37 protein-coding genes, 1 tRNA gene and 2 pseudogenes are annotated in these 45,972 nt (G+C 56.5%); 20 read left to right on the forward strand and 20 right to left on the reverse strand.

The window, feature by feature from the left end:
* Positions 1-853: 853 nt before the first annotated feature.
* Together LBR61_02255 and LBR61_02260 are read right to left on the reverse strand one after the other, a co-directional pair.
* Positions 854-1,270 (reverse strand): annotated as a pseudogene (locus tag LBR61_02255) (flagellin).
* 470 nt (positions 1,271-1,740) lie between these two features.
* Positions 1,741-2,067, reverse strand: a pseudogene (locus LBR61_02260) (methylated-DNA--[protein]-cysteine S-methyltransferase).
* A gap of 418 nt (positions 2,068-2,485) precedes the next feature.
* Between LBR61_02260 and LBR61_02265 the strand changes: the two are divergent.
* The 3 genes from LBR61_02265 to LBR61_02275 all read left to right on the forward strand — a co-directional run bounded on the left by LBR61_02265 (position 2,486) and on the right by LBR61_02275 (position 5,821).
* Complete coding sequence (locus LBR61_02265) at positions 2,486-3,025, forward strand: C-GCAxxG-C-C family protein (protein MDR1730897.1); 540 nt, start codon at positions 2,486-2,488, stop codon at positions 3,023-3,025.
* A 79-nt stretch (positions 3,026-3,104) separates the two neighbouring features.
* Complete coding sequence (locus LBR61_02270) at positions 3,105-4,796, forward strand: FAD-dependent oxidoreductase (protein ID MDR1730898.1); 1,692 nt, start codon at positions 3,105-3,107, stop codon at positions 4,794-4,796.
* Between the two features lie 59 nt (positions 4,797-4,855).
* Positions 4,856-5,821: a threonine/serine dehydratase gene (locus tag LBR61_02275; GenBank protein ID MDR1730899.1), complete on the forward strand. Its 966-nt coding sequence runs from the start codon at positions 4,856-4,858 to the stop codon at positions 5,819-5,821.
* Between the two features lie 60 nt (positions 5,822-5,881).
* Here LBR61_02275 and LBR61_02280 read toward each other — a convergent pair whose 3' ends face one another.
* On the reverse strand, positions 5,882-8,518 hold the full coding sequence (locus LBR61_02280; protein ID MDR1730900.1) for a hypothetical protein: 2,637 nt from the start codon (positions 8,516-8,518) through the stop codon (positions 5,882-5,884).
* Between the two features lie 178 nt (positions 8,519-8,696).
* On the opposite strand from LBR61_02280, the gene LBR61_02285 reads away from it, so the two are divergent.
* The 3 genes from LBR61_02285 (at position 8,697) to LBR61_02295 (ending at position 11,241) form a co-directional block, all read left to right on the forward strand.
* On the forward strand, positions 8,697-10,718 hold the full coding sequence (locus tag LBR61_02285; protein MDR1730901.1) for a DUF2207 domain-containing protein: 2,022 nt from the start codon (positions 8,697-8,699) through the stop codon (positions 10,716-10,718).
* Positions 10,715-11,068: a thioredoxin family protein gene (locus LBR61_02290; GenBank protein MDR1730902.1), complete on the forward strand. Its 354-nt coding sequence runs from the start codon at positions 10,715-10,717 to the stop codon at positions 11,066-11,068. The genes LBR61_02285 and LBR61_02290 overlap by 4 nt, the downstream gene beginning before the upstream one ends.
* A gap of 97 nt (positions 11,069-11,165) precedes the next feature.
* Positions 11,166-11,241 (forward strand) — tRNA-Asn (locus tag LBR61_02295).
* A 17-nt stretch (positions 11,242-11,258) separates the two neighbouring features.
* Here the strand turns inward: LBR61_02295 and LBR61_02300 are convergent.
* From LBR61_02300 to LBR61_02335, 8 genes are all read right to left on the reverse strand, one after another.
* Complete coding sequence (locus LBR61_02300; protein MDR1730903.1) at positions 11,259-11,444, reverse strand: type II toxin-antitoxin system PemK/MazF family toxin; 186 nt, start codon at positions 11,442-11,444, stop codon at positions 11,259-11,261.
* Positions 11,445-11,693, reverse strand: a complete 249-nt coding sequence (locus tag LBR61_02305) for an AbrB/MazE/SpoVT family DNA-binding domain-containing protein (protein MDR1730904.1) — start codon at positions 11,691-11,693, stop codon at positions 11,445-11,447.
* Between the two features lie 92 nt (positions 11,694-11,785).
* Positions 11,786-13,015 (reverse strand): PLP-dependent transferase, encoded by a 1,230-nt coding sequence (locus LBR61_02310; GenBank protein MDR1730905.1) that lies wholly within the window; start codon positions 13,013-13,015, stop codon positions 11,786-11,788.
* A 195-nt stretch (positions 13,016-13,210) separates the two neighbouring features.
* Positions 13,211-13,639, reverse strand: coding sequence for a M67 family metallopeptidase (locus LBR61_02315; protein MDR1730906.1), 429 nt, complete (start codon positions 13,637-13,639; stop codon positions 13,211-13,213).
* Complete coding sequence (locus LBR61_02320) at positions 13,636-14,445, reverse strand: HesA/MoeB/ThiF family protein (protein MDR1730907.1); 810 nt, start codon at positions 14,443-14,445, stop codon at positions 13,636-13,638. Before LBR61_02320 ends, LBR61_02315 begins: the two co-directional genes overlap by 4 nt.
* The gene (gene thiS, locus LBR61_02325) at positions 14,445-14,651 is read right to left on the reverse strand and encodes a sulfur carrier protein ThiS (GenBank protein ID MDR1730908.1); all 207 of its coding nucleotides are present in this window, start codon (positions 14,649-14,651) and stop codon (positions 14,445-14,447) included. Before thiS ends, LBR61_02320 begins: the two co-directional genes overlap by 1 nt.
* Before the next feature lie 27 nt (positions 14,652-14,678).
* On the reverse strand, positions 14,679-14,918 hold the full coding sequence (locus LBR61_02330; GenBank protein MDR1730909.1) for a sulfurtransferase TusA family protein: 240 nt from the start codon (positions 14,916-14,918) through the stop codon (positions 14,679-14,681).
* Positions 14,911-15,774 carry a 4Fe-4S binding protein gene (locus tag LBR61_02335; protein MDR1730910.1) on the reverse strand — a complete coding sequence of 288 codons (864 nt, stop codon included), beginning with the start codon at positions 15,772-15,774 and terminating at the stop codon, positions 14,911-14,913. Before LBR61_02335 ends, LBR61_02330 begins: the two co-directional genes overlap by 8 nt.
* A gap of 384 nt (positions 15,775-16,158) precedes the next feature.
* Between LBR61_02335 and LBR61_02340 the strand changes: the two genes are divergently transcribed.
* The 8 genes from LBR61_02340 (at position 16,159) to LBR61_02375 (ending at position 24,185) form a co-directional block, all read left to right on the forward strand.
* Positions 16,159-17,151, forward strand: a complete 993-nt coding sequence (locus LBR61_02340) for a TRAP transporter substrate-binding protein (GenBank protein ID MDR1730911.1) — start codon at positions 16,159-16,161, stop codon at positions 17,149-17,151.
* A gap of 75 nt (positions 17,152-17,226) precedes the next feature.
* Positions 17,227-17,703 (forward strand): TRAP transporter small permease, encoded by a 477-nt coding sequence (locus LBR61_02345; protein MDR1730912.1) that lies wholly within the window; start codon positions 17,227-17,229, stop codon positions 17,701-17,703.
* Entirely contained in the window at positions 17,700-18,986 is a 1,287-nt protein-coding gene (locus LBR61_02350; GenBank protein ID MDR1730913.1) for a TRAP transporter large permease, read from the forward strand. The genes LBR61_02345 and LBR61_02350 overlap by 4 nt, the downstream gene beginning before the upstream one ends.
* A 209-nt stretch (positions 18,987-19,195) precedes the next feature.
* Positions 19,196-20,212, forward strand: coding sequence for a Zn-dependent oxidoreductase (locus tag LBR61_02355; GenBank protein ID MDR1730914.1), 1,017 nt, complete (start codon positions 19,196-19,198; stop codon positions 20,210-20,212).
* 31 nt (positions 20,213-20,243) lie between these two features.
* Entirely contained in the window at positions 20,244-21,227 is a 984-nt protein-coding gene (locus LBR61_02360) for a TRAP transporter substrate-binding protein (GenBank protein MDR1730915.1), read from the forward strand.
* A 164-nt stretch (positions 21,228-21,391) separates the two neighbouring features.
* The gene (locus tag LBR61_02365; GenBank protein ID MDR1730916.1) at positions 21,392-22,498 is read left to right on the forward strand and encodes a mannonate dehydratase; all 1,107 of its coding nucleotides are present in this window, start codon (positions 21,392-21,394) and stop codon (positions 22,496-22,498) included.
* Between the two features lie 226 nt (positions 22,499-22,724).
* Entirely contained in the window at positions 22,725-23,318 is a 594-nt protein-coding gene (locus LBR61_02370; GenBank protein ID MDR1730917.1) for a nitroreductase family protein, read from the forward strand.
* Positions 23,319-23,336: 18 nt separating this feature from the next.
* The gene (locus tag LBR61_02375) at positions 23,337-24,185 is read left to right on the forward strand and encodes a hypothetical protein (protein MDR1730918.1); all 849 of its coding nucleotides are present in this window, start codon (positions 23,337-23,339) and stop codon (positions 24,183-24,185) included.
* A gap of 111 nt (positions 24,186-24,296) precedes the next feature.
* On the opposite strand, the gene LBR61_02380 is transcribed toward LBR61_02375, so the two are convergent.
* The 4 genes from LBR61_02380 to LBR61_02395 all read right to left on the reverse strand — a co-directional run bounded on the left by LBR61_02380 (position 24,297) and on the right by LBR61_02395 (position 29,291).
* Positions 24,297-25,607: a sodium:proton antiporter gene (locus tag LBR61_02380; protein ID MDR1730919.1), complete on the reverse strand. Its 1,311-nt coding sequence runs from the start codon at positions 25,605-25,607 to the stop codon at positions 24,297-24,299.
* A 496-nt stretch (positions 25,608-26,103) separates the two neighbouring features.
* Positions 26,104-27,054: an MBL fold metallo-hydrolase gene (locus LBR61_02385; protein ID MDR1730920.1), complete on the reverse strand. Its 951-nt coding sequence runs from the start codon at positions 27,052-27,054 to the stop codon at positions 26,104-26,106.
* 5 nt (positions 27,055-27,059) lie between these two features.
* On the reverse strand, positions 27,060-28,397 hold the full coding sequence (gene rlmD / locus LBR61_02390) for a 23S rRNA (uracil(1939)-C(5))-methyltransferase RlmD (GenBank protein MDR1730921.1): 1,338 nt from the start codon (positions 28,395-28,397) through the stop codon (positions 27,060-27,062).
* Positions 28,398-28,436: 39 nt separating this feature from the next.
* On the reverse strand, positions 28,437-29,291 hold the full coding sequence (locus LBR61_02395) for a Cof-type HAD-IIB family hydrolase (protein ID MDR1730922.1): 855 nt from the start codon (positions 29,289-29,291) through the stop codon (positions 28,437-28,439).
* A 126-nt stretch (positions 29,292-29,417) separates the two neighbouring features.
* On the opposite strand from LBR61_02395, the gene LBR61_02400 reads away from it, so the two are divergent.
* On the forward strand, positions 29,418-29,930 hold the full coding sequence (locus tag LBR61_02400) for a GNAT family N-acetyltransferase (protein MDR1730923.1): 513 nt from the start codon (positions 29,418-29,420) through the stop codon (positions 29,928-29,930).
* 18 nt (positions 29,931-29,948) lie between these two features.
* On the opposite strand, the gene LBR61_02405 is transcribed toward LBR61_02400, so the two are convergent.
* The 5 genes from LBR61_02405 to LBR61_02425 form a co-directional block, all read right to left on the reverse strand.
* Positions 29,949-32,060, reverse strand: coding sequence for a hypothetical protein (locus tag LBR61_02405; protein MDR1730924.1), 2,112 nt, complete (start codon positions 32,058-32,060; stop codon positions 29,949-29,951).
* 20 nt (positions 32,061-32,080) lie between these two features.
* Positions 32,081-33,328 (reverse strand): dicarboxylate/amino acid:cation symporter, encoded by a 1,248-nt coding sequence (locus LBR61_02410; protein MDR1730925.1) that lies wholly within the window; start codon positions 33,326-33,328, stop codon positions 32,081-32,083.
* A 47-nt stretch (positions 33,329-33,375) separates the two neighbouring features.
* Positions 33,376-34,233, reverse strand: a complete 858-nt coding sequence (locus tag LBR61_02415) for an MBL fold metallo-hydrolase (protein MDR1730926.1) — start codon at positions 34,231-34,233, stop codon at positions 33,376-33,378.
* A 178-nt stretch (positions 34,234-34,411) separates the two neighbouring features.
* Positions 34,412-34,600 (reverse strand): hypothetical protein, encoded by a 189-nt coding sequence (locus LBR61_02420; GenBank protein MDR1730927.1) that lies wholly within the window; start codon positions 34,598-34,600, stop codon positions 34,412-34,414.
* Positions 34,587-35,078, reverse strand: coding sequence for a type II toxin-antitoxin system VapC family toxin (locus tag LBR61_02425; protein ID MDR1730928.1), 492 nt, complete (start codon positions 35,076-35,078; stop codon positions 34,587-34,589). The genes LBR61_02420 and LBR61_02425 overlap by 14 nt, the downstream gene beginning before the upstream one ends.
* Positions 35,079-35,286: 208 nt before the next feature.
* Here LBR61_02425 and LBR61_02430 point away from each other — a divergent pair, with 208 nt between their 5' ends.
* The 5 genes from LBR61_02430 (at position 35,287) to LBR61_02450 (ending at position 45,822) form a co-directional block, all read left to right on the forward strand.
* Positions 35,287-36,675, forward strand: a complete 1,389-nt coding sequence (locus LBR61_02430; protein MDR1730929.1) for a VWA domain-containing protein — start codon at positions 35,287-35,289, stop codon at positions 36,673-36,675.
* A complete protein-coding gene (locus LBR61_02435) occupies positions 36,668-38,560 on the forward strand; it encodes a HAMP domain-containing histidine kinase (protein ID MDR1730930.1) in 1,893 nt (630 codons plus the stop codon). The genes LBR61_02430 and LBR61_02435 overlap by 8 nt, the downstream gene beginning before the upstream one ends.
* Complete coding sequence (locus LBR61_02440) at positions 38,527-39,285, forward strand: response regulator transcription factor (protein ID MDR1730931.1); 759 nt, start codon at positions 38,527-38,529, stop codon at positions 39,283-39,285. The genes LBR61_02435 and LBR61_02440 overlap by 34 nt, the downstream gene beginning before the upstream one ends.
* Before the next feature lie 47 nt (positions 39,286-39,332).
* Positions 39,333-40,541 (forward strand): cystathionine gamma-synthase family protein, encoded by a 1,209-nt coding sequence (locus LBR61_02445; GenBank protein ID MDR1730932.1) that lies wholly within the window; start codon positions 39,333-39,335, stop codon positions 40,539-40,541.
* Positions 40,542-40,641: 100 nt separating this feature from the next.
* Positions 40,642-45,822, forward strand: coding sequence for a response regulator (locus tag LBR61_02450; GenBank protein ID MDR1730933.1), 5,181 nt, complete (start codon positions 40,642-40,644; stop codon positions 45,820-45,822).
* Positions 45,823-45,972: the final 150 nt, after the last annotated feature.

Below are 45,972 nucleotides of genomic sequence, written 5' to 3' on the forward strand. Positions count from 1 at the left end.
CGCCTGTGAAATCGCTGGCGTAGGTGATGGAAACTTTGCTGTTGGTGATGTCGCCGGTGTCTTTGTCGATGCTGTAGACGATGTAGTCCACCGTCTTGCCCGCCACGGCGTCCGACACGTTGAAATTCTGGGCTGTACCCAACGCGCCGGCAGCACTGCTCGCCTTGATCTGAACCTGAGCCGTTCCGTTCGCAGCCGCTCCCGTGACGTTGAAAGCAATCTTGGATCCTACTTTTGCGGCTGTTTCAGCAACGGCCGTCAGCGTAAGACCCGTCAGCTCCGAATCAAGGCTTTTGAGATCCTCAGCGGCGGTAAGATTGCTGTAAATTTTCTCGACGGTCCGACTGGAGCCGTCCACACCGACGATATTGGCAGTAACCTTATACGCCGCGCCTGTAGTGGTACCGTCTCCGGCCAGAACTTCCACCAGAACAGACGCTCCGCCCAGCGTCGAGCTTGTCGTGGAACCGCCCAAAGCATTAAGAACAGGAACTACGGTCGTGGCAGCAGCAGTTGTTGCAGCACCTGCTCCGCCGGCGGCAGCGCTGGTGACGTCATAGTTGACAGTAGTTCCCGGAGTTGTCCCTGCGGTCAGGTTCGCTCCGACGACGCTCGTCACAAGATTGCCGTTAGCGTCGCTGGCGGCAGCGGCCAGCGTGAACGTCTGTGTCTCTTCGTGCTTGATCTTGAAAATATCGGTCTTCTGGACCTCGCCTGAGCCGCTCTTGGCCGTGACCGTGATCTTGTAGTTGCCCTCCGCCGCGGACTTCTGGCCGAACTGGTCCACCGTCCGCAGACCGCCGTTGATGAGGGCCTTTGTGGATGAATCTCCCGCGGACCACAGAACCGCCGCGGAGCCGTCCAGCAGTTTTTTCTTGTTGAACTGCGTGGTGTTGCCGATTCGGGTGACTTCCTCACGGAGCTGGTCGATTTCAAGCTGGATGTACGCCCGATCCTGCTGGGTCAGCGTGTCGTTGGCGGCCTGAACCGAAAGCTCGCGCATACGCTGGAGGATGCTGTGGGTTTCGCTGAGAGCGCCCTCCGCCGTCTGAATCATGGAAATGCCGTCCTGAGAGTTGGAGACTGCGCGGTCCAAACCACGAATCTGGGCCCGCATTTTTTCGGAAATCGCAAGGCCAGCCGCGTCGTCCGCAGCCGAGTTGATCCGAAGACCCGTTGAAAGTTTTTGAATTGACTTCTGAAGAGCGCTGTTGGTCGCGCTCAGCGCATTGTAGGACTGAAGAGCAGGAATATTGTGATTGACAACCATAGCCATTATGAGTTACCTCCCTGAGTTGGGACACCGGTATCCATACCGTTTCCCCTTTTTACGTTCCGTAAATATCCCTATTTACAGGAACCGATCCTTATAAAACAATATAGCCGCTGTTTTCACACAATCTTAAAAATCGCTTCCACTCACAAACAAATTTCCAAAACACTTTTTTTATTTCCTGACCATTACCATCTCCCTGTTTGCCCATTTTTCGACGTAACACAATATGGTTGAGTTACATCGATTTTCGAAAAAACGCGCCCTTTCGGACACACACATACACCTTGCCGTGATTCTACAAATAACTAGTATTTCATGTATATATTTTTAGCACGAGATTCTTTGTCTGTCAATTTAAAAAAATTGATACAATGCAAAAAAATGTAAAGCAAAAAGTGAAGCATCATATAAAAACGCGATATGAGAGGGACGGCAGACCGCACACAAAACCGGTTTCGTTTTCGTCAGGCGCGCTTTTTTTCCAGGTCCAGCAGATAGCGTTTGAGGGGAAGTCCTCCTCCGTAGCCGGTCAGGCTGCCATCCCAACCGACCACCCGATGACAGGGAACGACGATTGCGACGGGGTTGTTGTGATTGGCCATGCCCACCGCGCGGCAGGCCTTCGGTTTTCCGATCTGAGCGGCAATCTCCCCGTAACTGCGGGTCTCACCGGCGGGGATGGTTTGCAGAGCCTTCCACACGGAGACCTGAAAATCCGTACCCTGCAACATCAGGGGCAGGTCAAATTTCACGCGTTTGCCCTCAAGATACTCCCTGATCTGCTCCGCCGCTTTTTTGATCAGCGGGGTTTCCTGAACCCTGAAACCCTTCGAGGCTTCCTTACGTTTCTCATGACAAAAAAACACCTGAGCGATGGCGTTATTCTCCTCTGCAATTCCCACCATTCCCACAACGGGATAATCATAAAAAAATACGCTTTTCATGACAGCCTCCCCCGTTCAGCTTTATACCAATTTGAAAATAAATTATTTTCTGCATTGTAACAGTTTTTTAAGATACCGGCAGCGACCGGCTCAGGATTTGCGCATTTGCGAAAAACAGGGCCGATCAGACCGTCGTATAATGAAAGAATGAAAAAATGAAGGTCGGGCGATTTGTCCAAAAGATTTGTCGCCCGTGAAAAGCCAGGGCGGACGGAGGGGTTCCGAGCGGCTGGCGCGATTGAATAATCTTCGGGGAGGAATGAACATGGCAGAAAACATGACAGGCATGACGGGATTGAACGAAACGCAACTGAAGGCTCTGATCGAAAAAGCGACGGGACTGGCTTACCGATACGAGCAGACTCACGGCGGATGCGCCCAGGTCGTGCTGGCGGCCATCAGGGAAACTCTGGGAAAAATCGGAGACGACGTGTTTCAGGCCGCAACGGGACTGGCGGGAGGCGCAGGACGCACCGGCCACGCCTGCGGGGCGCTCACGGGAGGCATCATGGCCCTCTCCTGCTTCTGGGGCAGGCCCTGGGATGATTTTGCGGACCCCGGAAAGCGACGAACGCGATGCCTGGAGATGAGCAAACGGCTCGTCGAAAAATTTCAGGGCCAGTACGACTCGGCGGACTGCCACGGCATCCATCGAAAAATTCTGGGACGCGCCTACAATTTGAGCGACCCCCAGGAATTTGAGCAGTTCGTGAAGGCCGGAGGGCACGACGACAAATGCCCGTCGGTCTGCGCCAACTCCGTTCGCTGGCTCATCGAAATTCTGGCCTCGGAAGGTCTGATTTAAGAAGACATAATAAATATGAAAAGATCGGATCTGTAAGGTCTGATCTGAAAGGTCTAATTCTGAAAGGAAGAGAAATTTAATGAAAGTTGTCATCGTCGGAGGGGTCGCCTGCGGAGCCAAAACCGCCGCCCGACTTTCCCGAATTTGTCCGAAAGCGGAAATCACCCTGCTGGAGCGGGGAAATGACCTCAGCTATTCCAACTGCGGATTCCCGTTCTATCTCGGCGGAGAGATCAAAAATCGGGATAAACTGACTCACATGGGATTCGGGCCGGAACGGGACGCGTTTTACTTCGAAAATTACGCCTTTACGAAGGCTCTGACGGGTCACGAGGTCACGTCGATCGACAGAGCCAAAAAGGAGGTGACGGCCAAAGTCGCCGGGACAGATGCCCTTCGGGTTTTTCCCTACGACAAACTGGTTCTCGCCACGGGAGCCTCCCCCATCCGTCCCGCCGTCCCCGGGCTGGAGCTGAAAAACGTTTTTAACCTCTGGACGCTTCGGGATACCATAGCCATTTACGAGGCGCTGAGTTCCGGAAACCCTCGAAAGGCCGTCGTCGTCGGCGCCGGACTTGTGGGAATGGAGACGGCGGAAGCCCTGACCCATCGAGGAATCCAGGTTTCCCTGATCGACGCCCTCCCCCGCCCGCTGTTCGCCGTCGCGGGAGAAGAATTTGGAGCGATGCTGTCAGCTCATCTGCAAAAGAAGGGCATCGTCTTTTACGGCGGGGAGTCCCTCAAATCTCTCGAAGGCGACGAGGTCGTCCGCAGGGTGACCACCGACCGTCGGGAAATCGAAGCGGATCTGGTCGTGCTCTCCATTGGGGTTCGTCCCAACCTGGAGCTGGCCCGAAACGCCGGACTCGCCCTGGGCGCGAAGGCGATTCGGGTCGACGAATTTCAGCGGACCTCGGACCCGGACATCTACGCGGGCGGGGACTGTGTGGAGAGCCTGAACATCCTGACGGGCAAACCCGTCTGGCAGCCGATGGGCTCTGCGGCCAACCGGCAGGGGCGCGTCATCGCGGATCATATCGCCGGACTGAAGTCCTCTTTTGGAGGGGTGGAAGGCACGGCCATCGCCCGGGTGTTCGACTGGAGCATCGGCAAAACCGGACTGACCGCCGAGGCGGCCCGGGAAGCGGGATTCTCCCCGGTCGAAATTCTGACGTCCAACCCCGATCTGCCCGGCTTCATGCCCGAAAACTCGATGCTCTTCCTTCGCCTGGTGGCGGACGCCGCCACCCGACGCGTCCTTGGAGCCCAAATCGCTGGCCCCGGCCGGGCCGACAAGCGTCTGGACGTGATCGCCACGGCCCTCAAGGGGCAACTGACCGTAGACGACCTCGCCGACACGGATCTGGCCTACGCCCCGCCTTTTTCATCGGCTCTGGACCCCGTCACTCACGCCGCCAACGCCCTGCGCAACAAAATGGACGGCCTGATGAAAAGCTGCAGTCCGTCGGAATTGAAAGCCAAAGCGGAAAGAGGCGACAATTTTCTTATTTTGGACGTGCGAAACGAAAAAGAGCTGAAACAGTTTGGAACGCTGCCCTGGGAGGTGCTTCACATCCCTCTGGCGGACCTGAAGGAAAAAGGGAAAAAGCGCGGTTCCATTCCAAAATCCCGGGAAATCATCATCGTTTGCAGAGCCGGAGTGCGGGCCTGGAGCGCCTGCGCCACCCTTCTGCGCTACGGATACACCCGCCTCGCCGTACTGGAAGGAGGTATGTCCGCCTGGCCCTGGGAAACCCGTCCTCATCCGTAATTTTAAAAATTCGGCATAGAATTTGAAGGCATGATCCGGAAAGGAAGGAAAATAATAAAATGGTTGCATTAAAAGATATTTACGAAGCCCGAGAGCGCATTTCTCCGTTTATCCACCGGACTACGCCGGAGCGCTCCGCCACGCTTTCCAAAATGAGCGGATTCGACGTGTGGCTCAAGCCTGAATGCAGGCAGCGCACCGGTTCTTTTAAAATACGAGGCGCGCTGAACCGCATTTTGTCTCTTTCCCCGGAAGAAGGAAAACGCGGAATCGTGACGGGTTCTTCGGGAAACCACGGGCAGGCCGTGGCCTGCGCGGCTCAGCTGAAGGGGTACTCCGCTTCCATCATCATGCCGGAGGACGCCTCCTCGGCAAAAATCGCGGCGGTGAAGGGCTACGGAGCGCAGGTGATTTTCCGCGGCACCCGTTCCGACGAGCGTCTGGAGCTGGCCCACAAAATGAGAGACGAACAGGGAATGACGCTGGTCCATCCCTACGACGACCCTTATGTCATGGCCGGTCAGGGAACGGTGGGGCTGGAAATTCTGGAGGACATCGACAACGTGGCGGCCGTTCTGGTTCCCACGGGGGGAGGCGGTTTGATTTCGGGCATCGCCACGGCGGTCAAGGAGCTGAACCCAAAGGTCAAAGTCTTCGGCGTGGAGCCCACCGGAAGCGACAGCACCGGACGCTCCTTCCGGGCGGGAAAACGGACGAGGCTCGACGTTATCGATACCATCGCGGACGGAATCCGCACAACGATCCCCGGTGAACTGACCTTTCCCGTGGTGCAAAAATATGTGGACGACATGCTGCTGGTGACGGAGGAGGCTATTGCCGAGGCCCTGAGGCTGATCCTTGAGCGCTGCAAAATTCTGGCGGAACCCACCGGAACGGTAACAACGGCGGCCGTGCTGACACCGGGAGTTCTGCCGGACTCCCTGAAGGGCAAAAGGGTCGTTCCTCTGGTCAGCGGGGGCAATATCGCCCTCTCTCAACTGGCGGATCTGATCATACAAAGCTGAAGAAAAACCGCGGTGGATTGCGTAATCGTGTGCCGGAGCCGCTGGCTCTGAATTCTGGCATTATCCCTTCGGCTGATCGTCGGCGGACTCCGGCTTCCAGATCGCGTAAATGCCCTTGCGCCGCTGGAAAGCTTCCTCGCCGCCCTCCATAATGCTGACGATCTCCTGCTGAATGGCCGGAGTGTCTATACTGCCGCCCTCCACGCGAATGGTCTCCTCCTGGCAGGAGCAGACGAAAACCTTTTCCGCGTCCCCCAGAACGGGGATATTCGCGTTGTGGGTGGCAAAAATGAACTGTTTTTTCGGTTTCAGGCTGCAAACCAGCTTGATCACGTCTTCGTAGATCGTCTGGTTGTCCAGGTCGTCCTCCGGCTGGTCGATGATGATCACGTCGTTGTCCTGCCGGTCCAGCACGAAAAGGATCAGGGCGGAGGCCCGCTGCCCAAGAGAATGCTGCTTCAGCTCTCTGCCCTGATGCTCGATGGTGAAGGTATTGGGAACCTGCCAGGTCAGAAGATCTCCCAGGTTTTTCATGAACTGTTTTTCGAACACGTTCCAGGAGGATCCCAAAATCGCCTTTGCCTCCTCCAGCCCCCGATACATGAGGCAGAAATCCGGAAACACCTCCGCCAGGTTCCTGAGCAGGGAGTCCCGCAGATCTCCGTCCCGAAAAAGCTGCCTCATGCGCTCCAGAAAAGCGGCCCGGTCGGTTCGGAACGACGCGCGAATTTTCAGGCTCGGATATTTTCCGCCGATTTTATCCAGTTCCGCTTCGATCGCCTCAAACTCCTCGAACCACAGGGCGTTCAGTTTTTCCAGCTCATTCTCCAGGGCCGTCCTCAGGGCGCGATACTCGCTGTCCTCACGGTCAAGGTTCTCCAAAGCCTGCTCCGTTTCATCCACGGTGCGGCGAATGGCGCGAAATTCCTCAAGCTGAACGGAGCGAATGCCCTGCGCCTGCAAATCCAGGGTGATCTTCCGCTCCAGCACCGCAAACTCCTCCTTGAATTGCTCCTGTATGCGGACAAAACCTTTCGTCTGCTCCTGCAGGGCTCCGGCGAGTTCCGTACTGTCGGACAGGGCCCTTCGGATTTTTTCGAAATTTCCCACGATCTGTTCGTAGACCTCGAAAAACGATTTGAAGAAGGGGGCGTTCTGCTTCGAAACGTAGTTGCGGTGTTTCTCCAGTTCTCCCTCCTGCCGCCGGACAAAGGCGTTCAGCTCTCCGAGGCAGGTCTTCAGCGTCTCCGTCACCTGGGCGCAGGTTCGGCCATCCGTTTCAAAATCGATCTGCTTTTGCAGCCTTTCCTCTATGCCGGACTCCCGATAAAAGGCCAGGCGCTGAGTCGCATCCCTCAGCCGCGCGTCCAGCTCTTTTCTCCGTTCGGCAATATCCGAAAACCGGTTCAGAGTTTCCACCAGCTCCCGAATTTTCTGCTTTCGCTCCTCCACGCGGGAACGCAGTGAAACGTTCTTTTCCCCCAGAATTTTCTCCACCAGATCTCTTTCGAAGCCCTCTCCCACGCTGGAAAGGTCCTTCTGGCCAAAATAAAGGGGCCGGTGCAGAATTTCCTTCCTTATAGAAACGCCCGGCTGAAGAACCCCCGCGATGTAAACGTCCGGAACCTCCCGAAGAATACGGCTCAGTTCGTAAGGGTTGCCCTCCCGGTCTCTGGCGCGGATCGTCACCTTGCCGCCGCTGCCCAGAACATATTCCACCAGACGCCCCTTGTACTCTTTGTCAGGAGCCCTATCGCTGCAGGGAATATCCAAAGCGTAACGAAGAATCTCCAGAATGGCGGATTTGCCGCTGCCCCGTATTCCTATCAGGGCGTTCAGCTCCGACGCGAAGGAAAGGGAGACGCCGTCCAGCATTCCTCCTTCGAACACGACGCTCTCAATCCAGGACGCCTCGTGTTCGCGGGGTTTTGAGTCCACGCGGTCCCCCTGTTCCACCAGGGCATATCGAACCGCCTCGAAGGTAAAAGCCCCGATTTTTATATAACAGGCTTCGTTTCGCCCAATCTCCTCGATGCGGGAGGGATGGCTGCCCTGCACTTCCGCGGGGTAGCGCGAGTCCGGTATTTCTTTCAGATTTTTGCGGCGTTCCTCGTTTCGGACTCCGGTAAAAGCCGCCGCCCGCCTCTGAAAAAGCCCATGCCGCATGTACCGCGCGAGAGTCTCCCCGTCCGTCTCCCGCCACAGGCCGGAAAGTTCCTCCACATCGGGGAAAACGATGAAAAAATCCCGCCGGTACTCCTCCAGCAGTTCGATGAGGTCGAGAAGCCCTTCGCCGGTGCTGGCGTCCGGGCTTTTTTCAAGAAGGGTGACGTCCAGAAAAGAGGAAACGTAATCGCTGGCTCGAATCCAGTCCTCGCTGAACACGACGATGACCCGAACCCCGTTTTCCCCCTCGTTCAGCAGCAGCTCCACGCCGGGCAGCAGAAAGATTTCCTCCGCGAGAGCGCGATCTCTCAGGGCCCGAAACTCCCCGAGGTTCAGGATATTCCGGTTGGCGACGACGCCTGTGCGTATCCCCGCCGTCTTCAGCGCGCCGACGTAATTTTCGATAAACGCCGCTTCGACGTCGGCGTCCCCTCCCTCCGGCGCGTCGTATTGAAAACCGACGTTCGTTCGGGTATGCAATACGAAATCCGCCCTCAGCCACGCGCTCCCATGTCTGAAAATCTCCTGCATATCCAAACCCTTCCTTTCGCGGCAACTCTCCGGAGAGATTAAATTTAACAATATATAAAAAATAATCAATTATACATTCACTTGACTCGTTCAGAGTTTAACACAGAAAAACGGGTAAAAAACAGAAAAATAGGGTAAAATTATAAAGAAAGGGTGTATACACAGGAGGAGGATCTTCATGCAATCTCGTCCATCCGGCCTGAAAATTTCAACGGCCGCCGTATTCGTCCTCACCGGCCTGTTCCTGACGGTGCAGGCGTGGGCATTTCCTGCTGTGGATTCCGTGGAAAACATCAGCGGCCCGTTCATGGAAAGCCTGAACATTCGGGCGTCTGTTCGCAATCGGGGCATCGTGTCGGTGGAGGAGACGATGGTCGTCGTCTTCGGCGCCGAACCGCTGGAAAGCGACCTGACCCGAGGGATTTCCGGGCGCTACGCCGAAAGGAGCAGGGAAAAGTATAAAACGGGCTTCGTCCTGCTGGACGCCACGCTGGACGGGAACCCGACAAAAATGTCCATACGCCGCAGCCCCGAAAGCCTGCGTCTGACTCTGGCGGAGAAGGGAAGCCTCTTCACCCCCGGCCCTCATATTTTTCACCTGAAATATGAACTGAGCAACATGGTGATTTTTCACACCGGAGAACACCAAAAACCCGAGTACCAGGTTCCGGACGAAGACACGCCGGACCGAGACTCGCTGGTATGGCGGGTGGTGCGGGATAGTTCCTGTCCCATACAAAGCGTAACCATCGATATTTCACTTCCCGACGGGCAGGCCGCTTCGGGCTCGTCCTCGCCCGACAGAAGCCTTTTCAGCGCTTTCGGCGGACAGGTGGGAGATCTGCCCCTGGGGGACGGTCTGGAAGCCGACGACTCCGGACGTCTCTCGACTCTTTCGCCGCTGGATACGGGAAAATCTCTCACCCTTTATATGTCCTGGGAGTCGGGGCTCGTGAAGGAAAACATTTCTTCCGGCTCCGAGTGGCGTCTGTGGGATTTGGTTGTTTTTGCGTCGCTCCTCTGTTACTACCTTTTCGTGTGGCTGCGCTATGGGCGGCTTTCCCGCCCCGATCCCGCAAATCTGAGCACGACGCCGCCGGAGGGTTTTTCTCCGGGGTTTTTGCGTACTCTGAGGGATCTGCGTCCGGACTCCAGGGCATTGACGGCGGAAATACTGAACCTGGCCGTCAGGGGATACATTCATCTGGACGATGTGGTGAGTGAAGCCGAAGAAAATCCAGAGGAGGAAATTTCGGAGGAAGCTCAGGAAAAAACCCCGCCGGAGGCCTCCGCCCGCTACTCCTCGCTGGAACAGATGATGAAGCGCAGATACCGTCTTCAACGGTCTTCCCGCTTCGAAAGCCCCCCGACTCCCACGGAACAGCTTCTGCTTCACAATTTATTCGCGGGAGAGGGCGAAAACGAAATCATCCTCGACGAAAGCGCCGCGGAACGTCTGCAAACCACCTTCCGGGCACTTGCGAGAAGTTTCGCCGTGCGGGGCCGGCTGTTTCTCTTTCAGCATACGAAGTTTTGGACGGCGGGGATTTTCGCCTTCGAAGCCTATACGGCCTTCGTCATGTTTTTTGTTCTTTCTCAGGGAGTACGTGGCATCGAGCCCGACAGCACCCACGCTCTGGCCTTCATGGCCCCGCTGTTTCTGCTGGCCCCTTTTTCCAGCGAGGAAAACACGGGGGAGCGCAATACTGTCATGTTTATTCTGCGCACCTGCATTCCTCTTTTCTTTTGCGCCGTCTCTCTGGTGCTCCTGAAGCAGCAGGAGGAGAGCCTCGGCGCCATCGCCGCTCTCGTGGGAAGTATCGCCGTGATTGGACTGTTCTGGAAATTTATGCCCGTTCGATCCGAAAAAGGGCTTCGGATTCTGAGCCAAATCGAGGGATTCCAACTGGGACTGGGCAGCCGTTCAGAGCTGAAGGAGGAGGACACCGTAGAAAAATTTGAATCCCTCTTTCCTTACGCTTGCGCTCTCGACCGGGAACAGGCTATGATTACGCGTTACGGTCCGCTTATCGCCCGTCTGCGTCACCGTGCCCGGTGGCATACCTCCGGGCTCCGCGGGCCCGCGATCATCAGAGAGGGTGCGGAATATTTCACTCTTATTTATGAACTGGGGGAAGTTATTCGTTCGATTTTGTCTCAAAAACCCAATAAAAAATTAAAGGAGCGTTATCCAAAATGAATATTCTGTCGATCGTTTTATTTTTGCTGATCCCGCTTTTTGTGGCGACAAGACGCGCCGAGGCCGAGACGCTGCCAACGCTGAAGGTGCTCTCGACGCCGAACTGTCCGGCCTGTATGCAGATGGCCCGCGTTCTGGACGTCCTGAACGAAAAATACGCGGGGAAAATTCAGGGAGAAAAAGTGAACCTCATGGAGCATCGAGACCTGGCCCAGCAGTACAAGGTTCGCTATGTTCCTCACCTGCTTTTCTGCGACGCCACGGGCAGCGTCGTAAAGGAAAAAGTGGGTTACATCCCTCTCGACGAGGTGCTGACGACTTTCAGGGAGGCGGGAGTTTCCGTCGATTGAGCAGAACAGGGCAACCCGCCCAAAGAGGCTTGACATGAACGAGTTTCATGGTGTATAGTACCTGCTGTTCAGAGGTTTTGGCCTCAACTTAAAATGTTCCACGATAGCTCAATCGGCAGAGCGGGTGGCTGTTAACCACTAGGTTCCAGGTTCGAGTCCTGGTCGTGGAGCCAGAAAAAAAGCATAAGTTCTATATAAAGAAAACCCCGGGAAAAACCGGGGTTTTTCGTTTTGTGATCGGACAGACAACGGGCATTGACGTCGCTCCGTTGAAAGTGTCATTGCTGACGACCAGGGCGGGACGCGTTTTTTTCGGCTCATGCCCCCGCGTTGGGTCGAAAGACACCTCAACGATGTCTCCCTGCCTGAAAGACAATTACCACATCTCCCTGCCGACCGGCTGACCCCAGTCATATTCCGGCTCAGGCGTACCGGAACCCTTCCAGGCTTCAAGCCTGGCCTGCAGCGTGTACTGTTCATTCGCGCTCGTAATCACCAGCCTGTTTTGTTCCATAGCAAGGAAAACCTTGTCCCCCACAGATATTCCAAGCTGACGGCAGAATGCGTCCGGCAGACGTATTCCCTGCGCGTTTCCCCACTTGCTGACAGTCACTGCTTTTGCCATTCGCATCACTCCCTGACGATGTATACATTGTATATTTCATCCGTCACAGAGATTTGTCAAGGATCATCTGCGCAGATACAAACCCCGTCCCGTTACCCCGCGGAGGCCTGGGCGAAGTCGGCGATGAGGTCCTCCGTGTCCTCCAGACCGACGCTGACGCGGATCAGATCGTCGTACACTCCCGCGGCTCGCTTCTGCTCTTCCGTGGAATGAGCGTATATCGTCGATTCCGGATGAATGACCAGCGTGCGGACGTCTCCCACGTTCGTGGCGATGCGCGCGAATTTCAGGCCGTCGATCAGTTTGAACGCCCGCTCCCTGGACCCCGCCCTCAGCGTCAGCAAAGCGCCGCCCTGCCCGTTTTTCATCTGAGCGTCGATGTTGCTTTTGTAAGGGCTGCCCTCCAGCCCCGGATAATTTACGCAGATGATATTCGGATTGTGTCTGAGGGATTCGGCCAGAACCCTCGCGTTGTGACACAGCCGCTCCATCCTCAGCCCCAGGGTTTCGAGACCCAGACAGTTGAGCCAGGCGTTTTGCGGAGACATGCAGGGCCCGAAGTTGCGCCAGATGTCCTGCCTCAGTCGGGCTGTAAGAGCCAGTTTTCCCATTTTACGGTATTTTTGAAGGACGGGAAACCTGTCGAAATCCCAGCTGAACTTCCCTCCGTCGACGATCACGCCGCCGATGGCGCTCCCGTTTCCGTTGATGTACTTGGAGGAGGAATGAACCACCACGTCCGCGCCGTGCTCCAGCGGGCGAATCAGCGCGGGGGTGGCCGTGGTGCTGTCGATGACCAGAGGAACGCCGTGACGTCCGGCGACCTCCGAGAGTTCCCGAATGTTGATCACGTTGAGCCCGGGGTTGCCGATCAGCTCCGCGAAAATGACTTTTGTGTTTTCCGTCACCTGGGCTTCGACGGCCTCGGCGCTCATCTCTTCGACAAAACGGGCGCGGATGTCAAAATGCGCGAAATCGTCGAGAAGGTCCAGCGTTCCGCCAAAAAGGGCGCTGCCGCTGATGATTTCATCGCCGCTCCGCAAAAGGGCCAGAAGCGTCATGGAGATGGCCGCAACACCGGAAGCACAGGCCACAGCGCCCCTCCCGCCCTCAAGAAAGGCGATGCGACGCTCGAAGGCGTCCACCGTCGGGTTGCCGATCCGCGTGTAGGCAAAACCGGGAGCCCTGTTGTCAAACACCCGCTGCAGCACTTCCGCGGATTCGTGATCGAAGGCGGAGTTTTGATAAATGGGCGGAAGCGTCGCCCCTGTCCCGTCAAAGGCGTCTTTACATCCGTGCAGCAGGAGAGTGTTGAATTTCATGGCGCTCTTTCCTCCTTCGTTTCTCTATTTACATTTACACAAAAAAAGGACCCCCGCGCAAACAGGGATCCCTCGCTCTCAGGCCAGACACAGCTCCTCAGGAGCCGGCTTCCTCAGGCGGAGATCCCCGATAGCGACGCATCATCATGTGCATAAAGGAAATAAATCTGCAGTACATGAACCCTGTCCTCCCTTCTATTCTATCGTCAGTTCCTCCGGAGAGACGATTCCTTTTTCAATATGAAACGCCTTGAGCACCGGAGACTCTTCCGCCAGAGAAAGAATGAGATAGCTGGCGGAGGGGTCGCCGGCAAGCCGGATGTCCTCCTCCGAAGGGCGGGCCGGCGATTCGGGGTGGGAGTGGAAGTTCCCCAGAGGGACAAGACCGGCGGCGCGCATATCCTTCACGGCCCGAAGCTGCTCGCGCGGATCGATGGAGAAATGCTCGCGGCTCCCGTCGATATTGGTCATGAAATACACCTTTTCGATAATTCTGAGGTTCTCTTCGACACGTCCGGCAATGAGCCCGCAGACCTCGTTGGGCAATCCCTCCTTCGCGCGGGTCGTCAGGGCTTCGAAGTCGGACTTTTTGATTCTCACCCCGTACGGAACCAGGGAACTCACAGAACAGCCTCGCAGACCGCGGGGGCGTAATCGAAGGGTTTTACAATGGAAGGATGTTCGCCGCACACGGCACAGTCGCTCTTTCTGGCGGGAAGCGCGATTTTTCGGAAATCCATCGTCAGAGCGTTGCAGGTCAGCAGCGAGCCCGTCAGCAGTTTTCCCACCCGGGCAAGATATTTTATGGCCTCCATCGCCTGCAGGCTGCCGATAATGCCTCCCATGGCGCCAACAACCCCCGCCTGCTGGCAGGTCGGAACCGCGTCGGGAGGCGGAGGGCTGTCGAAAACGCACCGGTAACAGGGCCCTTCGCCGGGAACGTACGTCATGAGCTGTCCCTGAAAACGAATGATACCGGCGTGGGAGAAGGCCTTTCCCGCAATCACGCAGGCGTCGTTGATGAGAAACTTCGCCGGAAAATTGTCGCTGCCGTCGATGATGAAATCGTAGTCCGCGATCAGATCGAGAACGTTCTCCGCAAGAGCCATCGTCCGGTAAGTATGTACTTTGACCTCCGGATTGATGGCCTCCAGACTGTCCCGTGCCGAGTCCACCTTGGGCCTGCCCACATCGGCCGTGGTGTGGAGAATCTGCCGCTGGAGGTTGGAAAGGTCCACCTCGTCCGCGTCGGCAATTCCGATGACCCCCACTCCGGCGGCGGCCAGATAAAGGGCGGCGGGCGAACCCAGCCCTCCCGCGCCGATAATGAGCACACGACCCTCCATCAGGCGTTTTTGACCCTTCACTCCAATTTCCTGAAGGATGATGTGCCTGGAATAGCGGGTCATCTGCTCGTTTGAAAAAGCCATCAGAACCCTCCGCCCATAAAGTAAAGAAACTCCACGCTGTCGTTTTCCTGCAGGAGCGTCGTCTCAAAGGTTTCGCGTTTGATGAACTCGTCGTTGATGGCAACCGTGACGTACAGCGGCATTTCAACGTTCTCCGAGTCCAGCAGATTCGCCACCGTAACGCCCGACGGATATTCTTTCTGGATTCCCGCAACAGTCAGAACCATTTTCTTCTTCCCTGCCCTCTTTCGAAATTACGCCTTCCGCACGATCAGACTCCAGGTCGTGTCCCCGTTGTCCAGCAGCTTCAGAATCTGATGCCCTTCGTCCTTAATGCTGCGCGGCACGTTCTGCACCGGTTCGCCGTCGTTCATTCGAATGGAAAGCACCTGTCCGGCCTCCAGCTCTTCAAGGGCCACTTTCGCTTTGACGAAGGTCACCGGACAAACCACGTCGGTGATGTCGACGGTGTCGTCTACGACGTAATCAGCCATGATACGCCTTCTCCATCGCCGCTCTGAACAGATCCCATCCGACGCGATCCACCGCCACCCGAAAACGCTCGCCGGGTTTTGCGTGTTCCGTGAAAAAGTCCAGGGCCGCGTCGGCAACGCGGAAAAGCATTTTTTTATCTTTGACAATCGGGAAAATTTCGTTGCCCTTCGTGATCAGGTTGCCGAAGGTCCCTCCGAAGGAGAGAATGTAGCCCGGCTCGCCCTTCCAGGCGTCCGTGGGGCAGGATTTGACGCATCTTCCGCAGTTGTTGCAGCGCGTTTCGTCAAGAACGACGCGGTCGTCGGAGAGGGAAAGGGCGTTTGTGCGGCAGGCCTTCACGCAGACCCCGCAGAGCGTGCAGGGCTCTTTTTCCCAGTGAATCAGATAGCCTCCCTTGACGCCGAGGTCGTTTTCCTCCGACTTCAGGCAGTTATTCTGGCAGCCGGTCACGCCGAATTTAAATTTATGGGGCAGTTCTCTTCCGAAATACCGCTCGGATATTTCCACGGCCAGCTGGTAGGTGTCGATACATCCGCTGGGACATATCTGGCTGCCCTGACAGGCGGTTACGGTGCGGACCCGCGGGCCGCAGACTCCCGTGGAGACTCCCCCCTCCAGCAGCTCCGACCGGACGGCTTCGATGTCTCCCAGTTTCATGAAGGGGATCTCGACCCCCTGACGCGAAGTCAGATGCACGTGTCCGTCGCCGTATTTTTTCGACACGCCGGCAATCGTCACAAGCTGCTCCGCGGTCAGGTTCCCCCCGATCACCTTAAGCCGCAGAGAAAAATTGTCCTTTTGCCTCTGGCGCATGAAGCCGCCGTTTTTCAGCGCCTTGTAGTCCACCCCTGCCATATGAAATTTTCCCCTTTCGGCCCGCTGGAGCTTCCTGCCCGAACAGCTCATACAAAAACGGAAGCTTCATCTTCACCGTTCAACAGCTTTTTTATAATATAGTTTTTAAATAAGAATTATATAGTTTAATATATCATCGTTTCGCGCGATGTCAAGACGAAGACGCCGCCCCTGGATTCGCAGGTAAAAAAAGGTAAAAAAAGAGCGCATAATCAACGATTTGGCCGTGTTCAGGAAGTTTGGGATATAATTGCATTTGGAAGGAGGCGTTTGGCCTGACGGTTATTTTACAGGCGGGCGGATTGGCTGTGCGGTTCAGTGTCTGTGGAAGTTATCAAATGAAATTATCAAATGAATGAAATTACCAAAGGGGGCAGAGCGTCAATGAAACGAGTGACATTTGTATTTGCAATCGCGGCAGTTTTGGCTTTGTTGTTTTGTCCCGCGGCGTTCGCCGCGGACTACACGATCAGGGTAGGATCCATCAACTCCGAGGCGCATCCGGACCTCGTCGCGATGCAGGAAGTGTTTGTGCCCCGCGTCGAGAAGGAATCCGGCGGAAAGATAAAAGTCGAACTTTATCCCAACGGACAGCTCGGCGGCGACCGCGAAATGTCCGAGTCGGTACAGCTGGGCACGCTTCAGATAGCCATTCCGGCGAGCTCTCCCCTGGCCGGTTTTGACAAGAGAATTCAGGTTCTCGACCTTCCGTATCTTTTCACGAGCCGCGAAGCCGCGTTTAAGGCTTTGGACGGCGAACTCGGAAACAAACTCAACGAGTACATAGCGGAAAAAGGTCTGCTGAACCTGGGCTATCAGGAAAACGGAATGCGCCACGTCACCAACAACAAAGGCCCCGTGAAGTCGCCCGCCGACCTCAAGGGGCTGAAAATCCGCACGATGGAAAACCCGATGCACCTGGCGTACTTCAAAGAACTGGGCGCCAACCCGACCCCGATGGCGTGGGGCGAACTTTACACCGCGCTTCAGCAGGGAGTCGTCGACGCGCAGGAGAACCCCTACGCGATGATAGTCGAGGGCAAATTCAACGAAGTTCAAAAGTACGCGTCGGAAACGGGCCACGTGTTTTCCGTCACGCTTCTTCTGACGAACAAAAAGTTCATCGAAGGGCTTCCGGCGGACCTGCGCGAAATCGTGGTTAAAGCCGCGAAGGACACCGCGATCAAACAGCGCGAGCTGATCGCCGCCGAGGAAAGCTCGTACAAGGAGCAGCTCGAAAAGGCCGGTATGCAGACGAACGAGCTCTCCGCGGCGGAGAAGAAGCTTTTCGTCGAGGCGGCGCAAAAAGTTTACGCGCAATTCGAGGGAGAACTGGGCAAAGAGATTATGGATCTGGTGAGGAACTCTCAGAAGTAAAATTTTGATTTTTGCCGTCGGGACGCGCTCACTTCCGCCGTCCCGACGGTTTTGAGTTTTGAGGAGGTCCGTCAGATGACCCTGAAAAAGTTCATCAACAACTTCGAGGAGTATTTTGTGGTGTGGAGTCTGGCGATTATGACCGCTTTGGTTTTCGTCCAGGTTGTCATGAGGTACATCTTTCATAATTCCCTGTCGTGGAGCGAGGAGCTGGCGCGTTATATCTTTCTCTGGCTTTCGTGGACAGGCGCGAGTTACGCGGTCAGGGAGCGCACGCATTTCCGCGTCGAGATGCTGGCGAACGTTTTGAAGGGCCGCTCCCGAAAAATTTTCGAACTCGTCATTTTGTTCGTGTGGTTTTTGTTCAGCTTTTTCCTCACATGGTACGGCACGGCGCTGGTGATATTTCTCATGGACACCGGGCAGGTCTCCGCGGCAATGCGGCTGCCGATGTCGCTTACCTACGCTTCCGTTCCGGTCGGCTGCGGTCTCATGTGCATACGGCTCATCATCGAAATACAAAAAATAATAAAAGGTGGCGTTGAGGCATGAGCGGTTCCGTACTTCTTTTTATAATTCTCATCGTGGGCATCGCCCTCAGCGTCCCGATAGGAATCACGCTGGGGATCGCCACGGCGATCTGTCTCTGGCTCACCAACCCGGACATATCCCTCATGCTGATCGCGCAAAAATCCGCGACGGGTTTGGACTCGTTCCCGCTGCTGGCGATTCCGTTTTTTATACTCGCGGGCGCCCTGATGTGCAACGGCGGAATTTCCCGCCGCATCGTGAACCTCGCGGACAGCCTCGTGGGTTTTATCACAGGCGGGCTTTCGATGGTGACGGTTCTGGCCTGCATGTTTTACGCGGCGATCTCGGGTTCCGGCCCGGCCACCGTTTCCGCGATAGGTTCTTTTATGATTCCCTCCATGAAGGAGCGCAAATACGACGCGCCTTTTGCCGCGGCGATCACCGCTTCGGCGGGAACCATCGGCGTGATTATCCCGCCGAGCATCCCGTTTGTGATTTACAGTATCGTGGCGCAGTGTTCCATCGGCGACATGTTCATAGCGGGGGTCGTCCCGGGGATAATAATCGGCATCGCGCTGATGCTGGTCTGCTGGGTCACGGCGAAAAAACACAACTACCTCAGCTCGACGGAACGCCCGACGCTGCGTAAAGTCTGGACAGCGTTTATCGACGCGATATGGGCGCTCATGGTGCCGGTGATCATCCTGGGCGGGATTTACGGCGGAATTTTCACTCCGACGGAAGCGGCCGTCGTCGCCGTGGTTTATTCGATAATAATCGGCAAGTTCGTTTACAGGGAGCTGGACGCGAAAATTCTCTACGAGTGCCTGAGGAGCGCCGGCCTGATAAACGGCGCGACGCAGTTCATGATCGGACTGTCGATGGCCTTCGCCAGCTATCTCGCGATGGCGCAGATCCCGGGGCAGATTGCCAGATGGCTCACGAACCTCTCCGACAACCCCTACGTGGTGTTTTTCGCGATAAATGTTTTCCTGCTCATCCTCGGCTGTTTCGTGGACAACATTCCGGCCGTGATAATCCTCACGCCCATTCTGCTTCCGATAGTGAAAAATCTCGGCATGAGCCCGATACACTTCGGCCTCATCATCACGGTCAACCTTGCCATAGGCTTTATCTCTCCGCCCTACGGCATAAACCTTTTCGTCGCGTCGGCGATTTCCGGCGAGAGCATAGAAAGAATCTCCGTCGCGATAATCCCGTCGTTCCTCGCGATGGTGGCCTGCCTGCTGCTCTTTACGTACTTTCCGGTCCTCACGATGGGCCTCGTCCAACTGATAAAGTAGCGGCAAAGGGGGGCTCGTCCACAGGTTCATCATCATATTTTTATCAAATGCCTTTTCTTTACAGTATCTTGATGAGACACAATCCGGCGGAAATGATAGAATAGAAGAACTAAAAAGTGGATCTCGAAAAATCTGTAAGACAAAATTTATAAGATTTATAAGATATGAAAATCATTCCGTTCAGGACAAAATGAAGGAGGCAAACCGGCTTGAAAGCCATTTACGTCAAAGAGCCCCACAGTCTCGAAATCGTGGACCTGAAGAACCCCTCCGCCGGGCCCGGTGAGGTGCTGGTGCGCGTACACGCGGCCGGAATCTGCGGTTCGGACATGCACATCTATCACGGAACGAACCCGCTGGCGAAGTATCCCCGCATCATCGGACACGAGTTCGCCGGAGAAGTCGCCGCTCTGGGCGAGGGCGTCCAGGGGCTCCGAATCGGCGACCACGTGGCGGTGGACCCCGTAACCAGCTGCGGCGCGTGCTACCCCTGTTCCGTGGGGCGTCACAACGTCTGCGCGAAGCTGGCGGTTTTCGGAGTTCACCGGGACGGCGGCATGACGGAGTACGTCGCCGTTCCCGCCGCCAACGCCCACGTCGTCCCGAAGGAATGGTCCTGGGAAAAAGCCGCTCTGGTGGAGCCCTTTTCCATCGCGGCCAACGTCCTCTCCCGCACCGACTGCACCGCAAAGGATCGGGTGCTGGTCATGGGAGCGGGCCCCATCGGGCTGACCGTCCTGATGAGCGCCACCCTTCTGGGGGCCAGGGTCGCCGTGGCGGACATTCTGGATTCCCGGCTGGAAGTCGCGAAACAGCTTGGAGCGGAGGTCGTCGTCAACAGCAAAACGTCGAAACTGGAGGACGAAATGCTCCAATGGACCAAAGGCGACGGCGTTCCCCTGATCGTCGACGCGGTCTGTCTTCCTCAGCTTTTCCCGTCCCTCCTGCAAATGGCGTCTGCCGCGGGGAGAGTCGCCCATCTCGGTTTTTCCGAAACCCCCATGTCCATCGTTCCCCTTGAAATAACGAAAAAAGAGCTTTCCATTCTTGGATCGCGTCTGAATTGCGGCATGTTCCCCCGGGTCATCGAATGGTTCGGCAAAGGGCTGCCCGCCGAAAAACTGATTTCCCACACATTTCCTTTTGCGAAGGCCGCGGAAGCGTTCCGTCTGATTGAGGAAAAACCGCTTGAAACCTGTAAAGTGGTATTAACTTTTCAGGGTTGACGCCCTGAAAAATTTAAAGGAGGCGGTAATTGTGAGAAAAGGATTCACTGCAGTACTGGCGCTTGCGTTGTTGTTCGTATTTGCGGGGATGGCCTCCGCCGCTCCGGAGTATACCCTGAAGCTGGGGCACCTGGCCAATGAAGATCACTCCTGGCACAAGGGGTCCGTGAAGTTCGCCGAAGAAGTGGAGAAACTTTCCGGCGGACGCATCGTCTGCCAGGTATTCCCCAACGAACAGATCGGCAACGAAGTGGACAACATTCAGGCCATCCACACGGGGATCGCTCACATGGTCATCACGGGTGAATCCATGCAGAACTGGGCTCCCACCTGCGCTCTCATCGGAGTGCCCTACATGATCCGGGACGACGATCACCGGACGAAGATCCTGACGGGCGAAATCGGCAAGGCCATCGAGAAGGAAGTCATCGAGAAGGTAAAACTGCGTCCCATTTCCACATTCCTCCGCGCTCCCCGCAACCTGACCAGCAACCGTCCCATCGCGAAGCCCGGCGACCTGAACGGGTTCAAAATCCGCGTCCCGAACGTTCCCCTGTTCGTGAAGGTGTGGGAGTCCTTCGGAGCCAAACCGACGCCGATGGCCTTCTCCGAAATTTTCACATCCCTGCAGCAGAACGTCATCGACGGACAGGAAAACCCTCTTGACCTGATCCGCAGCGGTTCTCTCTACGAAGTCCAGAAGTACGTCAACCTGACGGAGCACGTATACGGCTGGATTTATCTCACAATCGGAGAGGAATTCTTCCAGAAGCTGCCCGCCGACCTTCAGAAGGCCGTTCTCGACGCGGGAAAAGCGGCGGAAGCTCACGAGCGTGAAATCTTCCTGGCCGACGTCGCCGCCAATGAGAAGTTCCTGAAAGACCACGGAATGGAGTTCGTGACGGTGGACAAGGCCGCTTTCATCGCCCTGGCCGCCCCCTCCGTGGAGGAGTTTCTGAAATCGAAACCGGCAGAGGTACTGGAACTTTACAAAAAGAGCGTTAATCTGAAGTAAGATTTGAAGTAAGGAATCAATCTGAAAAAAGAACTAAAATTCGGCAATAAATACAATCCGGGGGACGCGCAAACGACGAACCGGCAACCGCGGGCTGTGTAATTCGCGGGGACTCCGTGTCGGCGGAATCTCGCCCCCGGATGTATATTTTGAGGTGAATTCTTATGAATCTTGCAATGGTGTTTTATCGCCACCAGTTGACCCGGGAGAACTTTCAATACGCGAAGCAGTTGGGCTGTACCCACCTTGTCATTCATCTGGTGGACTATTTTCATAAGGAAACGCCATCGGCCGCCGTCACCACGGACAACCAGCCGGTGGGGGACGAAGACGGATGGGGCGTGACGCGCAATCGGACGGTCTGGACCAAAGATGAACTCCTGGCCATCCGGCGTCAGGTCGAGGAGGAAGGGCTGAAATTCGAGGCCATCGAAAACTTCGATCCCGGTTTCTGGTACGACATTCTGCTGGACGGGCCCGAGAAGCAGAAGCAAATGGAGCAGCTGAAACAACTCGTTCGAAACATGGGAGCGGCGGGAATACCCATAATCGGCTACAACTTCAGCCTGGCGGGCGTCGCGGGTCGTGTGACGGGCAACTTCGCCAGAGGCGGAGCCGAGTCCGTCGGCGCGGACGGAAACGTCGAACGCCCGCTTCCGAAGGGCATGGTCTGGAACATGTTCTACGACCCCGACGCCCACAGCAGGGATCCCGCAGCCGTCAACGAGGCGACCCGAATCTCTCACGACGAACTGTGGGAACGGTTTTCATGGTTTATTCAGGAACTTGTCCCCGTGGCGGAGGAATCCAACGTGAAGCTGGCCGCCCACCCCGACGATCCTCCCTTCGCCTTTGTGAGGGGAACGCCGCGCCTCGTGTGGCGCCCGGAGCTCTATCAGAAACTTCTGGACGTTCGTTCCAGTCACTGCAACGCCCTCGAACTGTGCGTCGGCACTCTGGCGGAAATGAACGGCTGCAATTATTACGACGCCATCGAAAGCTACGCCTCCCAGAACGCCATTGCCTACGTCCACCTCCGGAACGTCCGGGGACGCATTCCCACCTACCACGAAACGTTCATCGACGAAGGCGACATCGACGTCTATCGGGTTCTGGAGATTCTCCACCGCAACGACTTCAGAGGCGTCATCATTCCGGACCACTCCCCTCTCGTGGCCTCTCCGTCCCCCTGGCACACGGGAATGGCCTACGCTTTGGGGTACATCCGGGCGATGATGCAGCGAGTGGAACACGACGCGCGAATAATCTGACGAGAAAATTGAAGAACGAAGCGCCGATGCAGAGGTCATGTGCAGAGATCGTGGCCGCAACGGCGCTTTCTCACCAATAACACCTGCCATCCGACCCATTTTGCGGCGTCATTTCAGAATTATTCCCCTAGGCCTCTATTTCCGGAGAACTGCAGATGTAAAAGCGGCAAATCAGCAGTAACTTATTTTCAGTCATATGGAAATAATGTGAAAGGAAGCGATTTTTATGGCAAATTTTGAACCAATATCTGCCGACCGTCCCAAAAACGCGGCCCTCCGCGAGTCCGAGACAATCCGCGTCATTATGGGACGACGCAGTATTCGAGTTTTCGAAGCTCGTCCGGTGGAACCGGAAAAAGTCGAAATCCTTTTGGAATGCGCCTTCGCCGCGCCCAGCGCCATGAACATCCGGCCCTGTCACTTCATACGCATAGACAGCCGGAAACTTCTGGACGCCATCGGCGCCGCCTCCGAACGCACCCGCATGGTGGGTTCCGCGCCTCTGGCCATCGCCGTTTGCGTGGACGTGGCAAATTACGAAAAAATCCACCATCTGACGGATGGAACCTGGATGGAGGACGGCGCCTGCGCCATGGAGAACATCCTGCTCGCCGCCCGGGCGCTGGGCCTGGAGGGCGCCTGGCTGCAAATCGCCAATCGACCCGAACGGGAAAACGTCGTCCCTCCCCTGCTGGGCCTGCCGGAGGGGTTCCGGCTTTTCTCCCTGGCCGTTCTGGGATACGGAGCGGAAATCAAGGCGCCTCACAGCGGCGTGACTCCGGATCACCTGCACTGCAACGGCTGGGAACTCTGCAAATGAAACCGGATGGAAAAAAGCATGAACATGTCGACTGAAAGGACACGAGAAGTCCAGTTTGTGAAACTGAGCCCCACGCAAAACATGACGATTCTGGTGGAAACCCCCATGGACCGGAGTCTGTATGGCAGGGTGGGAGCGGCAATTATGGCCTATGAAAACGTTTACGCGGAACAGGTCGGTTTTCTGGAACGCCCGGCGGGAAACGCGTGGGCAAGGCTGCACATGTCGGGGGGCGAATTTTGCGGCAACGCGACGATGAGCCTGGCCGCCTGGCTGGCCTTTCAAAAGGGCTATCGGGAGGGCGAAGAGCTGAAAATTCCTCTGGAGGTCTCCGGCGCGGAGGAGATTATGGAGTGCGGGATACGCCCCGCCGGAAGCGGTTATTTCGGAACGGTGCGTATGCCGCTCCCGAAAAGCATGGAGGAAATCAGGCTGCCGACGGGTAAAACGGTGAAGACATTCACCGCGGTCCACATGCCAGGCATCACCCACATCATCGCGCCTCTGAAGGACATGGGAGACGATCCCAGGGGCATGGCGCTGGAGAACGTTCAGAAATGGGGCGAGGCGCTGGAGGCTCCCGCCTTCGGCATTGTGCTCCACGACGCCGAAGCCTGCCGCATAGAGCCTCTGGTGTGCGTCAGGGAAACGGGCTCTCTCGTCTGGGAACGGGGCTGTGGCAGCGGGACCGCCGCGCTGGGCGTTTATGAAGCCCTTCGAACCGGCAAAAGCGCCGCTCTGCGGGTGGCCCAGCCTGGAGGCGTCATCGAGGTGAAGGCGGACTGTCGCGACGGAGTCATCCAAAACCTCCAAATAACGGGAAGAGTCGATATTGTCGCCCGGGGAACCGCGTTTATACCCGATTAAAGTAAAGACCCGACAATTCAAACAGGAAAAAGAAAAACGGTAACGGAGAATCGAGTTTTCCCCGTTACCGTTTTTATTGAATTGAATTTCAGCCCTTCGGAGGTCTTTACTTTAGTACAGCAGCATGGCCCCGATCATGGCAAAAATAATGAGAGGGATATTGTAATGCAGGAAGGTCGGCACACAGGTATCCCAGATGTGATTGTGCTGTCCGTCCGCGTTGAGTCCCGATGTGGGGCCAAGGGTGGAGTCGGAAGCGGGAGATCCCGCGTCTCCCAGAGCCGCGGCCGCGGCCAGAAGGCAGGCGGTGGCTCCAACGCTGAAGCCCAGTTGCGTGGCCAGAGGGCAATAAATCGCGGCTACAACGGGAATCGTTCCGAAGGAAGTTCCAATGCCCATCGTCACCAGAAGCCCGATCAGAAGCATCAGGAAGGCTCCCCAGGCCTGACTGCCTCCCACCATGTTCACGACGGCCGCAACCAGCTCGTCGACGCCTTTCGTTTCACGAATGACCGTGCCGTACCCGGCCGCAACCAGCATGATCATGGCGATGAGGCCCATGAGCTTGATCCCTCCGGCCACGGAGGAGTCGAGTTCCTTCCAGTGAATCGCTCCCGTCACCGTCATCAGAAGAAGCGCGGCCAGAGCGCCGAGGGGCAGAGAACTGGTGAGCAGCTGCACCCCGAAGGCCACAAATACCGCGGCCAGCGTCGCCAGGTGCTTCAGGTTCAGGTGATCCGTCACCGCGTGAGTTTCATCCAGGCCGGCAATTTCGCGATTCTCATAGGACCGGGGTCGGGCATAGGAAAGGAAAATGGCGCACAGCAGACCAAAGATCATCCCGCCTCCAAGAATCCAGGTGTAATGCCACATGTTGGCCTTGTCGATGGTCAGGCCATTGTTGCCCATCTCCGCGGCCAGAATGCCGTGGAAAATCATGCCGAAGCCAAAAGGCAGAGCGATATAGGGCGCTTTCAGTCCGAAGGTCAGAGAACAGGCCACCGCTCTGCGGTCGATTTTGAGCTGATTGAAAAGCTCCAGCATGGGGGGAATGAGGATGGGAATGAACGCGATGTGGATGGGGATCAGGTTCTGGGAGAGACAGGCCACCGCCGCCAGAAGAAGCAGCAGGAAAAATTTGCGTCCCCGCACGATTTCCGTCAGGCGCCTGCAGGCCAGATGAGGCAGTCCGGTGGTACTGATGGCCACGGCCAGGGTCCCCAGCAAAACGTAACTGAGGGCGGTCTCGGAATTTCCTCCCATTCCGCCGATCAGAACCTCGATCGTGCGGGCCAGAGGCATACCCGCGGCCCAGCCGGCCACCAGCGCGGAAAACAAAAGAGCCAGAAGAACATTGAGGTTGAACAAACACAGCAAAATCATCACTACAACGGAAAGAACTACAGGATTCATCAACAAGATAGCAACTCCTGCCTTTCTGTAATGTATAGAACACATAGAACAGAGAACTGTTCCATTAAAACCCCATTAAACCCCATAAAACCCGATCCCGCCGCTGCCTTTCATCTACACGCGATTTCCCGAACATGAAAAGATGAAATCATGCAGGACAAAACTATTTTTTTAGTATAGTATAAATTTTCCCATATTGCTATTCAGCAAAGATACTTAATTTTTCAAAGCCATTAGAACATAACAGCTAATCATTGTAATATTTTATTGCACTAAATTAATTTATAAAAACGTAACAAAACGGGATAATAAAACAGGAGAGACGATTGGACTTTTCTCTCCTGCTTTTGGACAACCTGAGCGGCGAAAGCGGTAACTTACGCGAAGCCCGCGGTTCGAGCCTCTGATTTCAGGTTTGACTTCAAATTTGACTTCAACTCTGTTTTCAATCTAATTTTCAATCTGATTTCAATATCTGATTTCAAATGAATGTTTCAAATGAATGTCAATCGCTTCGTTTGCAGCGCCACAGCAGGCGGCAGTTCTCCACGAAGGGCTCCACCCTGTCCTGTTCCGACAGATACGTCAAATGGGCGGAGATGGAGGTCAGATTAAGCAGCAGATGTAAAGCGTCCATCTCCAGGCCGTTGGCAACTCCGATCCGGGACAAAATTTCCTCCCGGGTCAGAGGCGTTTCAGCCTCCTTCAGAGTTCGCTCCACGGCATCGCTGATCCAGGCCAGCCCTTCTCGATTCTGCCGGACCAGTTCATGAATGTCCGACGTGACCGGCGCGTGGCAGGGTACGAACCACCTCGCCTCCGCGGCCTCGATGCGGTCCAGCGTCTTATAGGCGCTCGTCACGTCGAGCATCACGCAAAAACGATATTTGAGAAGAATCGCCGGTTCGAACAGCGCGTCCGCCAGAAAAAAAACGCCATCCGGAGTCTTTACGCCGATCATGTCGAGAAAATGTCCCGGAAGAGGCGTCGCCGTCAGCTCCGTGTCCATAATCGAATAGTCGGTATCCAGGGCCTCGCTCATGGAGGACTTCGAGATGGGAACCGCTTTGGCCTCTCCGATAAACGTCACCCGCGAAGGCTGAGCCTCGCTGAACTTCCCCCGAATCGCCCTGAAGGGCCAGGCCGACCAGAGCAGCAACGGTTCGAGAGAGGTGTGCTCCGTCAGCATTCCCTCGATGCGGGTGGTCCAGACCTCGCAGTTTGTGCGTTTTTGAATGAAGGCGTTTCCCCCGATGTGGTCGGCGTTGGAGTGGGTATTGACGATGGCCCGAAGAGGAATCCCCCGTTTTTCGTTCAGCAGTCTCAGAATTTTTCGTCCGTGGTCCTCGTCCAGACCGGTGTCGATCAGGTAACCCTGGCCTTTTTCCTCGTAATAACCGATATTTACTCGTCCTGGTATGTACCAGGTACGCTCTCCAAGCTGTATCAGTTCCATAAAAATCACCTTCTCCGTTCCAGCAGCACAACCGTTTCCACGTGAACCGTCTGCGGAAACATGTCGAACGCTCGTATGGATTTCACCGTATATTTTGTCTTCTTTTCGCCATCGGTCAGAATTTTGAGATCCCGGGCCAGGGTCGAGGGATTGCAGGAAACATACACAATCCGTTCCGGAGCAAACTCCCCTGTTTTGTCCAGAACCCGACGTTCACATCCGCTTCGGGGCGGATCCAGCACCACCGAATCATACTCTCCCGTCAGGTCCGTCATCACATCCTCCGCCCTGCCGCAGAGGGCTCGAACGTTACCGATGCCGTTGTCCTCCAGATTTTTCTTCATCAGTCCCACCGCGCCGCGCCATTCCTCCACGGCGGTCACAAAACCGACCTCAGAGAGATAGCAGGTCATGGACCCCACCCCGCTGTAAAGCTCCAGCGTTTTTCCGGCGGCAAGTCCCTGTACGTGGCGATACAGGCGAATCGACTGGTCCGTGTTGACCTGGAAGAAGGACTCCGTATCGTACCTGAGCGTCCAGCCGTCCAGACGTTCCGAGATCAGGCCGTCTCCCCGGAGCACCTCCGTCCGCTCCCCCAAAATCACGTTTCCGGGACGCAGGTTGTGATTCAGCGTCAGGGTGGTCACATTTTTCAAAATACCGCTCAAACTCGCTATTTTCTTCATTTTCGCGGTGTCCAGCCGGCTGCCGACCACCAGAGAAAACAGCGTTTCGCCGGTATGGAGTCCGGCCCGCAGAACGATATGCCTCAGAGTCCCCTTCATTTCCCGATCGCTCCAGGCGTCCATGCCCAGCTTCGGCAACTCCCTCTGAAGAACTCCGAAATGCCGGTTCAGCGGCGCGGCGTTCACAGGACAGCTTTCCAGCTGCACCAGGCGATGACTGCCAGCCTGATAAAATCCCGCCACGGGTTTGCCCCGAATCTTTCGCACGGGAAAGGAGGCCTTGTTGCGATAACCCCAGATCTGAGGGCTCGGTGCGCATTCCAGCCCGGAAAACCCCTCCTCTCGAAGATCGAACCCTCCGATACGGGCCAGCGCGTCCCGAACCAGGCCAGCCTTGAGCTCCGTCTGAAGGCCGTATTCGGCGTGCTGCAGCTGACAGCTTCCACAGCTCTCGAACACGGGACAGGCGGGAGCGATTCTGCGGGGGTGAGCTTCCTTCAGAGCCACCAGGCGCGCCACGGCAAAATCCTTTTTCCGGACGACGACCTCCGCCTCCACTGTTTCTTCCGGCAGGGCCCCCGGCACAAACACGACCCCCTCTTCCGTACGGGCAATACCGCTGCCGTCACTGGACATTTTTTCGATTTTGAGTTCCATGGCTGTTTTGATTTCTCCTGGTCAGCGCGCAATATAAAATCAGCGCAAAATATATTTTCGAAAGGCCACGGCGACCCCGTCGCAGTCGTTGGACTCCGTGACAAAATCCGCCATGGCTTTGGCTTCTTCGCAGGCGTTGCCCATGGCCACCGCAAGTCCCGCCTCCGCAAACATCGGAGTATCGTTCAGGTAGTCGCCGAAAACGCAGATTTCCTCCTTCGGGATATTCATCAGACGGGCGAGCTGACGAAGGCCATAGCCCTTGTCCACGCCCGAAGCCATAATATCGACCAGAAGCGGGTCGGAGGAGGTGGCGGCAAGTTCTTTTTTCCCGCTCAGAAATTTCCGGATACGGGCCTTCTCCTCCTCGTTCGAGCGATAAATCAGAACCTTGTGAATGGGGATCTCCAGCGCGTTTTTGTGCCCGTCGTCGAAAAACTGCAGCGGCGTTTCCTCCACGCCCGCCTCGAAGGCGATTTTATTGTAATTGATGAAACGTTCGATGCACTTCCCCTCCCGTGAAAAAAATCCCCCCTGGGGCCCCAGCGCGCAGTAGTCGAGCTTCCAGGCGGCGCAGAAGGCGAAGAGGCTTTCCGCGTCCTCCACGGGAAGGGGTCTGCAGTGAAGAACCTCGTTTTTCAGAGGGTCCACGACCGCCGCGCCGTTGCCGGAGATGAAGGGGATGTCCAGCTCCAGCCGTTTCACGTAGGCGGCAAGCATGAGGTAAAGCCGTCCGGAGCAAATCGTGGTGGCAATCCCCTGCCGCCGGCCCAGGCGAATTGCCTCCATGGCGGGCTCCGAAATTTTTTTCCCGCTGTCCAGCAGGGTTCCGTCCATATCGCAGACCACGAGGCGAATCCCTTTTCCCGCGGCCTTCCGTTCCTCTTCCGTCATTGAGAGCCTCCCCAAAAAATCTTTTCAGCCTCCAAGTATACCTGAAGACGGCATAACCTGCCCGAAAGCCGTGCTAAAATTACGAACATCCGCAAAGTCATACATCTTTTAAAGGAAGTGAAAGGCATGGACAAAGAGATGGATGTGGTTCTTCGAGCCATGACCCCGGAGGACTGGCCCCAGGTGGCCGAGATCTACCGGCAGGGCATCGAGACGGGGCTCTCCACTCTGGAGGCGGAAGTTCCCCCCTACGAAAAATGGAACCAGGCGCATATCGAAGGATGCCGCATCGTCGCTCTGATCGATGGGGAAATCGTGGGATGGGTCGTCCTCTCTCCTGTCAGCGGACGACGGGTCTACGCCGGAGTTGCGGAGGTCAGCATCTACGTCTCCGAAAGGCATCGAGGACGAAAAATAGGAGAAATTTTGCTGAAGGCCCTGATCGAGGCCTCGGAGGAAGCGGGGTTCTGGACCCTCCAGTCCGGCATACAGGACGCCAACGCCCCCAGCATCGCCCTGCACCACAAATGCGGGTTCAGGACTGTGGGGTTTCGGGAACGCCTTGGCCGCGACAAAAACGGGAGGTGGTGGAATCTCCTTCTGCTGGAGCGCCGCAGCGCAAAAAACGGGATGGAATGAGTGACGGAACAGAAAAAGTCAGTGAAAAAGTGGAACGTCCTTCCGGTCTGACCGGGGCGGAACAACTCTGAGCGTCACGGGAGCGGTTTCTCCGGAACGCATCAAAAATTCTCCCGTCTTCAGGTGAGGAATCGTCCCGGAAGGCCCTCCCCACCCCTGGACCCTGGCTTCTATCTTCGACAGGATTCGGGGAACTCCGGCCCGGCCCAGAAAAAAAGTGCCGACCTTCATGGAGAGGAACGCGTCCACGTCGTCTGGACGCCGGGAGGAGAAAAGAATCCCCAGCCCCAGCCGCTTCGCCCGCTCCATCAGAAGGGACAGACCGTCGCCGTCCATCGGGGTCCCTCCTGAAAAAGCAAAGCCGTAAGCGTCGTCTATAGCCAGCAGCACTTTCAGGCGAGCCGGAGAAACGTTGTCCCCCGACAGGGGAAAAGGCATCAAAGAGGTCAACAGGGATTTCAGCAATCGATCGGCCAGCGTTTTCTTTTCTCCGGGCAGCAGTCCGCCGAAATTCACGGCGAAAATACGCGCTTTTCCCTCAAGCACCCTTTCCATCTCGGAGGCGAGGTCCGTCTCCTGAGGGCCTGACAAATCCAAAGAGACGACCGGCTCTCCGGCGGGACGGGAACCTGCCGATTCCTCCAGCAGAACGGAGGGGATTCCAAAGGCCACGCTTTCTTCAAGAATCCGGCGCAGGAGCGTCGTCTTCCCGGCTCCGCCGTCCGCGAGAAGAACCCCATGGAGGCGAAGGTCCTGCACAGGCAGAACCACAGGGGCAATTTGTCCGGGCATGCTGCTGGAATAGCCCAAAACGATTTCCTCCCGTCGGGGTTCCACCTCGATGATCTCGTCAAAATGGAGAGCCGCCGCAGGCCGCCCCTCCGAATGAGGCTCAGGGGAGAAAAAACCCGCCGAAGAAAAATCCTCGAAGGAAGCAAGCTCGGTCACCTCGCCGCGCCTCAAACACTGATCCCGATGACGGGCACAGAGCGTCAAAAGTTCCCGCGGGGACAGAGAGCAGCCGATGAAGGCCTCCGGTCTGAAGGGCCACACCGACCAGGGCGCGGAAAAACCTTCCCGGTGAAAAGTCTCGTCGAGACGGCTGGCGATCAACATCTGCGCCACCATCGCATCGGAGAGAGGATTCAACGTTTCCCGATCGGAAAAGCAGTCAGGGGTATTCTCCCCGTCCGGCCGAAAATCCTCCGGCGCGGACACAATCGCGAAGACCCCCTCCACATCGCCGACGACACGGGCCAGTTCCTTCCGCAGCTCTCCCGCCGCGGACAAACCGCTCTTCATGACCTCGTCCGTCTGATCCACCGCCAGAAGCACAGGGCCCCGTAAGGTCAGGAGCTGGATCAGAGCGGCGAAAAGTTCGCGGAAATCTCTTTGACATTCTCTCAAAGAAAGGTGTTTTCTTTCCGGAACGCTCCACTCCGAGGTATTCTGTCCCGGGCCTTCCGCCGTCGCCTTTCCGTCGTTTTTCTCCTCGTCCTTCCGCAACCACCTCCAGGCCAGGTCGGAGCGTTCGTCGGAGCAGTTCAGGGCGAAGAGCGCCAGCAAAAGCCCCCGCAGGCCGCCGGGCAAAACGCGGCGCTCCTTTTTGAGCTCTCCGCAGATTTTGCTCACGTCCCGCTCAAGCCACTCCGACCCGCTGCTTTCGAGAAGACGGAGGTAGGCGCGGCACGCTTCCTCTTCTTTTCCCAAAAAGCTCAGGAGCTTGAGAAGCAGAAGCCGATACTGCGGTTCTCCCCGAGGGCCCGCTCTGCGCAGAGAATCCAGAGTCCCTTCCAGCAGCATCCGCCCCGCGCCCGCACCGTCCGTCGGCCTCAGGTTCCGAAGGTCGATCCAGAGAAATGACGCGCCGTGAAATTCCGGTCTTCTGAAAATTTCCTCCCGGAGGCTTCCCAGCAGGTGCGTCCTGCCCGACCCGGAGGCTCCTAAAAGAAGGCAGGCCAACGACGATGCGCCGGCCTGCAGTTTCGACAGACGTGAGAGCAGCCGATCCCGTACGTCGCGATGAAGCGCCTCGACGTGAAAGAAAGGCAAACTCCATACTTCATTCACCCGGGTTGTGGAGTCGAAGTTGACTGACGCCAGGATGTCCGGTTCACGGGTGTTTTTCACGGGTCAATTCTCACGAACCGCTATGATTTTTTCGCGTCGAAGGTTCCTTTGTCCAGCGTTTTGAGCACGGAGGCCGTCGTCACCATTCCCACCGTATCGCCCGTGACGTTCAGCATGGTGTTGGGCATGTCGATCAGCCTGTAAATGCCCGCAACCCAGGGGACGATGGTCAGGGGCAGCCCCATGCTCTGCATCATAATGGCCGACATCATGATGCCGCCGCCGGGAACGCCGGCAACTCCGGCCGCCATGATAATTCCCAAAAGACAGATGATCGCCAGCTGCGCCGGTCCAAAGTGAATGCCGTAGATCTGAGCCGCGAAAATAGCGTAGATGGGCATCTCCGCGCAGCAGGCCTGCATGTTGATGGTCGCAGCGGGAGGCGCCAGAAGGTTGACAATATCCTCAGGCACGCCGGCGCGCTCTTTGGTGCATTTCATGGTGAGCGGCAGGGTCGCGCTGGAGCTGCAGGTGGAAAACGCCAGCACCATCGCGGGATAAATATTGATGTAATGCTGCAGAGGACTGACCTTCGCGAAGACCTTCAGCAAAATCGGGAAGACAATGAGAATCAGCGTCGCATAGGCCACATACTGGGTGAGCAGCATCTTGCCGAGCCCCGTGAGCACCTCGTGCCCCAGCGTGCCGGTCACATCCGCCATCAGACAGAAGACGCCGATGGGGGCGAATCCCATAACGATCTCGACGATCCGGCTGATCAGCGTGTTGGCGTACTCGAAAAAGCGGGCCAGAGTACCGCGGATTTCGTCGTTCTTCTTCAGCGTCGCGATGGCGATGCCCACAAAGAGGGCGAACACGATGACCTGCAGGATGTTGAACTGGGCGAACGAGGCGCTCACGTTGTCGGGGAACCACTTCACGAGGCTGTCGACGATGCTGACGCCCTCCGTGCTGTACAGCCCCTCCTCAGTGAGCTTGATCCCAACGCCGGGCTGGATGATATAGGCCCAGACAATCCCGCAGAGCGCGGCCAGGCCGGAGGCGAACAGCCAGAACATCAGGAAGGTTCCCCCCACCTTCTTCAGTTTCTGCAAATCGGCGACGCTGGCCACTCCGGAAACGATGGAAAAGAACACCAGCGGCATGATCGTCATCTTCAGAAGGCGAATGAAGATGGTCCCCAGCGGCGTCGTCACCTGTCCCCACACCTCGTAGCTCCCCTTGAACACATACCCAAGAGCCGCGCCGATCACCATCATGATCAATATTTTTGTAGCCAGCCCCAATTTCTTTTTACCCTCTGCCATAAAAACAACCTCCTTTGGTGAATAAAATTTTGTATTAATTTATTGTCTCATGCTCCCGCGTACCGATACCCCGTGGACAGGGGAAACAACCGGTCTCCGAGGAGGGTCTTCAGCCGCTCATAGGGTTCCGCCCCAGTGCAGTGTCCCGTGTGAAATCGCGCGCCGGTCTCCAGAAGGTAACGCCCGATGGCGTCGAGGGTATCGGGATCTTCTCCCTCGCCGGTCAGGGGATTGCTCAGGTGGAACCCGCCGATGACCTCATCCGGAAAGGCCCCCCGAATCTCCCGAAAACGCTCCAGAATGTTGACGATTCCGGCGTGAGCGCAGCCCGTGAAAAGGTATGTCTTTCCATTTTCTTCCAGTATCAGGTTCTGTTCGTGGGAAAAACAGTCGGGGCTGAAGGCGTCGGCTTCGAAGTCGTCGGATTTGGAGGAATCCTTCGTCTTTTCGTAAAGGCAGTCGTTGACCCTGGGGTTCCACTTCGTTCCGTGGACGTCGGAGAACAGTTCGAGCCCTTTGCCGATTTTCAGGTGACGGTCGGCGAAAACGAGGCGGCTTTCTCCCGCGAAATCCTGGTTCAGCCCCGCGTACTCCATGACCCCGCTGGTCCGGAGGACGCAGTAGTGTCCAAAAGCGCCGCGGCTCACGTAAACCGGAGCCGACGGATTGATTTCCAGAAACGCGCCGAGCCCTCCGCCGTGGTCGGAATGACCATGAGAGACGATCGCCAGTTCCGCCTTCGACACGTCCAGCCCCAGTTTCTCCGCGTTTTTCGCGAAAAGCCCGCTTCCTCCCATGTCAAACAGAAGGGCGCGCCCACAGGTTTCGATGTACAGGGAAAGTCCGTGTTCCCACTCCAGGTCTTCCGAAATGGACGTATTTTCAACCAAAACGGTTACGATCATTATTTTTGCCCCTCAATTTTATTCAACTCTGTAAAAAATTATACACCTGAGACGCTCCACAAAAGAACCCGACGGGCAGAAGCGACGGAATGATTACCTGCTCAAACTTCGCACAGGCAGCAAATGTGACAGAACCTTGACAATACGATAACGAACTGTGATAAACAGAGGGCTCTGGTTACGCTCTCACTCGGTTTGGCTTTCCGGCTTTCAGATTGTTGAGAATAGCCAACCCTTTCAAGTAGTCCTGACGCGCCTCTTTCTCGTAGGCTTCGTCGCCGATTTCAAGTCGGCGATAGTAGGCATAGTCGCGGATTTTGCGAATGTCTTCCAATGTGTAATCTTTGGAGATTTTAAGCGTCGTCATCGTCAGACGCCTCCTTTTTGACGAGCATTGACGGCGGTATAATCAGTATCGGCTTCCGCATCAGGTCAAACGTCAGAAGCCGAATTCCCTCGTTGGTATCTACGTTTGCCAGGTGATTCATATTCCAGGTCAGCAGATAGTCACACTCGGCCGCGAGCGCGTGGGCGATGTGTCTGGCATCTTCAATACTTTTTGGCGGCAAAATCTTTCGTTGTATTATTCTGTCCGCGAGAGCGTAGACTTCGTCGGTCTTATCGAGGAGCGTGTATTCGATGTCGGAAATGTAACCGAACAGCGTCGCCGCTTTTTCGTGGTCACTCTTGCTAAGCTCACGGATCACGACCTCGGAGATGTACACATCGTACTTCTCAATATCGCGCCAGAATTGGCGCGTGTACTCAAATTCGCTCCTTTTCCCGGGTTGGTCCAAGTGGCTGATTGCGCTTGTGTCGAGATAGATTTTGAATTTACGGGGCATAATGTCACCTCCATTTCACTGACCATTGTACTACTTGTTTTTTCTTGTTTTTTCTCGTTTTCTGTCTGACTTATGGGGAACATTATAAAAAAAGCCCTGACGTTTGCGGCGAACCCATTATGTTCACAAATTTGTAACAAATCGATAACGCGGGTGTGACAACTTCAGGCCCGCGTTTTTATATTCTCTTTGTCAGGAGGTGACGTCAATGTCACGTAAATCAATATCACGTAAAGTTGAAGGAACATCGATCGTATTACTGGCTGTGGCGGTATTGCTGTTTGGAAGCGCCGGTTCGCTTTTCGCGGAAACTCCGGCCGTCGTCCTGGAGGTTGGCGCGGACACGCCGGTTGTCATGGCGCGTTCGGAGTCAGATTCAGAAAAAACCTCGATCGTGACCGTGAGAGCGCTCCTGCGTCCGGAGAAAAAAGGCTCCCGTTCCCGTCCGCCCCTTGCGGTGGCCGTCGTGATCGACAAGTCGGGGTCCATGGGGTCCGGCGGCAAGATGCGGAACGCGAAGCTGGGCGCTCTCGAAGCGCTGCGGCTGCTGGACGAAAGAGACAGGGCGGCTCTGGTGATCTATGACTCCTCCGCCAGAGTGCTCGTCCCTGCCAGACCGGCCGGGGATATGCGACGCTTCGAAAGAGCTCTGTCCCGCGTGCAGGCTGACGGCAACACGGCCCTTTGGAGCGGGGTCAGCCTCGGCATCGAAGAAATCGTCTCCCTGACGGAGGATGGCTATGTGCCCCGGATCGTCCTTCTGTCCGACGGGCTCGCCAACGTGGGCCCATCTTCTCCCAGGGACCTGGCTCGCCTCGGGCGCTCGGCCGCGGAGCAGGAGGTGACGATAACGACGATCGGTCTGGGCCTCGACTACGATGAGGATCTGATGACGGCGCTGGCATCCGAAAGCGGGGGCAACGCCTATTTCGCAAAGGATCCGGCCTCTCTGGCCGACATTTTCAAACGCGACATGAAGGACGCCGTGGCGCTCACCGGGCGGCGGCTGAAGGTGACGTTTTCCTGCGAAGGCGGAACGAAACCCGTCAGACTCGTGGGACGCTCAGGCAGGACCAGCGGCGCTATAATAGAAACAGAAATCGAAAATTTGTATGGAAATGAAAAATATGCCCTGTTCGAACTGGAAATTCCAAAGGGCGAGGACGGCACGAGGTTCCGGGCGGGAACGATGAGCGTCGAGTACATCGATGCGGCAAGCGGCGCGCCCATTACCCTGAAGGCTCCTCTGGAAATCGCCTGTACAGCGAAAATGGAGGAAGTGGCGCAAAAGCGTGATTCGGATATTGCCTCTCAGGTCGAGATGGCCAAAAACGCGGAAATACGCGATGAGGCCGTGAGGCTGGCGGATGCGGGACAGGCGCAGGCCGCGGCGGATTTGTTGAGGGAGAGGTCGCAGTATCTTTCCGAGATGGCCCCGACGGCCGCGGCCCCCGAGGCGATGCGGGAAGAAATATCGGATTTCGAAGGAATGGCGTTGTACATGACGGAGAACGGAACGATGTCGAACGAACAGCGCAAGGCGACTCGCAACAAGGCTTACAGAACGAAAAATCAGCAGTCGGGAGAAGATGATTAAACGGGCTCGTACGCTTCTCGCGGTGTTTGTACTGGCGGTGCTCCTGCCGAGCATCGCCCTCAGCATGCTTGCGCTCAGAGCGGCCGAACGCGAATCGGCCTATGTGGAACGTCGTCTGGAAGGAGCGATCGCGGCGGAGGTCGACCTGGCGGTACAGGCGGTGGAACGTCTGATTGAAAGCGTCCACGACTCTCTGGCCCGGGAGGCGGGCTCGGTCCCGTCTCCAACGACGCCGGAGAAATGGAGAGCTTCCAACCCCTTCGTGAAGGTCGTGTTCGCGCAAAAAAACGGGCGCCTCGAAGTGTGGGGAGAAAACTCCCCGGAGGAACGGCTTTTCAGGGAGGACTTTCAGGCTTTTCTCAACCGGGACGCGCGCCTGCCCGTTTACGACCTCGTGACCCGCGTCTACAGAACGATCCCGGCGGATTTTTCAGGTGGAGTACAAACTGGAATGCAAACGAATGAGAGGCAGACGAAATACCGGAGCAGCTCCGGAATACTCCGGCAGAAAACCGAGAGCAGAATGGCTCTGAGCGCCGAAACCCGGGAAAAGGTCTTCGAACAGGCCTCCCAGGAGGGGTTCGAAATCCTGCGGAGAAATGTGATTCCCCGCGTCCAAAGCGAGGCTGGCGCAGTTCCAGCGGCCCCGGCGGCGGCCTCTCCCAAAATTCCCGCATCTTCGATGGCTCACAAGATGGACGACGCCGCCGTTCGATCGAGAACGGTTTCGAAGAATCGATCTTTCGAAGAGCTTCGCGGGGAGTCGGAAGGCGGGCTACTGCCCTATTTATCGGCGGAGGGTCTGGAGGTGCTCTTCTGGAAACAGGCCGAGGACGGAGGGGCGGTCGGCTGCACTCTTCGCATGGACGAGTTTCGGGACAGAGTCGCCGCCGGGATCTCGAACATTTTATCGGATGTCCGCATTTTGACGATACTGGACGAGAACGGAACCCCCCTCGTCACCCCCGACAGAAGCGACGGCGCGCCCGCTGTGGACTGGAGCAGGCCCTTCGTCGCCAGAGAAATATCTCCGACCCTGCCCCGCTGGGAGGCGGGAGCGTGGCTTCTCGACCCGCGGATGTTCGCCGCCCGCGCCGACTACGTCAAAACGGTGGTCTGGGTTCTGGTGGCAATTCTTTTTTCCGTCATCATCGCGGGAAGCCTGGCCGCGATACGCATGATGTCTTACGAAATGCGGGTGGCCTCCCAGAAAACCACGTTTGTGGCAAACGTCTCCCACGAACTGAAAACGCCCCTCACGTCCATAAAACTTTACGCCGAACTGCTTCTTTCCGGACGGCAGACGAACGAGGAGCGCAAACGCGAGTACCTTCGCACGATGATGTCCGAGTCCGACCGTCTGGCGCACCTGGTGGACAACGTGCTGTCTTTTTCCAGACGAGGCGGTGAGAAATTCCAAACGGAGCTCGTCTCGCTCTCCCATATTGCCAGGGAAACGACGGACCAGCTGGGCCCTCACATGTCCAAACTGGGGTTCACGGTGTCTTTGACCGCGCAGGAGGACGTCTGCGTTCAGGGAAATCCCGCGGCATTGAAGCAGGTCATCATGAACCTGCTCTCCAACGCTGAAAAATACTCGGGAGAGCACAGGGAAATCGAGGTTCGATGCCGCTCGAAAAACGGTTTTGCCCTCTGTGAGGTGGCCGACCGGGGAATCGGGGTTCCCCGGGGGATGGAGGAGAAAATTTTTCAGGAGTTCGTCCGGGGAGACGACACGCTCACGGCTCCCCGAAGCGGGACGGGGCTGGGCCTTTCCATTGCCCGAGACATTGCCCGGCGGCACGGCGGCGACGTCCAATACGCCCCGAGAGACGGAGGAGGAAGTGTTTTTTGTCTGGTTCTGCCGGAGGTGAGAAAATCCTGAACGAAAAAATACTCGCGGCCGAAGACGACCCGGCGATCCTGGCCGGCGTCTGCGACCTGTTGAAGCTCGAAGGCTACGAAGTTCTGGAGGCCGCAAACGGGGCGGTCGCGCTGGAACTTTACAAAAAATACCGCCCGGACCTCGTGATTCTCGACGTCATGATGCCGCTTCTGAGCGGATACGACGTCTGCCGCGCGATCCGCCGCGAGGACGAGCTCACTCCGATTCTGATGCTCACGGCGAAAGGGGAAGAAGTGGACAAGGTCGTCGGACTCGAACTGGGGGCGGACGATTATATTGTAAAACCCTTCGGCGTATCCGAACTTCTGGCGCGGGTGCGGTCCGCTCTGCGCAGGGCCGCTTTCAGCAAAAAACACGCCGAAGCCGGCGGCGAACCCGAAGCATCTCTCCTGCGCATTGGGGCCGTCGTGGTCGATTTTGACGGAATGGTCGTCAGAAAAGAGGGCAAAACCCTTCCGCTTACCCCAAAGGAGACGGAGCTTTTAAAATATTTTACGGCCCATCCCGGCAGAGTTCTTTCCCGGGAGACCCTGCTGGACGCCATTTGGGGAATCGACGCGGACAGCGACATCACCACGCGCTCGGTGGATACCCACGTGGCCCGTCTGAGACAGAAAATAGAGTCGGATTCAAAATCCAGAGTCATCGAAACCGTTCACGGCGCCGGTTATAAATATGTGGAACCCGAAGTTGAGATTTCATAAATAGATTTCATAAATTTTTCATAAACTTTAAACAGGAAAAGGGGAAAATGATGACTAAGGCGAGTTTCAGGGACATTGGAATGGGAACAAAGGTTGTCTGGGCCGGGGAAAAGGAGCAGCTCGTGCATCGGGCGACCCAGGTTCCGGTCGTCGTCAGCGTGGCATATGGATACGACGATATGGACGAATGGTATGACGTCTCCGTCGGCAAAAAACCCGGCCATATCTACGGCCGAAACACAAATCCCACGGTAAGGGCTTTCGAGGACAAAGTCCGGGCGCTTGAGGGCGCGGAGGCGGCGACGAGCTTTGCAACGGGAATGGCGGCCATCAGCAATACCCTGTACACCTTTTTGCGCCCGGGGGATCGCGTGGTGACGATAAAGGATACCTACGGGGGAACCAACAAGATCTTCACGGAGTTTCTGCCCAGGCTGAACATCGACGTCGCCTTCTGCGACACGGGGAACCACGCGGAGATCGAGGCGGAAATCAAAAAAGGCTGCAAACTTCTGTATCTTGAGACTCCGACCAACCCCACGGTAAAAATAACGGACATCGCGCGCATGTCGAAAGCCGGAAAAGCCGTCGGAGCCATCGTCGTCGTGGACAACACGTTTGCGACGCCTGTATGCCAGAATCCGCTGGCGCTGGGAGCCGATCTCGTGCTTCACAGCGCCACGAAATTCCTCGGCGGGCACGCGGATGTTCTGGGCGGCGTCGTATGCGGAAACAAAGAGTTTGTGGAGCAGATCTTCCATTACAGGGAGATAAACGGGGCCACGCTGGCGCCCTGGGAGGCTTATCTGCTTTTAAGAGGAATGAAGACGCTTAAACTCCGCGTTCTGAAGCAGACCGAAAACGCCGCGGCGCTTGCGCGGTTTCTGGAAAAGCAGGAGCTTGTGGAGGCGGTGTATTACCCCGGGCTTCCAACCCATGTCCACCATGACGTGGCGAAAAAGCAGATGAGCGCCTTCGGCGGCATGCTCAGTTTTGCCCTGAAGGGCGGCATGGACAGCGTAAAAATCCTGCTGCCGCGGCTCAAATACGCAAATCTTGCGGCAAACCTCGGAGCGGTGGAAACGACCTACGGTCCCGCGAGAACGACAAGCCACGTGGAATGCACGCCGGAAGAGCGCAGGGCGATGGGGATCCCCGACGGGCTCGTCCGGATCTCCGCCGGCATTGAGGAGGCGGAGGACCTGATCGCCGATCTGGAAGAGGCCTTTGCCTGTTTGAAAAAGCATATCAAATAATGCCCTGACAGATGAAACGGGGCAAAAATATGTTATCATTTGTGCTATTTCATAAAAAACCCGATGCCGCCAGGCCGCAGAGGAAAGGCAGCGAAAATCGATGAAAAAATTTGCGCTTTTTTCATGCCTCAGAATCTCATGCCTCAGAATCCTGATCTGCCTCACGCTGACGCTGCTCTTCGCGATGCCGGCGGCAGGAGAGTCCCATCGGGAGTTTCTGTCCAGATACAGTCAGGCCCGTTTCGCCGATCTGGGGCAGATTTCACTTTCGTCAGCCCGCAAAATTCTCCAGACGAAAGACGGTTACATCTGGATAGCGAGTTATAACGGCCTGATTCGTTTCGACGGAAGAAACACGCGGATTTATGAAAAAAGCTCCGACACCTTTCCATCGAACAACATCACCACCCTCTGCGAAACGCGGGACGGCACGCTCTGGGCGGGAACCAACGACGCGGGAGTCGCGCTGCTGCAAAAAGGACAGCTCAAACTTTTCGACACCGGCTCCGGCCTCCCCTCCAACTCGGTTCGAGCCGTCAGGGAAGATCGGGAGGGAAATGTCTACGTCGCCACCGTGTCCGGAATCGTGCGCTTCGACACTGATCTTCAAATCGTTCCGATCACCTTCGGAGAAAAGGAGCCGCTCCAGATCGTCGACATGGACGTTTCCCCCACAAACGAGCTATGGTGCGCTCTGAGCGACGGCGGGCTGATCGCCGCGAAGAAGGAGGCCGTCACGAGAAAATTCCCCTCCCGTACCCTCGTGGGGCTCTCCATCTGCGCGATTTACTGCGCAGAGGACGGTTCCGTTTACGCGGGGTCCGCGGGAGGCAGCGTGGTCCGGTTCGACCCCGCCAGCCTGGAAGGCCCGGCCATGGGAAATCCAAAGATTATCAACGCGAAAAGCAACGTGAAGATCAACTCCTTTTTCGCGGACAATTCGGGGAAAATATGGGTTTGCATGGACGCGGGAACGGGCTATATCGAAAACGGGGAATTCCATCCGGTGGACGGTCTTTTGCTCAACGGCCCCATTGAGAGCATGACCGAGGACCACGAGGGCAATTTATGGTTCACCTCGTCCCGAACCGGAGTCGCTCTTGCGTCGAAAACCCGGTTCAAAAACGAATTTTTCACGGCCGGACTTTCTGAAGAGACCGTAAACGCCGTGACGCGGCTCGCCGACAGATTATACATCGGTACGGATCACGGTCTCGTCATCATCGACGAATCCGGAGAGAGAATCGAAAACGATCTGACGAAAAAACTCGCCGGCATGAGAGTGAGATCCCTGCTGGCGGATAACTCGGAAAACCTCTGGATCTGCACGTATCAGGGCATCGGACTTCTGCGCTTCAGAGAGGGGTCGGACATGACCGTTCTGACGGAGCAGGAGGGACTGCCGGGCAGCCGGCTGCGCGCTCTGTACCCCTCTGTCGACGGGGGCGTTCTCGTGTGCAGCGCGGAGGGAATAGCGCTGATCAGCGGAGACCGGCGGCCCGAATTCGATCAAATGCCCGACCAGCTCGCTCAAATGGACTATAAGGTGATCCGGACCTGGCAGAAGGAGGACGGGCTGACGTACCCCGTGATACTGAACATCCTGCAAACTCCGGATGGAACGATATACGCGGGCAGCGACGGCGGAGGAATCTACGAAATCCGGGACGACAGAATTTTCAACATCAACGAGAAGGACGGCCTGAGCTCCGGAATCATTCTGCGCATGACTTTCGACGGGGACTACTCCGGCATATGGATTTCATCGGGGAACGGCATCGCCTTCGCATCCCTCGACGGCGATAAAAACACGTCGTCCGGGCTGAAAATCCACCGCATTGACAAACTGGGCAGGTACGCCGACAACGTTTTCGCCATGAGACTGGCGCCTCCGGACAAAATATGGCTGATCGGCTCATCGGGTATTTACATCTGCAGCAGATCCAGCCTGCTTTCGGACAAACCCCTCGACATCGACTGCATTCAGGACGGGACGGCATTTCACGTTACGGCCAACTCCTGGAGCTACCTGACCGATGCCGGAAAACTCTACATTCCCTGTACAGAGGGTCTATACAGCATCGAAGATACAAATGTCTATACGGTGCATCCAAAGCCGAAACTCGCAGTCAACAGTATTTCGCTGGATGACCGGATTCTGGAAAATCCGGGCAGCACGGTTATGGTCCCCTCCGATGTGCACAAAATCACGGTAGACGTCGCTGTCCTTTCGTATTCTTCGCCCATGAGCAACAGCATCACGGCGTATCTGGAGGGTTTCGACAGGAAGTTGGTCCGTCTCGACCGGGAAAGAGGATCGTCCCTGAGCTACACGAACCTCAGAGGCGGAGAGTACCTGCTGCATCTGAACGGGTTCAGCAAGGACGGGGGCAAAAGCGACGAACTTGTCATTCGTATCGTCAAGGAGCGGGGATTTATGGAAACCCCCGAACCCTGGCTGCTTGCGGCTCTGCTGGGGGCGGGCCTCTGCATTATGATCGCAAAACTCTACAACGGGGCCAAAATGGTCCGGCAAAACAAGCTGATCAAGGCCGTCAACGAGGCCGCTTCTCTTCTGCTGGCGGATTCCGAGGGCGGAAACGCAGTCACGATGGAGCAGGCTCTGGGTTTACTGGCAGCCAGCGTAGGGGCCGACGCCGCTTCACTCTGGCGCTTTTTCGGCGAAGAAGACGCCAAAAACGCCGAATTGATCGTCGAATGGCAAAGATCGGACCTGAAAGAAGACTCTGTGAAACGTTCTTCCCGATGCGTCCCCCAGGGCGCCTTCATCCCAAGCTGGAGAGAGAAACAGGACGCCGCGCCGCCGATTTTGACCGTCATTGCGGGCGCGATCGCCCCTTCCGCCGGTATTCTGCCGGATGACGTCTTTGCAGGGGCAAATTCCATAACGGCCATTCCCCTCACCATCCAGGGGGAATTCTGGGGGTTCGTCTGCTTCGCGAACTACCGGAACACCCGAACCTGCTCCAGGGCACAGAAAAATATTCTGGCTTCCGGTGGACTGCTTCTCGCGTCGTCCGCCGTACGGGGCGATACGATGAAAAACCTGATTCAGGCGAAAGAAACGGCGCTGGCTGGCACGAAGGCCAAAAGCGATTTCCTTTCCCGCATGAGCCATGAGATACGCACGCCCATGAACGCCATCATGGGATTTTCCGAGCTGGTTTTAAGAGAAGAGCTGACGCCCACGGTGTACAACCACGCGGTCAGCATCAGACAGGCGGGAAGCAACCTGCTGGCCATCGTCAACGACATTCTCGACCTCTCCAGAATCGAATCCGGTCGTTTTGAAATTCAGTTTTCTCCCTATTACCTTTCTTCGGTCATCAACGATGCGGTGAGCATGGTGCGAACCCGCCTGACGGAGGAATCCATTCGATTTGTGGTGTACGTGGATCCCGAGCTGCCCTACAAGCTCCTTGGAGACGAAACCCGAATCCGGCAGGTGTTGGTCAACATTCTCATGAACGCGGTCAAGTACACGAAAAAAGGTTTTGTGGCCCTGTCAGTGGAGGGCCGTCAGAAGAACGACGAAATCATCACCCTCATCATGACCGTCGCCGACAGCGGAATAGGCATAAAACCGGAAGATCAGAAAAAACTGTTCAGCGCCTTCACCCGGGTGAACACGGCAGAAACCGCGGGGATCGAAGGCACGGGCCTGGGGCTTGCCATAACGAAAAATCTGTGCGAAATGATGGGGGGAACGCTGTCTTTCGAGAGCGAATACGGGCGGGGATCCACCTTCGTCATATCCATTCCCCAGACGCTGAACGGGACGGAAAAAATCGCCTCCGTCCACTCTCCGGAGCATCGGGCGGCCCTTGTATTCGAAGCCCGGGAGCTTTGCGGGGAATACATTCAGCGCTCCTTCAAAAGCCTGGGGATCCCCTGCGTTTGGGTCAAAGACGAGCGCTCCTTCACAAAAGAAATCGAGAATCCGTCGCTGCCCTACTCCCACGTATTTCTGTGGCAGGCCATTCTGGAGCGCGCCCTGTCTCTCATGGACAAATACGGACTCAGGGCCATCCCCATCGCCATGGCGAACTACGAAGTGGAGTCCATTTCCTCCACCGTGGCGACCCTCCCCACACCCATCCACTCCATATCCATCGCGAACGCGATGAACGGCGAGATCAGCGCCATGCATCGACACCGACTGGACTTTCAGGACGCGGCTCGCTTTACGGCGCCGGAGGCCAGAATTCTGGTGGTGGACGACGTGGCTGCGAATCTGACCGTCGCCCGGGGGCTGCTGGCCCCCTTCGAAATGCAGATCGACTGCTGCTCCAACGGTCCGGAAGCTCTGAAGATGGTTCGAAAACATCGATACGACCTGGTGCTCATGGACCACATGATGCCCGGAATGGACGGAGTCGAAACCGCGAAGCAAATTCGGAGTATGGATGACAGGGATCCTTTTTATCGGGAATTGCCGATTATCGCCCTGACGGCCAACGCCGTGGTGGGAATGCGGGAAATGTTCCTGGAAAACGGCATGGACGACTACATCTCTAAACCCATAGAATCCCGAAAGCTGTACGAATTAATGAATAAATGGATCCCCAGAGAAAAACGGAAAATCTCGGACACGATTCCGGAAATGGCGGAAAATTCGGAGGAAGATGCGGTACTCGCCGAGCTCGACGCGATCTCCGACCTGGACGTGGCCGACGCGGTTTCGCTGATGGGGAGCGCCGCCAGCTACCTCTCCACTCTCAGGCAAATTCAGGACGATCTGAAAACTCTGACCACGGAGATACGCGACCTGGCGGAAAAGGCCGAATGGAAGGACTACGGAATAAAGGCCCATGCGGCAAAGGGAATTTTGGCCACCATCGGCGCGAAAAAACTTGCGGAAAAAGCCAGCGTCCTCGAAAAAGCGGCTAAAAACGGAGATTACGAAACCTGCGGGAAAAACACGGATGAGCTCTGCGAAAAAATGCTGGACCTGAGCGAAGCGATGCTGAAAACCTCCCTCATGGAGGGCGTCGAACCCTCCGTGGCGCGTCAGCGAACCGACGCCGCCACTTTGTCGGAAGCGGTTCGGCGTCTGGCCGAAGCCTGCGATTCCGGCAATCTCGACCGGGTGCGCGACGCCGCGAAAAACCTGGCCGCGCTGGGATACGACGACGAAACGGACGCCATGCTGAACGAGATCGCCGAGCTGGCGGATTCCTTCGACTTCGAAGAAGCTTCGACCCTTTGCGCCCGCCTGCTGGAACTTTTGGACGGAGTCAGGCAGGATACTGCAAAATAAAACCCCGGAGGTTCCGGGGTTTTTCGTTTTTATTTTTTCTGAGTGTCGCGGTAAAATTCGTAAGCGGATTTGTCGGTGTAATTTTCGTGGACGACTTTTTCGATCGCCTGGACCATGGCGACAGGATCCTCCGCCTGGAAGATGTTGCGT

Source organism: Synergistaceae bacterium, from assembly GCA_031272035.1.
Taxonomy (GTDB): domain Bacteria; phylum Synergistota; class Synergistia; order Synergistales; family Aminobacteriaceae; genus JAISSA01.

Excerpts from the sequence above, each read along its gene's own strand:
- LBR61_02265 (MDR1730897.1), top strand. The coding sequence starts at position 2,486 with ATGGCAGAAAACATGACAGGCATGACGGGATTGAACGAAACGCAACTG.
- LBR61_02270 (MDR1730898.1), top strand. The coding sequence starts at position 3,105 with ATGAAAGTTGTCATCGTCGGAGGGGTCGCCTGCGGAGCCAAAACCGCC.
- LBR61_02275 (MDR1730899.1), top strand. The coding sequence starts at position 4,856 with ATGGTTGCATTAAAAGATATTTACGAAGCCCGAGAGCGCATTTCTCCG.
- LBR61_02280 (MDR1730900.1), bottom strand. The coding sequence starts at position 8,518 with ATGCAGGAGATTTTCAGACATGGGAGCGCGTGGCTGAGGGCGGATTTC.
- LBR61_02285 (MDR1730901.1), top strand. The coding sequence starts at position 8,697 with ATGCAATCTCGTCCATCCGGCCTGAAAATTTCAACGGCCGCCGTATTC.
- LBR61_02290 (MDR1730902.1), top strand. The coding sequence starts at position 10,715 with ATGAATATTCTGTCGATCGTTTTATTTTTGCTGATCCCGCTTTTTGTG.
- LBR61_02305 (MDR1730904.1), bottom strand. The coding sequence starts at position 11,693 with ATGGCAAAAGCAGTGACTGTCAGCAAGTGGGGAAACGCGCAGGGAATA.
- LBR61_02310 (MDR1730905.1), bottom strand. The coding sequence starts at position 13,015 with ATGAAATTCAACACTCTCCTGCTGCACGGATGTAAAGACGCCTTTGAC.
- LBR61_02320 (MDR1730907.1), bottom strand. The coding sequence starts at position 14,445 with ATGGCTTTTTCAAACGAGCAGATGACCCGCTATTCCAGGCACATCATC.
- thiS (MDR1730908.1), bottom strand. The coding sequence starts at position 14,651 with ATGGTTCTGACTGTTGCGGGAATCCAGAAAGAATATCCGTCGGGCGTT.
- LBR61_02330 (MDR1730909.1), bottom strand. The coding sequence starts at position 14,918 with ATGGCTGATTACGTCGTAGACGACACCGTCGACATCACCGACGTGGTT.
- LBR61_02335 (MDR1730910.1), bottom strand. The coding sequence starts at position 15,774 with ATGGCAGGGGTGGACTACAAGGCGCTGAAAAACGGCGGCTTCATGCGC.
- LBR61_02340 (MDR1730911.1), top strand. The coding sequence starts at position 16,159 with ATGAAACGAGTGACATTTGTATTTGCAATCGCGGCAGTTTTGGCTTTG.
- LBR61_02345 (MDR1730912.1), top strand. The coding sequence starts at position 17,227 with ATGACCCTGAAAAAGTTCATCAACAACTTCGAGGAGTATTTTGTGGTG.
- LBR61_02350 (MDR1730913.1), top strand. The coding sequence starts at position 17,700 with ATGAGCGGTTCCGTACTTCTTTTTATAATTCTCATCGTGGGCATCGCC.
- LBR61_02365 (MDR1730916.1), top strand. The coding sequence starts at position 21,392 with ATGAATCTTGCAATGGTGTTTTATCGCCACCAGTTGACCCGGGAGAAC.
- LBR61_02370 (MDR1730917.1), top strand. The coding sequence starts at position 22,725 with ATGGCAAATTTTGAACCAATATCTGCCGACCGTCCCAAAAACGCGGCC.
- LBR61_02375 (MDR1730918.1), top strand. The coding sequence starts at position 23,337 with ATGAACATGTCGACTGAAAGGACACGAGAAGTCCAGTTTGTGAAACTG.
- LBR61_02385 (MDR1730920.1), bottom strand. The coding sequence starts at position 27,054 with ATGGAACTGATACAGCTTGGAGAGCGTACCTGGTACATACCAGGACGA.
- rlmD (MDR1730921.1), bottom strand. The coding sequence starts at position 28,397 with ATGGAACTCAAAATCGAAAAAATGTCCAGTGACGGCAGCGGTATTGCC.
- LBR61_02395 (MDR1730922.1), bottom strand. The coding sequence starts at position 29,291 with ATGACGGAAGAGGAACGGAAGGCCGCGGGAAAAGGGATTCGCCTCGTG.
- LBR61_02400 (MDR1730923.1), top strand. The coding sequence starts at position 29,418 with ATGGACAAAGAGATGGATGTGGTTCTTCGAGCCATGACCCCGGAGGAC.
- LBR61_02410 (MDR1730925.1), bottom strand. The coding sequence starts at position 33,328 with ATGGCAGAGGGTAAAAAGAAATTGGGGCTGGCTACAAAAATATTGATC.
- LBR61_02415 (MDR1730926.1), bottom strand. The coding sequence starts at position 34,233 with ATGATCGTAACCGTTTTGGTTGAAAATACGTCCATTTCGGAAGACCTG.
- LBR61_02420 (MDR1730927.1), bottom strand. The coding sequence starts at position 34,600 with ATGACGACGCTTAAAATCTCCAAAGATTACACATTGGAAGACATTCGC.
- LBR61_02425 (MDR1730928.1), bottom strand. The coding sequence starts at position 35,078 with ATGCCCCGTAAATTCAAAATCTATCTCGACACAAGCGCAATCAGCCAC.
- LBR61_02430 (MDR1730929.1), top strand. The coding sequence starts at position 35,287 with ATGTCACGTAAATCAATATCACGTAAAGTTGAAGGAACATCGATCGTA.
- LBR61_02435 (MDR1730930.1), top strand. The coding sequence starts at position 36,668 with ATGATTAAACGGGCTCGTACGCTTCTCGCGGTGTTTGTACTGGCGGTG.
- LBR61_02445 (MDR1730932.1), top strand. The coding sequence starts at position 39,333 with ATGATGACTAAGGCGAGTTTCAGGGACATTGGAATGGGAACAAAGGTT.
- LBR61_02450 (MDR1730933.1), top strand. The coding sequence starts at position 40,642 with ATGAAAAAATTTGCGCTTTTTTCATGCCTCAGAATCTCATGCCTCAGA.